This is a genomic window from Ruegeria sp. AB5, from assembly GCF_056542645.1.
In genome coordinates this window covers 1-55,390 of sequence record NZ_JBQGAE010000018.1, presented here as the reverse complement: position 1 = coordinate 55,390, position 55,390 = coordinate 1, and the positions used below count along the sequence as shown (strand labels likewise).

57 protein-coding genes and 1 tRNA gene (1 of these 58 cut by a window edge) are annotated in these 55,390 nt (G+C 58.5%); 34 read left to right on the top strand and 24 right to left on the bottom strand.

The genetic code is table 11. The features are described 5' to 3' along the window. A protein-coding gene (locus ACR0L4_RS20965; protein ID WP_480514921.1) for an ABC transporter ATP-binding protein crosses the window boundary here: on the top strand, positions 1-826 show its 3' portion. The gene continues 752 nt to the left of window position 1, outside the view; the window shows 826 of its 1,578 coding nt (coding positions 753-1,578); its start codon lies off the left edge, out of view; its stop codon occupies positions 824-826. An 18-nt stretch (positions 827-844) separates the two neighbouring features. Here ACR0L4_RS20965 and ACR0L4_RS20960 read toward each other — a convergent pair whose 3' ends face one another. Further along, positions 845-2,773: an elongation factor G gene (locus ACR0L4_RS20960; protein WP_480514920.1), complete on the bottom strand. Its 1,929-nt coding sequence runs from the start codon at positions 2,771-2,773 to the stop codon at positions 845-847. Between the two features lie 203 nt (positions 2,774-2,976). Then, on the bottom strand, positions 2,977-4,332 hold the full coding sequence (gene hemN, locus ACR0L4_RS20955; protein WP_480514919.1) for an oxygen-independent coproporphyrinogen III oxidase: 1,356 nt from the start codon (positions 4,330-4,332) through the stop codon (positions 2,977-2,979). Positions 4,333-4,393: 61 nt separating this feature from the next. Between hemN and fnrL the strand changes: the two genes are divergently transcribed. Then, positions 4,394-5,137, top strand: a complete 744-nt coding sequence (gene fnrL, locus ACR0L4_RS20950) for a transcriptional regulator FnrL (protein WP_170751609.1) — start codon at positions 4,394-4,396, stop codon at positions 5,135-5,137. 38 nt (positions 5,138-5,175) lie between these two features. Here fnrL and ACR0L4_RS20945 read toward each other — a convergent pair whose 3' ends face one another. Continuing rightward, entirely contained in the window at positions 5,176-5,553 is a 378-nt protein-coding gene (locus ACR0L4_RS20945) for a hypothetical protein (RefSeq protein WP_480514918.1), read from the bottom strand. A 107-nt stretch (positions 5,554-5,660) separates the two neighbouring features. Further along, positions 5,661-6,500 carry a universal stress protein gene (locus ACR0L4_RS20940; protein WP_480514917.1) on the bottom strand — a complete coding sequence of 280 codons (840 nt, stop codon included), beginning with the start codon at positions 6,498-6,500 and terminating at the stop codon, positions 5,661-5,663. A gap of 196 nt (positions 6,501-6,696) precedes the next feature. Between ACR0L4_RS20940 and ccoN the strand changes: the two genes are divergently transcribed. From ccoN to ccoP, 4 genes are read left to right on the top strand one after another with little or no spacing between them, the layout of a single operon-like run. Next, entirely contained in the window at positions 6,697-8,304 is a 1,608-nt protein-coding gene (gene ccoN / locus ACR0L4_RS20935) for a cytochrome-c oxidase, cbb3-type subunit I (RefSeq protein ID WP_170751615.1), read from the top strand. A gap of 14 nt (positions 8,305-8,318) precedes the next feature. Further along, a complete protein-coding gene (gene ccoO / locus ACR0L4_RS20930; RefSeq protein WP_170751617.1) occupies positions 8,319-9,047 on the top strand; it encodes a cytochrome-c oxidase, cbb3-type subunit II in 729 nt (242 codons plus the stop codon). A 12-nt stretch (positions 9,048-9,059) separates the two neighbouring features. Beyond that, positions 9,060-9,245 (top strand): cbb3-type cytochrome c oxidase subunit 3, encoded by a 186-nt coding sequence (locus ACR0L4_RS20925; protein WP_170751619.1) that lies wholly within the window; start codon positions 9,060-9,062, stop codon positions 9,243-9,245. Beyond that, the gene (gene ccoP, locus ACR0L4_RS20920; RefSeq protein WP_480514916.1) at positions 9,242-10,105 is read left to right on the top strand and encodes a cytochrome-c oxidase, cbb3-type subunit III; all 864 of its coding nucleotides are present in this window, start codon (positions 9,242-9,244) and stop codon (positions 10,103-10,105) included. The genes ACR0L4_RS20925 and ccoP overlap by 4 nt, the downstream gene beginning before the upstream one ends. A gap of 150 nt (positions 10,106-10,255) precedes the next feature. Here ccoP and ACR0L4_RS20915 read toward each other — a convergent pair whose 3' ends face one another. Then, positions 10,256-10,414 carry a hypothetical protein gene (locus ACR0L4_RS20915; RefSeq protein ID WP_480514915.1) on the bottom strand — a complete coding sequence of 53 codons (159 nt, stop codon included), beginning with the start codon at positions 10,412-10,414 and terminating at the stop codon, positions 10,256-10,258. A 101-nt stretch (positions 10,415-10,515) separates the two neighbouring features. On the opposite strand from ACR0L4_RS20915, the gene ACR0L4_RS20910 reads away from it, so the two are divergent. The 16 genes from ACR0L4_RS20910 to iolB all read left to right on the top strand — a co-directional run bounded on the left by ACR0L4_RS20910 (position 10,516) and on the right by iolB (position 26,392). Next, positions 10,516-11,394 carry a LysR family transcriptional regulator gene (locus tag ACR0L4_RS20910; RefSeq protein WP_480514914.1) on the top strand — a complete coding sequence of 293 codons (879 nt, stop codon included), beginning with the start codon at positions 10,516-10,518 and terminating at the stop codon, positions 11,392-11,394. Positions 11,395-11,492: 98 nt separating this feature from the next. Next, the gene (gene ccoG, locus ACR0L4_RS20905) at positions 11,493-12,920 is read left to right on the top strand and encodes a cytochrome c oxidase accessory protein CcoG (RefSeq protein ID WP_170751627.1); all 1,428 of its coding nucleotides are present in this window, start codon (positions 11,493-11,495) and stop codon (positions 12,918-12,920) included. Between the two features lie 2 nt (positions 12,921-12,922). Next, positions 12,923-13,381, top strand: a complete 459-nt coding sequence (locus ACR0L4_RS20900) for a FixH family protein (protein ID WP_480514913.1) — start codon at positions 12,923-12,925, stop codon at positions 13,379-13,381. A 4-nt stretch (positions 13,382-13,385) separates the two neighbouring features. Then, positions 13,386-15,563, top strand: coding sequence for a heavy metal translocating P-type ATPase (locus ACR0L4_RS20895; protein ID WP_480514912.1), 2,178 nt, complete (start codon positions 13,386-13,388; stop codon positions 15,561-15,563). Between the two features lie 5 nt (positions 15,564-15,568). Continuing rightward, on the top strand, positions 15,569-15,727 hold the full coding sequence (ccoS, locus tag ACR0L4_RS20890) for a cbb3-type cytochrome oxidase assembly protein CcoS (RefSeq protein ID WP_170751633.1): 159 nt from the start codon (positions 15,569-15,571) through the stop codon (positions 15,725-15,727). A 101-nt stretch (positions 15,728-15,828) separates the two neighbouring features. Then, positions 15,829-16,026, top strand: coding sequence for a preprotein translocase subunit SecE (secE, locus tag ACR0L4_RS20885; RefSeq protein ID WP_050605011.1), 198 nt, complete (start codon positions 15,829-15,831; stop codon positions 16,024-16,026). 211 nt (positions 16,027-16,237) lie between these two features. Continuing rightward, positions 16,238-16,771, top strand: a complete 534-nt coding sequence (gene nusG / locus ACR0L4_RS20880) for a transcription termination/antitermination protein NusG (RefSeq protein WP_170751635.1) — start codon at positions 16,238-16,240, stop codon at positions 16,769-16,771. Positions 16,772-16,823: 52 nt separating this feature from the next. After that, positions 16,824-17,144: a hypothetical protein gene (locus ACR0L4_RS20875; protein ID WP_480514911.1), complete on the top strand. Its 321-nt coding sequence runs from the start codon at positions 16,824-16,826 to the stop codon at positions 17,142-17,144. A 237-nt stretch (positions 17,145-17,381) separates the two neighbouring features. Next, a complete protein-coding gene (gene iolG, locus ACR0L4_RS20870) occupies positions 17,382-18,395 on the top strand; it encodes an inositol 2-dehydrogenase (protein ID WP_480514910.1) in 1,014 nt (337 codons plus the stop codon). 121 nt (positions 18,396-18,516) lie between these two features. Then, positions 18,517-19,458 carry a sugar ABC transporter substrate-binding protein gene (locus tag ACR0L4_RS20865; RefSeq protein WP_170751642.1) on the top strand — a complete coding sequence of 314 codons (942 nt, stop codon included), beginning with the start codon at positions 18,517-18,519 and terminating at the stop codon, positions 19,456-19,458. A 74-nt stretch (positions 19,459-19,532) separates the two neighbouring features. Then, a complete protein-coding gene (locus tag ACR0L4_RS20860) occupies positions 19,533-20,645 on the top strand; it encodes an ABC transporter permease (RefSeq protein ID WP_170751643.1) in 1,113 nt (370 codons plus the stop codon). A gap of 1 nt (position 20,646) precedes the next feature. Then, positions 20,647-21,441 (top strand): ATP-binding cassette domain-containing protein, encoded by a 795-nt coding sequence (locus tag ACR0L4_RS20855; RefSeq protein WP_170751645.1) that lies wholly within the window; start codon positions 20,647-20,649, stop codon positions 21,439-21,441. Positions 21,442-21,580: 139 nt separating this feature from the next. After that, the gene (gene iolD, locus ACR0L4_RS20850; protein WP_480514909.1) at positions 21,581-23,413 is read left to right on the top strand and encodes a 3D-(3,5/4)-trihydroxycyclohexane-1,2-dione acylhydrolase (decyclizing); all 1,833 of its coding nucleotides are present in this window, start codon (positions 21,581-21,583) and stop codon (positions 23,411-23,413) included. Continuing rightward, positions 23,410-24,309: a myo-inosose-2 dehydratase gene (iolE, locus tag ACR0L4_RS20845; RefSeq protein WP_480514908.1), complete on the top strand. Its 900-nt coding sequence runs from the start codon at positions 23,410-23,412 to the stop codon at positions 24,307-24,309. The genes iolD and iolE overlap by 4 nt, the downstream gene beginning before the upstream one ends. 48 nt (positions 24,310-24,357) lie before the next feature. Continuing rightward, a complete protein-coding gene (locus ACR0L4_RS20840) occupies positions 24,358-25,539 on the top strand; it encodes a phytanoyl-CoA dioxygenase family protein (RefSeq protein ID WP_480514907.1) in 1,182 nt (393 codons plus the stop codon). A 46-nt stretch (positions 25,540-25,585) separates the two neighbouring features. Next, positions 25,586-26,392 carry a 5-deoxy-glucuronate isomerase gene (iolB, locus tag ACR0L4_RS20835; RefSeq protein ID WP_480514906.1) on the top strand — a complete coding sequence of 269 codons (807 nt, stop codon included), beginning with the start codon at positions 25,586-25,588 and terminating at the stop codon, positions 26,390-26,392. A gap of 23 nt (positions 26,393-26,415) precedes the next feature. On the opposite strand, the gene ACR0L4_RS20830 is transcribed toward iolB, so the two are convergent. Genes ACR0L4_RS20830 through iolC form a run of 3 tightly spaced genes read right to left on the bottom strand, consistent with a single transcriptional unit; the run spans position 26,416 to position 29,084 of the window. Further along, a complete protein-coding gene (locus tag ACR0L4_RS20830; protein WP_480514905.1) occupies positions 26,416-27,261 on the bottom strand; it encodes a class II fructose-bisphosphate aldolase in 846 nt (281 codons plus the stop codon). Next, entirely contained in the window at positions 27,258-28,094 is an 837-nt protein-coding gene (locus tag ACR0L4_RS20825; protein WP_480514904.1) for a 5-deoxy-glucuronate isomerase, read from the bottom strand. Before ACR0L4_RS20825 ends, ACR0L4_RS20830 begins: the two co-directional genes overlap by 4 nt. Before the next feature lie 9 nt (positions 28,095-28,103). Then, a complete protein-coding gene (gene iolC, locus ACR0L4_RS20820; RefSeq protein WP_480514903.1) occupies positions 28,104-29,084 on the bottom strand; it encodes a 5-dehydro-2-deoxygluconokinase in 981 nt (326 codons plus the stop codon). Positions 29,085-29,196: 112 nt separating this feature from the next. On the opposite strand from iolC, the gene ACR0L4_RS20815 reads away from it, so the two are divergent. Continuing rightward, positions 29,197-30,300, top strand: coding sequence for a Gfo/Idh/MocA family protein (locus ACR0L4_RS20815; protein WP_480514902.1), 1,104 nt, complete (start codon positions 29,197-29,199; stop codon positions 30,298-30,300). A gap of 37 nt (positions 30,301-30,337) precedes the next feature. Continuing rightward, positions 30,338-31,471, top strand: coding sequence for a Gfo/Idh/MocA family protein (locus ACR0L4_RS20810; RefSeq protein ID WP_480514901.1), 1,134 nt, complete (start codon positions 30,338-30,340; stop codon positions 31,469-31,471). Here ACR0L4_RS20810 and ACR0L4_RS20805 read toward each other — a convergent pair whose 3' ends face one another. From ACR0L4_RS20805 to ACR0L4_RS20785, 5 genes are all read right to left on the bottom strand, one after another. Further along, positions 31,472-32,470: a LacI family DNA-binding transcriptional regulator gene (locus ACR0L4_RS20805; RefSeq protein WP_480514900.1), complete on the bottom strand. Its 999-nt coding sequence runs from the start codon at positions 32,468-32,470 to the stop codon at positions 31,472-31,474. Between the two features lie 429 nt (positions 32,471-32,899). Further along, positions 32,900-33,682 carry an arginine deiminase family protein gene (locus ACR0L4_RS20800; RefSeq protein WP_480514899.1) on the bottom strand — a complete coding sequence of 261 codons (783 nt, stop codon included), beginning with the start codon at positions 33,680-33,682 and terminating at the stop codon, positions 32,900-32,902. Between the two features lie 3 nt (positions 33,683-33,685). Continuing rightward, positions 33,686-35,290 carry a 5-guanidino-2-oxopentanoate decarboxylase gene (locus tag ACR0L4_RS20795; RefSeq protein ID WP_480514898.1) on the bottom strand — a complete coding sequence of 535 codons (1,605 nt, stop codon included), beginning with the start codon at positions 35,288-35,290 and terminating at the stop codon, positions 33,686-33,688. Further along, on the bottom strand, positions 35,287-36,471 hold the full coding sequence (locus tag ACR0L4_RS20790; protein ID WP_480514897.1) for a pyridoxal phosphate-dependent aminotransferase: 1,185 nt from the start codon (positions 36,469-36,471) through the stop codon (positions 35,287-35,289). Before ACR0L4_RS20790 ends, ACR0L4_RS20795 begins: the two co-directional genes overlap by 4 nt. After that, complete coding sequence (locus tag ACR0L4_RS20785) at positions 36,468-37,115, bottom strand: TetR/AcrR family transcriptional regulator (RefSeq protein ID WP_480514896.1); 648 nt, start codon at positions 37,113-37,115, stop codon at positions 36,468-36,470. The genes ACR0L4_RS20790 and ACR0L4_RS20785 overlap by 4 nt, the downstream gene beginning before the upstream one ends. A 94-nt stretch (positions 37,116-37,209) precedes the next feature. Between ACR0L4_RS20785 and ACR0L4_RS20780 the strand changes: the two genes are divergently transcribed. The 4 genes from ACR0L4_RS20780 to ACR0L4_RS20765 are packed head-to-tail and all read left to right on the top strand — an operon-like array spanning position 37,210 to position 40,323. Further along, positions 37,210-38,007, top strand: a complete 798-nt coding sequence (locus ACR0L4_RS20780) for an ABC transporter ATP-binding protein (RefSeq protein WP_480514895.1) — start codon at positions 37,210-37,212, stop codon at positions 38,005-38,007. Positions 38,008-38,044: 37 nt separating this feature from the next. After that, positions 38,045-38,809, top strand: coding sequence for a transporter substrate-binding domain-containing protein (locus ACR0L4_RS20775; RefSeq protein WP_170751676.1), 765 nt, complete (start codon positions 38,045-38,047; stop codon positions 38,807-38,809). Between the two features lie 9 nt (positions 38,810-38,818). Beyond that, complete coding sequence (locus ACR0L4_RS20770) at positions 38,819-39,565, top strand: ABC transporter permease subunit (protein ID WP_170751678.1); 747 nt, start codon at positions 38,819-38,821, stop codon at positions 39,563-39,565. Further along, on the top strand, positions 39,562-40,323 hold the full coding sequence (locus ACR0L4_RS20765; protein ID WP_170751681.1) for an ABC transporter permease: 762 nt from the start codon (positions 39,562-39,564) through the stop codon (positions 40,321-40,323). Before ACR0L4_RS20770 ends, ACR0L4_RS20765 begins: the two co-directional genes overlap by 4 nt. Positions 40,324-40,466: 143 nt before the next feature. On the opposite strand, the gene ACR0L4_RS20760 is transcribed toward ACR0L4_RS20765, so the two are convergent. Next, a tRNA-Val gene (locus tag ACR0L4_RS20760) sits at positions 40,467-40,542 on the bottom strand. Between the two features lie 192 nt (positions 40,543-40,734). On the opposite strand from ACR0L4_RS20760, the gene modA reads away from it, so the two are divergent. Genes modA through modC form a run of 3 tightly spaced genes read left to right on the top strand, consistent with a single transcriptional unit; the run spans position 40,735 to position 43,309 of the window. Continuing rightward, positions 40,735-41,514, top strand: coding sequence for a molybdate ABC transporter substrate-binding protein (gene modA / locus ACR0L4_RS20755; protein ID WP_480514894.1), 780 nt, complete (start codon positions 40,735-40,737; stop codon positions 41,512-41,514). A gap of 5 nt (positions 41,515-41,519) precedes the next feature. Then, complete coding sequence (modB, locus tag ACR0L4_RS20750; protein WP_170751685.1) at positions 41,520-42,212, top strand: molybdate ABC transporter permease subunit; 693 nt, start codon at positions 41,520-41,522, stop codon at positions 42,210-42,212. Then, on the top strand, positions 42,209-43,309 hold the full coding sequence (modC, locus tag ACR0L4_RS20745) for a molybdenum ABC transporter ATP-binding protein (protein ID WP_480514893.1): 1,101 nt from the start codon (positions 42,209-42,211) through the stop codon (positions 43,307-43,309). Before modB ends, modC begins: the two co-directional genes overlap by 4 nt. 2 nt (positions 43,310-43,311) lie before the next feature. On the opposite strand, the gene ACR0L4_RS20740 is transcribed toward modC, so the two are convergent. Both ACR0L4_RS20740 and ACR0L4_RS20735 read right to left on the bottom strand, forming a co-directional pair. Further along, complete coding sequence (locus ACR0L4_RS20740; RefSeq protein ID WP_480514892.1) at positions 43,312-44,223, bottom strand: Hint domain-containing protein; 912 nt, start codon at positions 44,221-44,223, stop codon at positions 43,312-43,314. A gap of 2 nt (positions 44,224-44,225) precedes the next feature. Next, the gene (locus tag ACR0L4_RS20735; protein WP_480514891.1) at positions 44,226-44,738 is read right to left on the bottom strand and encodes a toxin-activating lysine-acyltransferase; all 513 of its coding nucleotides are present in this window, start codon (positions 44,736-44,738) and stop codon (positions 44,226-44,228) included. A 164-nt stretch (positions 44,739-44,902) separates the two neighbouring features. On the opposite strand from ACR0L4_RS20735, the gene ACR0L4_RS20730 reads away from it, so the two are divergent. Next, positions 44,903-45,313 carry a hypothetical protein gene (locus ACR0L4_RS20730; protein ID WP_480514890.1) on the top strand — a complete coding sequence of 137 codons (411 nt, stop codon included), beginning with the start codon at positions 44,903-44,905 and terminating at the stop codon, positions 45,311-45,313. Between the two features lie 3 nt (positions 45,314-45,316). Here the strand turns inward: ACR0L4_RS20730 and hemF are convergent, their stop codons facing one another. From hemF to clpS, 4 genes are read right to left on the bottom strand one after another with little or no spacing between them, the layout of a single operon-like run. Next, positions 45,317-46,201: an oxygen-dependent coproporphyrinogen oxidase gene (hemF, locus tag ACR0L4_RS20725; protein ID WP_480514889.1), complete on the bottom strand. Its 885-nt coding sequence runs from the start codon at positions 46,199-46,201 to the stop codon at positions 45,317-45,319. A 5-nt stretch (positions 46,202-46,206) separates the two neighbouring features. Then, the gene (locus ACR0L4_RS20720; protein WP_170751698.1) at positions 46,207-47,007 is read right to left on the bottom strand and encodes an SDR family oxidoreductase; all 801 of its coding nucleotides are present in this window, start codon (positions 47,005-47,007) and stop codon (positions 46,207-46,209) included. A gap of 37 nt (positions 47,008-47,044) precedes the next feature. Then, complete coding sequence (locus ACR0L4_RS20715; protein WP_480514888.1) at positions 47,045-48,010, bottom strand: class I SAM-dependent methyltransferase; 966 nt, start codon at positions 48,008-48,010, stop codon at positions 47,045-47,047. 27 nt (positions 48,011-48,037) lie between these two features. After that, on the bottom strand, positions 48,038-48,379 hold the full coding sequence (gene clpS, locus ACR0L4_RS20710; RefSeq protein WP_170751702.1) for an ATP-dependent Clp protease adapter ClpS: 342 nt from the start codon (positions 48,377-48,379) through the stop codon (positions 48,038-48,040). 93 nt (positions 48,380-48,472) lie between these two features. Between clpS and ACR0L4_RS20705 the strand changes: the two genes are divergently transcribed. Further along, complete coding sequence (locus ACR0L4_RS20705) at positions 48,473-49,174, top strand: HAD family hydrolase (protein WP_480514887.1); 702 nt, start codon at positions 48,473-48,475, stop codon at positions 49,172-49,174. Between the two features lie 279 nt (positions 49,175-49,453). Then, a complete protein-coding gene (locus ACR0L4_RS20700; protein ID WP_480514929.1) occupies positions 49,454-50,848 on the top strand; it encodes a D-alanyl-D-alanine carboxypeptidase family protein in 1,395 nt (464 codons plus the stop codon). 68 nt (positions 50,849-50,916) lie between these two features. Here ACR0L4_RS20700 and ACR0L4_RS20695 read toward each other — a convergent pair whose 3' ends face one another. The 4 genes from ACR0L4_RS20695 to ACR0L4_RS20680 all read right to left on the bottom strand — a co-directional run bounded on the left by ACR0L4_RS20695 (position 50,917) and on the right by ACR0L4_RS20680 (position 54,855). Continuing rightward, complete coding sequence (locus ACR0L4_RS20695) at positions 50,917-52,164, bottom strand: hypothetical protein (protein WP_480514886.1); 1,248 nt, start codon at positions 52,162-52,164, stop codon at positions 50,917-50,919. Between the two features lie 172 nt (positions 52,165-52,336). Beyond that, positions 52,337-53,098 (bottom strand): LamB/YcsF family protein, encoded by a 762-nt coding sequence (locus ACR0L4_RS20690; RefSeq protein WP_480514885.1) that lies wholly within the window; start codon positions 53,096-53,098, stop codon positions 52,337-52,339. A gap of 12 nt (positions 53,099-53,110) precedes the next feature. Further along, positions 53,111-54,109: a 5-oxoprolinase subunit C family protein gene (locus tag ACR0L4_RS20685; protein ID WP_480514884.1), complete on the bottom strand. Its 999-nt coding sequence runs from the start codon at positions 54,107-54,109 to the stop codon at positions 53,111-53,113. Then, entirely contained in the window at positions 54,106-54,855 is a 750-nt protein-coding gene (locus ACR0L4_RS20680) for a 5-oxoprolinase subunit B family protein (protein ID WP_480514883.1), read from the bottom strand. The genes ACR0L4_RS20685 and ACR0L4_RS20680 overlap by 4 nt, the downstream gene beginning before the upstream one ends. Positions 54,856-55,390 lie beyond the last annotated feature (535 nt).

Below are 55,390 nucleotides of genomic sequence, written 5' to 3'. Positions count from 1 at the left end.
GCTGCTAGAGGCAGAGCCGTCCGGCCAGCCTGACCCGGTGGACGCGACCGCGGAAGAGGTCGCGCGGACCGATCATCTGAAAGTGTGGTTCCCAATCCAGCGCGGCTTCCTGAAACGCACCGTGGGCTATGTGAAGGCGGTAAATGACGCCACGATCAGCGTTCGGGCCGGCGAGACGTTGGGGATCGTCGGCGAAAGTGGTTCGGGCAAGACAACGCTGGCATTGGCAATCATGCGGTTGATTGCCTCTGAGGGCGGGATTACGTTTCGCGATCAGGACGTTCGCCGCTGGTCAACGCGCGAGTTGAGGCGGTTGCGCAAGGACATGCAGATCGTTTTCCAGGACCCGTTCGGCAGCCTCAGCCCGCGCATGACCTGTCAGCAGATCATTTCGGAAGGATTGGCCATTCACAATGTCGACCCCCACCGCGCCCCGCGCGAGCTGGTGGCTGAGGTGATGACAGAGGTGGGCCTGGATCCGGGGTCGATGGACCGCTACCCACATGAGTTCTCGGGTGGGCAGCGTCAGCGCATCGCAATCGCGCGGGCAATGGTGTTGCGTCCCAAATTGCTGGTGCTGGATGAGCCCACCAGCGCGTTGGACATGACGGTACAGGTTCAGATCGTCGATCTTCTGCGCGATCTGCAGCGGAAATATGGGCTGGCCTACTTGTTCATCAGCCATGACCTGAAGGTCGTGCGGGCCATGTCTCACAAGGTCATCGTCATGCGCAATGGCGACGTGATTGAAATGGGCGCGGCAGAAGACCTGTTTGAGAACGCGCAAACAGACTATACCCGTGAACTGATCGCAGCGGCGGGCTGACGCCCGCGCTGCCGTTTCTCAGGCGCTGGCCTTTTCCCGCGCGGTGGATTTTGGCACGGGGCCGCGCAGCTCTTCATAGTGATCAAAGCTGAGTTTGACCCAGCCAGTACCACGCGTTGCACTGGCGAGGGTGCGATGCAGCTCATCCTGCGCTACGGCCGGTAGCAGAGCGTTGAAGATCTCCCAGCCAGATGCGTTGGGGTTGCCTTCGAACCCCAGAACTTGCCCCTGCAGCGTGCTGATCGTCGGCACCAGATCACCAACAAAATTTGACGGCAAATGAATCTCGGCGTTCAGAACTGGCTGCAGAACCACAGGCTTGGCCTGTGGCAGGGCTTCGCGGACCGCATTTTTACCGGCTGTGCGGAAGGCATAGTCCGAACTGTCGACATTGTGGTGCTTGCCATCGCTGAGGGTCACTTTGACATCGACAACCGGGAAGCCTTCAGGCCCTTGCACAAGCGCGTCTTTTGCCCCGTGTTCAACAGACGGAATGTAGTTCTTTGGAACAGCCCCGCCTTTGACGATTTCGTCGAACTGAAAGCCCGAGCCGCGGGGCAGGGGCGCAACCGAAATCACGACATCGGCGAATTGGCCTGCTCCGCCAGATTGCTTGCGGTGCCGATGACGGTGTTCGACGGGTGTCCGAATGGTCTCGCGATAGGCGGTTTCCACTGTGTCGGTTTCGATTTCGATGCCGAAATCTTCCAGAAGTTTGGCGGACACACGCCGCATATGTTGTGGCCCTTGTGAGCCCAGAACAGAATGGCCGCTCAGCTCGTCCTGTTCCAGATGAAGCCCCGGATCGATCTCGACCAGCCGGGTCAGCGCGTTCGACAGGCGCACGTCGTCACGCTCATGAGCAGGTGAGACGACCTGCCGATGCGCTATCGGGTGCGACGACGCCCAGTCGGGCAGCGGCGTGGCCGTGCGGCTGTCGTAGATGTAGCCAGGATTGAGATGATCGGATTTGACCGCCAGCCCGATCTGTCCAGCCTCCAAGGATCCGATCTGTGTCTTGGCGTCCAGCGTTGTCAGATTGCCCACCGTTTCACCGCCCAGAGCTTCATGGGCTTTCACGCCATCGCCCAAACCACGCAGAACGGTGATCTTGCCGATATGTTTTTTCACGTCGGCAAACCCTGCTATTGCACGTGCGTTGTCGGCCGCTTCGTCGCGCCCTGCGGCTATGTCGAATTCCGGAGCCTCGTGGCGCAGGGCTTTCATCAGTCGGGTCAGGCCATTGCCATGGCTTGCTGCCCCCAGACAGGCCGGGATCAACTGATGGTTCTGCAAAACCTGCGCGGCCAGACCGTAGACCTCATCGCTGGGCGGTTGTTTATCCTCGATCAGTTGCTCGAGCAGATGATCATCGAAATCCGATAGTGTCTCCAGCAACTCTGTGCGTGCTTCCTGTTCACGATCCTCAACCGATTGCGGCAACTCGATCAGGGCCGAAGGCTGGCCCTCCTGATACTTCCAGGCCCGTTCCGAGATCAGATCAACAGCGCCGATGATCGCGTCCCCTTCGCGGATCGGGACCTGCCGCAGCGCGATATGGTTGGTGCAATAGGTTTGCAAGGCCGCGATGATATCCCGAATTCGGCCGTTGGGGTTGTCCATGCGGTTGATGAACAGAAAACACGGGATTCCGGCTTCTTCGACCAACCGCAGATAGGGCGCACAAAGTACCGCGGCATCGGGGTCTGGCGGAACGACCACGACCGCAGCGTCCGAGATTGCCATGGCAGGACCTACATAAGCCAGAGCATCGCCGCCGCCATCCACGTCAACCGCGCACCACGGCTCGTCCAAATAAGAAAAACCGTGCAAATGCACGGTTCCGCAGATGTCGAATATTGTGGGACGCCCGTCGAGGCGGCTGATGGCCTCGACCAGAGTGGATTTGCCCGATTGACTGGGGCCCAGGACGGTGAAAACGCGCATATGTGCTGTCCCTCTTTCAAGTTGCAGTGTGGCTGCACGAAAGGGGTTACCCTACGCAAATGCGCTGGCACCGGCTGTCTGCGATTTCGCCTGCCTCAGGCTGTGGACCCGTTTCGTGGTCCACGTCTCAAGTTTGGAGAAAACAGGAGCCTTGCGTCAAGCCCCTGTTGAAAATCGGGTAGGCGCGTGGAAATCCCGCCTGATCAGATTGCCGAACTGTGCCCTGCCTTGCTGAGGTCATAGGCATCAAAGCTGCGTGCGATCATTCGGGTCAGCGCACGGGCCTCGGGCGGGATAAACAACCCGTCTTCCGTGATGCTGAGCAAACCGTCGAACGCCGTGTTTGCAGCGCTGTACATGGCATTCAATTCAGCCGCAGACACATCAAAGTCGCGCAGGATTTCGGCTGAACTGATCTTGAAATCACACATCAGCGCTTCGATCAGTCGAGAGCGCAGCACGTCTTGGCCCTTGAACAGATGTCCGCGCGAGGTTGAGAATCGACCGTCACGGATCGCCTTGGTATGCGCCGAGGTCGCCGGATTGTTCTGTGCATATCCTTGCGGGAAACGCGAGATCGAACTGGCGCCAACGCCAATCAGAACCTCGGCCTGATCATCGGTGTAGCCCTGGAAATTCCGCTTCAACTGACCTGAATTCAGCGCTTTGGTCAGCCCGTCTTCCTGCGTTGCAAAATGGTCGATCCCGATCTCGGCGTAATTGTCCCACATGAAAAGGCGGCGTGCCGTATCAAACAGATCCAGCCGTTGCTCTGGTGTTGGCAAGGCGTCCGAGGGGATCAGCTGCTGCCGCTTGGCCATCCAGGGCACGTGCGCATAGCCATAAAGCGCGACGCGGTCCGGGTTGAGGGACAACAGCTTCTGCACGCTTTCGGTCATGCGTGATTTGGTCTGATGGGGCAGGCCGTACAGGATGTCGGCGTTAAGGCTGGTAATTCCGCGTGCACGGATCATGTCCACCACGTCGCGGGTGGTGTCATAGCTTTGAATGCGCCCGATGGTTTTCTGAATTTCGTCGTCGAAATCCTGTACCCCGATGGACGCCCGGTTCATGCCGGCCTCGGACAAGGCATCCAGTCGTGCATCATCGATTTCATTCGGGTCGATCTCGACCGAGAATTCGGCGTCGGGTCCCATGGGCACGATGCCCAGGATATGCTGCGCCAAATCGCGCATCAGGTCAGCGTTCAACAGCGTCGGAGTGCCACCTCCCCAATGCAGACGCGACAAAACCACACCCTTGGGCAAGTGCGCGGCCAGCAGGTCCAGTTCGGCCTTCAGAACGTCCACATAGGCAATGACCGGATTATCCGTTTGCGTTCCCTGCGTGCGGCACGCGCAGAACCAGCACAGGCGACGGCAGAAGGGGATGTGGACATAAAGCGAAACGGCGCTTCCGGGTCTGATCCTGGAAACCCAGTCGCCAAAACGATCAGACCCCACGTCATTGCTGAAGTGGGGGGCGGTTGGGTAACTTGTGTAACGCGGCACTTTCGCGTCAAAAAGTCCAAGTCTTGCCAATTGTGATTTCTCTATCATGACGATACTTTAAAGAAGCTGATGACTTGTCTGCTTTGATAGAGATCAAATGGGAACGCAAATGACAGTAAAAGTACAATTTGATCACTCGAATTGCTCGGACTGCCCGATTCGCCATCGCGCTGTCTGCGCCCGTTGTGACGTGGATGAGCTGGAAACCCTTGAAGAGATTAAGTATTATCGCAGTTTCGAAGCTGGGCAGACGATCATCTGGTCAGGGGATCAGATGAATTTCGTTGGCTCGGTTGTGTCGGGGATCGCCTCGCTGACCCAGACGATGGAGGACGGGCGGACTCAGATGGTGGGTCTCCTGCTGCCAAGCGACTTTGTCGGTCGACCCGGCCGTGACGCGGCCCCCTATGACGTTCAAGCCACCACAGATCTGGTGATGTGCTGTTTCCGCAAGAAACCGTTCGAAGACCTGATGAACGAAACGCCCCACATTGCGCACCGTCTGTTGCAGATGACTTTGGACGAGCTGGATGCAGCTCGTGAATGGATGCTGGTTCTTGGTCGTAAAACGGCGCGTGAAAAGATCGCCAGCCTGCTGTCGATCATCGCACGCCGGGATGCGTCAATCACGCAAAAGGGCCTGTCGGGGCCGATTGTGTTTGATCTGCCCCTGACGCGCGAGGCTATGGCGGATTACCTTGGCCTGACATTGGAAACGGTGAGTCGTCAGATTTCGGCCCTGAAGAGGGACGAGGTGATTTTTCTGGAAGGCAAGCGCCACGTGACCATCCCGGATATCGGGCGTCTTATGGAAGAGGCCGGTGACGATTCTGATGGTGGCTTTCTGGTCTGACAGGCCAACCGCCTGAACGGGTATGCAGCGTCACGCCACTATTCTGATTCTGGCTTGCGAAGACCGACCTGCGCCAGGAACGTCAGTGTGGCCGCAGCCGTTGCGCCGACCGCGATCCAACCGAAATACCAGAGCCTTCCAGCGACGGCATCCTCGGCATATGAGGCCGCAAACTGTGTTTGCCCAAATTTCGCGACCGTAAAAGCAATTGCCGTAACCACTATGCCAAAGCCCAAGCGTTTTGCAGGCGTCGACACCCGTGCAAGCAGGCTGGCCAAGATCAGCCCGATCGGCGCTCCGACGACGAGCGTGTTCTGAGACCACCACGGATGGGCTCCGAGCGGTTTTGCAACGTCCAGAGCGACGAGCGCAGCCACTATCAGAGCAGCAGTAAGGGTTGCGATCAGGGTCCGCATGAAGCCTCCATCGGTTTCATGCGGAATTGGGAACGATCGGGCCGCAAGGCCAGAGTCGTTTCATCACGATAGCGGCGATGTGAACCGGGGTCGTCTGGTTTTTTGGTTCAGTGTGCCAGGAACACGGGCACCGCCGACTGTTCCAGCATGTTGCGCGTCGCACCACCCAGGATCGCTTCGCGAAAGCGAGAATGACCATAGGCCCCCATGACGATCATGTCTGCCTCTGTGTCCATGGCGTGGCGATTGAGGATATCAGAAACGCGGGTCATGGTTTTGCTGAGCACCTCTATCTCGCATCTGACGCCGTGCCGCGCCAGCATCTGAGACAACATCCCACCAGGATCCGAGCGATCAGGCCCGTGACGTGGCGGGTCGATAACCACGATGCGGGCCAGATCCGCCTGTTTGAGGAAGGGTAGCGCGTATCGCACAGCCCGCATGGCTTCGATACTTTCATTCCACGCGATCACGATGTTTTTCGGCGCCGACACAGGATCGCTTTCGTTCGGGACCACCAGCACCGGTGCATGTCCTTCGAACATGGCGGCTTCGATGATCGGTTCGGCTTCTGCTCCGCGCCCCTCGCCGTAGGGGTGGGGCAGGACGACCAAATCTGAAAACCGGGCGCGATGAGCCACGTGACGGCCAATATCAGCGATCTGAGCCACCCCACTTTCGGCGGACCAGCGGGCCCCGGTCTTTCGCAGATGTTCCTTGGCATAGGCCAGCAGTTCATCGGCTTCGGCATTGGCCCGGCTAAGCGTCTCCTGAAGGATCAATGCGTTTGCGCCGGCGTAGTAATACCCGGTCTGACTGCGGTCGACACCCAGGCACAGGGCTTCGGCATGGCCATCCTGTGCCTCGGCCAGGGCCGCCATCTGGGACAGAGCGGTTTGTGCGCTCTTCATCTCGGTCATGATTGTGAGAATTGATTTATAAGCCATTTCGACCTCGTCTTCCGGGCAGGACGTGCAATGTGATCTGGGAACCCATTCACTGTTTCATGCGTGTCACACAAAACCGACACGTGTCTTGACTCAGATCAAAGCAGGCACGGACGCGTTTCTTCATTACAGCACACAGACAAAAAGGTTTCGCGCGGCACGGAAATCTGCGCGGGGCACGGTAAAGGGACGCAATATGTCGAATTACATCAAGCTGATGGTGCTTGGTCTGATCGTGGTGTTTGCCGCCATCGGATCAAACTATGCACGCGATTTGGCGTATCAGGTGCACGCGATTCTGGTGATGGTTATCGCCGGTGGTCTGTTCATCTGGACGCTTAGAAACACGGAAGAGCCAGATATACTCGTCGATCGTTCGGGCGAATACATGGATGACGTGGTCCGCTACGGCGTGATCGCAACCGCCTTTTGGGGTGTGGTAGGGTTCCTGGCAGGAACCTTTATTGCGTTCCAGCTGGCTTTTCCGGTACTGAACTTTGAATGGGCTCAGGGCTACCTGAACTTTGGTCGTTTGCGTCCACTGCACACTTCGGCGGTGATTTTTGCCTTTGGTGGCAACGCGTTGATCGCGACCTCGTTCTATGTGGTTCAGCGCACCAGCGCCGCGCGCCTTTGGGGGGGCAACCTCGCCTGGTTCGTGTTCTGGGGCTATCAACTGTTCATCGTTCTGGCTGCAACCGGCTATGTTCTGGGTGGTACACAATCCAAGGAATATGCCGAACCTGAATGGTATGTTGACCTGTGGTTGACCGTTGTTTGGGTTGCCTACCTGGCGGTCTATCTTGGAACGATCATCAAGCGGAAAGAGCCCCACATCTATGTGGCAAACTGGTTCTATCTGGCCTTTATCGTGACCGTCGCGATGCTGCATCTGGTCAACAACATGACCATCCCGGTCAGCATCTGGGGTTCGAAATCGGTTATCGTCTGGTCGGGCGTTCAAGATGCCATGATCCAGTGGTGGTACGGCCACAACGCGGTGGGCTTTTTCCTGACTGCGGGCTTTCTGGGCATGATGTACTACTTCATTCCCAAGCAGGCCGAACGCCCGGTCTTCAGCTACAAGCTGTCGATCATCCACTTCTGGGCGCTGATCTTCCTGTACATCTGGGCCGGTCCGCACCACCTGCACTATACGGCGCTGCCTGACTGGGCTTCGACTTTGGGTATGGTGTTCTCGATCGTGCTGTGGATGCCGTCCTGGGGTGGTATGATCAACGGGCTGATGACCCTGTCGGGAGCCTGGGACAAGCTGCGTACCGACCCTGTGATCCGGATGATGGTGATCTCGGTCGGCTTCTACGGCATGTCCACTTTCGAGGGCCCGATGATGTCGATCCGCGCCGTCAACAGCCTCAGCCACTATACCGACTGGACCATCGGTCACGTGCATTCAGGCGCGCTGGGCTGGAACGGTATGATCACCTTTGGCGCGCTGTACTTCCTGGTGCCTGTGCTGTGGAAGCGCGAGCGTCTGTATTCGCTCCAGATGGTCAGCTGGCACTTCTGGCTCGCGACCATTGGCATCGTGCTCTACGCCGCGTCGATGTGGGTCACCGGTATCATGGAAGGCCTGATGTGGCGCGAAGTGGATGCCAACGGCTTCTTGGTGAACTCGTTCGCCGACACCGTGGCTGCCAAGTTCCCGATGTATGTGGTGCGTGCGCTCGGCGGTGTGATGTTCGTCGCTGGCTCACTGATCATGTGCTACAACCTGTGGATGACTGTGCGGAAAGCGCCGGCCAAAGAGGCTAGCCTGACCGTCGCGGTCCCGGCTGAATAAGGAGGGCCGGAGCAATGGCAATTCTCGACAAACATAAGATCCTCGAGACCAACGCGACCCTCCTGCTGATCTTCAGCTTTCTGGTCGTGACCATCGGTGGCATCGTGCAGATCACCCCGCTGTTCTATCTTGAGAACACCATCGAGAAGGTGGAGGGCATGCGCCCTTACACCCCTCTCGAAATGGCGGGGCGCGAGATCTACATCCGCGAAGGCTGTTATGTCTGCCACAGCCAGATGATCCGCCCGATGCGGGATGAGGTCGAACGCTACGGCCACTACTCGCTGGCGGCTGAATCGATGTATGACCACCCTTTCCAATGGGGCTCCAAACGGACCGGACCTGATCTGGCGCGTGTGGGTGGCCGTTACTCGGACGACTGGCATGTGCGCCACCTGCGCGATGCGCAATCGGTGGTGCCGGAATCGGTGATGCCAAAGTATGGCTTCCTCGAAAACCGAAAGCTCGATGGTGAGTATATCGGCGATATCATGGCTGTGAATGCCGTCGTTGGTACGCCTTACACCGACGAGATGCTGGAAAACGCCGTAGCGGATTTTCGCGCTCAGGCGGACCCGGACAGCGACTTTGACGGTCTGCTAGAGCGCTATGGTGACAAGGTCAACGTGCGCAACTTCGATGGTCAGCCGGAACTGACCGAAGCTGACGCGCTGATCGCCTATCTGCAGATGCTGGGTACGCTGGTCGACTTCTCGACCTTCACCCCAGTGGCAAGCCGATAACAGGAGGGGAAAATGGAAGAATACACACTCCTAAGGCAATTCGCGGATAGCTGGATGCTGCTTGTGCTGTTCTGCTTTTTCATTGGCATCATCATCTGGGTGTTCCGCCCCGGTGCCAGCAAAGAATACAGCGACACCGCCAACATCCCGTTCCGGCATCAAGACAAACCCGCCGAATCCGAGGAGGCGAGGAAATGAGCAAGACACCTGAAAAACAGCCGGGTGATCCAAACACAACCGGTCACACCTGGGACGGCATCGAGGAATTCGACAACCCGATGCCCCGCTGGTGGCTGTGGACCTTCTATGCGACCATTTTCTGGGGTGTGATCTATACGATCATGTATCCGGCATGGCCCCTTGTCCAATCTGCAACCGCAGGCATCACAGGCTGGTCATCGCGCGCCGAAGTTCAGCAAGATCTGGTTGCGTTTGAAGAAGCCAACGCACCCTGGAACGTCAAGCTGGTGGACACCCCGCTCGAAGATATCTCGAAGGATGCCGAACTGCAGCAATACGCGATCAACTCGGGCAGCGCCGTGTTCCGTACCTGGTGCGCACAGTGCCACGGTTCGGGTGCGCAAGGTGCTCCGGGCTTCCCGAACCTGCTGGATGACGCATGGCTTTGGGGCGGTACGATGGAGGATATCCACTACACCGTCAGCTACGGAATTCGGAATGAAGAAAGCGACGATGCGCGTTATTCCGAGATGCCGGCTTTTGGCGAGATTCTTGAACAGGACGAGATCACTCAGGTGGTCCAGTACGTGATGTCGCTGACCAATGCGCAATCCGACGACGCAGCAGCGCAGGCGGGCAAGCTTGTCTTTGAAGACAATTGCTCGGTCTGTCATGGTGAGGATGGCAAGGGGGACGTTTTCCAAGGTGCTCCGAACCTGACCGACGCCATCTGGCTGTTCGGCGGCAGCGAAGAAGCTCTGACCGAAACGGTGGTCTACAGCCGCTTTGGCGTGATGCCGAACTGGGATACCCGCCTGACCGAGGCGCAGATCCGAGCGGTATCGGCCTATGTCCATCAGTTGGGTGGCGGTCAGTAAGGCTACAAGAATACCTTCGGGCGGCTTGCTGCCCGAAGGTTCTGGCACCGGCTGTTCCATCTGTTCGCGCGTTTCCTGAACAGCCGGTGCCGAATTTTTGACAACAAGGCTGCGCTCGACGGCGGTCCAGATACGGCACTCAGCCCGGTATCAAGGATTTTTTAGATCCACATCGCGCGGGTTCTCTAACCACCAGTGATTTTCAGGCAACCAGCGCCGCTTGTGACGGTCCCGCTTTGGCGTATCGTGGATTTGAGATGTGTTGGTACGGGTCGCATTCATGAAGGATCTGGCAAAAACGGTCAGCATAGCTTTTCTCCTGTCCAGAAGTGTCTCTGCCAATAAGGATTGACCTTTCGCGCGCTGAATGCGACTCAATTGCTGTTTCTACATGTAAGTATGGATTACATATGGACTGGTTGAAGATGCCTCCGCTTGCGTCGCTGCGCGCCTTTTCAGCTTTTGCTGAAAAGGGCGGAGTGGTGCAGGCTGGTCGTGTTTTGAATGTTAGCCACGCTGCAATTAGCCAACAGTTGCGCGCACTTGAAAAGCACATGGGTGTCGCGTTGGTGCAGCGTGACGGCAAGTCCTTGTCATTGACCCCCGAGGGCGACCAACTGGCGCGCGCCCTGCAGCTTGGATTTGGGTCAATCGGCGCAACCGTTGAAGACTTGATGAGCGCGGGCGAGACCCGCCCGGTTCATGTTTCGCTAACGCCGTCTTTTGCCGCGTCATGGCTGATGCCACGTCTACCGGCGTTTCAGGCCGAATACCCGGATATCAACCTTGCCATCGACCCTTCGCCCCACCTTGTTGCGCTGACACCGGGTGGGGTGGATGTTGCGATCCGGTACGGATCCGGCGGCTGGCCGGGAGTGGAGTGCGAGATGCTTCTTGAAACGCCCTTTGTAGTGGTCGCTGCCCCCAGCCTGTTGGGCGGCAAAACATCGTGGACGCCGGAAGAGCTAAGCCAGTTGCCCTGGCTGGAAGAGTTCGGCACCACCGAGGCGTCGACCTGGCTTGCCAAACGCGGTGTGGATCACCCGCCCATGGCTGGCCGTATCTCATTGCCCGGTACGCTTTTACTGGATGGGTTGCGCGCGGGGCAGGGTGTGACGGCTACGGTGCGACATTTCGTCGAGCAGGATATCAAAGCGGGTCGTCTTGTTGAGCTTCATGCCGAGCCGGAACCCAGCGGATATCACGTTGTAACCGCAAAAACACCGCTTAGACCGGCGGTAAAGACATTTGTGACCTGGCTCAGGCGGCAGGCGGGCCGCACGCGATAAAAGATGATTGTTCGATGCGCGTTTTGACCCATGTCAATGTTTGCGGGCCTGTGATCTGGAAAAAGACAATTCCAGAGGACCCTGTTTGGAGCTAGCCAGTGAGCGATTCCGATCCCGCCCCCAGCTTATACGCCGCCCGAGAGCCGATCTTTCCAAGGCGGGTGTCAGGCCCGTTTCGAAATCTGAAATGGATTATCCTGATCGTCACGTTGGGCATTTACTATGTAACCCCGTGGATCAGATGGGATCGCGGTCCCAGCCTGCCGGATCAGGCTGTGCTGCTGGATCTGGCAAACCGTCGTTTTTACTTTTTCTGGATCGAGATCTGGCCACACGAGTTCTACTTTGTCGCAGGCCTGCTGATCATGGCTGGCCTGGGTCTGTTCCTGTTCACCTCGGCCCTGGGTCGGGTGTGGTGTGGCTATGCCTGCCCGCAAACGGTCTGGACTGATCTTTTCATTTTGGTCGAACGCTGGGTCGAAGGTGATCGGAACGCGCGTCTGCGCCTGCAGCGGCAAGAGAAAATGGACCTCCGCAAGGCGAGGTTGCGACTGACGAAATGGACGGCGTGGTTCCTGATTGGTCTGGCAACGGGCGGGGCCTGGGTGTTCTACTTCGCCGATGCGCCCACATTGCTGCGCGATCTGGTGACCGGCAATGCACATCCGGTGGCCTATACGACGATGTTGATCCTGACAGGCACAACCTTCCTGTTCGGCGGCTTCGCGCGCGAACAAATCTGCATCTATGCCTGCCCGTGGCCGCGTATTCAGGCCGCGATGATGGACGAAGACACGCTGGTCGTCGGCTATCGCGAGTGGCGCGGAGAACCGCGCGGCAAGGGCAAGCGTACGGCGGATTCTGAGCTGGGGGATTGCATCGACTGTATGGCCTGCGTGAATGTCTGCCCCGTCGGCATTGATATTCGGGATGGTCAGCAGCTGGAATGTATCACCTGCGCGTTGTGTATCGATGCCTGTGACGACATGATGGCCAAGATCGGCAAGCCCCGGGGGCTGATCGACTATATGGCGCTGAGCGATGAGAGCCGTGAGCGCGGCGGTCAACCGCCCAAGAGTGTCTGGAAGCACATTCTGCGCCCCCGCACAATCATGTATACGTCCCTGTGGTCGATTGTCGGATTTGCGCTGTTGTTTGCATTGTTTATCCGGTCCGACATCGATCTGACCGTGGCCCCGGTGCGCAATCCCACTTTCGTGACTTTGTCCGACGGAACGATTCGCAACACCTACGATGTGCGCTTGCGCAACAAACATGGGGAAGATCGCTTGTTCGCCTTGTCGCTGACCGGTGATCCGGCCATGCGGCTGGAAATCGAAGGGACGAACCTGCACACTGTGAATGTCCCTGCCGACACGGCGCAACTGGTCCGGGTTTATCTGATCGCCTCTCCGGATACGGGGCCGGCGGGTGCGGATACGACCCCGGTACGGATGTGGGTCGAAGACATCACCAGCGGCGAGCGTGCCTATAAAGACACAACCTTCAATGGACGAGGGAACTGAACATGTCTGAGCGTAAATTCACCGGAAAACACGCGTTGGCGGTGTTTGTAGGAGCCTTCACGATCATCATCGCGGTCAACTTGCTGCTGGCCTACAGCGCTGTCAAAACCTTTCCGGGCCTCGAAGTGAAAAACTCTTACGTCGCCAGTCAAGAGTTCAATGACCGGCTGCAAGCGCACCAGGCCCTGGGCTGGGAGGTGCGTGCCGAAAACACGGGCGGTCTGCTGATCCTGCACATCACCGATGCCACAGGGGCTCCGGTGCAGGTGGCAGAATTGCAGGCGGTGGTCGGTCGTGCGACCCATGTACGCGACGATTTCTCACCCGAGTTCACTTTTGACGGTATCGCCTATGCGACGCCTGCGACCCTTGGCAAAGGCAATTGGAACATTCGTCTGGTGGCACGGGATGACGCCGGGGCCGAATTCGCGCAACGCGTACCCTTGCATGTGAACGGCTAAGGCGATGACGGCGCACCTCTCCTCTGGTACTGCCGCTTGTCCAGGATGCATAGCGACCCCTGCGGAACCGGCACGACCAATCCCCAAGGATGTGCAGATCGCGCTGTCCCTGCCGGGCATCCATTGCTCGGCCTGTATCGCAAATGTCGAGCGGGAGCTGAACGCCTATCCGGGGGTCGAGGACGCGCGGGTCAATCTGACCCTGAAGCGTGCGATGATCAAGGCCGCGCCGGAAATTCGCGCCGTTGATCTGATCCCGGTGCTGGAACGCGCGGGATATGAGGCGCATGAGCTTGACGCGGGTGCCTTGTCCGCAACAAGCGCCGACAAGGCCGGGCGTGACTTGTTGATGCGTTTGGCCGTCGCCGGGTTTGCGTCGATGAACGTGATGCTGTTGTCGGTGTCGGTCTGGTCGGGGGCCGCGGACGCGACACGGGACATGTTCCATTGGATTTCGGCGGCTATAGCACTGCCTGCGATCGCCTTTTCGGCGCAGCCCTTCTTTGCCAACGCCTGGACTGCATTGCGTGTGCGGCGTTTGAACATGGATGTACCGATCGTGCTTGCAATCCTGCTGGCGCTGGCGACATCGCTTTGGGAAACCGCGCTCAGCGGCAAGCACGCCTATTTCGACGCGGCCCTGACACTTACCTTTTTCCTTCTGGCTGGTCGGTATCTGGATTATCGCACCCGTGCGGCCGCTCGTTCGGCCGCCGAAGAGCTGACGGCGCTTGAAGTGCCGCGTGCCATTCGGGTCATAGACGGGGTTGAAGACGAGATTGCCGTATCCGCCCTCAAGCTTGGCGATCTGATCCTCGTGCGACCCGGTGGGCGGATGCCGGTGGATGGCCAGATCGTCTCGGGCCAATCGGAACTCGACAGGTCCCTTCTGACGGGCGAAACCCTGCCCGTCTTTGCCGAGGCAGGACAAGTGGTTAGCGCGGGTGAGGTCAATTTAACCGGCCCGCTGACCATACGCGCGACAGCGGTGGGCGAGGACACCTCGCTGCACCGTATGGCCGATCTGGTGGCAATCGCGGAATCCGGGCGATCCCGCTACACGTCGTTGGCGGACAAGGCAGCCAAGCTTTATGCGCCCGGCGTGCACATTCTGTCGGCGCTCAGTTTCGTGGGCTGGTACGTCTATTCCGGCGATTTGCGCACGGCTTTGAACATCGCGGCGGCGGTTTTGATCATCACATGTCCCTGCGCCTTGGGGCTGGCTGTGCCTGCGGTGACGACGGCAGCGTCGGGCCGGTTGTTCCGCAAGGGGATGTTGATCAAACACGCCACCGCGTTGGAACGTCTGGCCGAGGTCGACACGGTTGTATTCGACAAGACCGGCACGCTCACCTCCGGCGCGCCTGAACTTGTCAATCTTGGCGATCATACCCGTGCCGACCTGGAAATTGCGTTGGCGCTGGCCGAGGCATCCGCGCATCCGTTATCGGTTGCTCTGGCAACGGCTGCGCGCAAAGCCGGGATCAAACCCGCTGCCCTGCGCGACATCACCGAAGCGCCCGGCTATGGCACAGAAGCGTTGTACCGAGGTCAGCGCGTCAGACTGGGCCGGGCGGCCTGGGTAGGCGGCGAACAAGGTGTCGAAACCGCGGCTTGGTTGGCTGTTGGGTCAAACGCGCCTGTTGCCTTCCACTTCACGGACACCCTGCGATCGGGCGCAGCAGAGGCTGTCGCGGCCTTTGCAAAGGCCGGAAAACAGGTGATCCTGATCTCTGGCGACTCGACGGGCGCCGTTCAGGCGTTGGCGGACAAGCTTGGTATCGCGAACTGGGTTGCCGAAGCGCTGCCGCAGGACAAGGCGCAGCGAATCCAGGACCTGCGAGATCAGGGCCATCATGTTCTGATGGTTGGCGACGGTCTGAATGACACAGCAGCACTGGCCGCAGCGCATGTGTCGATCTCTCCGGCCTCGGCCCTGGATGCCGCCCGCGTTGCGTCGGATATCGTTCTTTTGGGCACCGATCTGTCGCCTATCGCGGATGCCTGCGACACGGCCACCAAGGCCACCAAACGGATTCGCGAGAATTTCCGTATCGCCACTGTCTACAACGTGATTGCCGTCCCGCTGGCGGTGATCGGACTTGCAACACCCCTGATCGCGGCCTTGGCGATGTCGACGTCGTCCATTACCGTGTCACTTAACGCACTACGGCTGAGGTAACCGAAATGGAAGTACTCGCCTATCTGATCCCGGTTTCCCTTTTTCTTGGCGGAGTTGGCCTTGTCGCATTTGTCTACACAGTCCGCTCGAACCAATACGACGACCCCGAGGGTGACGCGCGACGCATCCTGAGCGATGAATGGGATGACAAGCCCAAGTCGTAGCCGGGTGGTGTCGTCACGGCACAGTTGATCCGAACCGCCCTTGAAATTGCCGCAATGCCCGGCTATGTCCGGCCTATCCGCTAACAGAGAGACCCCGCCACATGGCTACCACCAACCCGATCCAGTTCATTCAGCAAGTTCGAGCCGAAGTTTCCAAGGTCGTCTGGCCGACCCGGCGCGAGGTGCTGTTGACCACGGTCATGGTGTTCATCATGGCTGCTCTGACCGCTGTGTTCTTTGCTCTGGTCGATCTGGGCATTCGCGGCGGGTTGCAACTGATCCTGGGCGCATTCAGCTAACCGGCAAACGGGTCGGAAACTCCGCAGCCCCCCTTGCACAGCACGGAATCTCAGAGTAGTTCACACGGAACTATTCGGAACGGGCGTGTGGCGATTCGGGCTGCGCGCCGCTTTTTATTCCGGATGACGCGGACAGGCCGCGACAGGATTTAAATTCAGGGCGCGCCCGGAACGCGGGATGTTGCCCAAGGCAAACAAGGACGACAGGTTCATGGCGAAACGGTGGTACTCGGTCAGCGTTCTTTCGAATTTCGAAAAGAAGATCGCAGAGCAGATCCGCACGTCGGTGGCTGAACAGGGCCTTGAGGACGATATCGACGAAGTACTGGTCCCCACTGAAGAGGTGATCGAGGTACGCCGGGGCAAGAAAGTCACGACCGAGCGCCGGTTCATGCCTGGCTACGTGCTGGTGCATATGGAAATGTCGGATCAGGGCTATCACCTGATCAACTCGATCAACCGCGTTACCGGCTTTCTTGGCCCGCAGGGCCGCCCGATGCCGATGCGCGACGCCGAGGTGAACCAGATCCTGAATCGCGTTCAGGAAGGCGAAGAAGCGCCCAAGCTGATGATCAGCTTCGAAATCGGCGAGAAGGTCAAAGTCAACGACGGCCCGTTCGAGGATTTCGACGGTATGGTCGAAGGCGTGGACGACGAGAACCAGAAGCTGAAGGTCTCGGTTTCGATCTTCGGTCGCGAAACGCCGGTCGAGTTGGACTTTACGCAGGTGACCAAACAGAATTGACAGCCTAGACGCGATCCATAAGTGTCCCGGTATCTTCTATCGGGAGATCGCGATGCGTTTGATCCTGGGTGTTGGTTGTCACGGGACGGGTGCCTGCAATACGACGTCCTTAAATTCATCGCTGCGTCAACCTGAGAATGTCGCTGCTGAACCCACTGCGGTCAATACACGGTCGACGTCATTTACCTCTGAAAACAACGGTACGTCGGGTGTTGCCGATTGCGCCGTCCGGGGACCGGAATTCAACCGGTCGTTTGATACCCCGGCACGGTTGGACATTCCGGTTGATGCCTCTGGCCGGGCAATGATTTCTTCGGTCATATGCGAGTCTGGTGGAATGCAAGCGGCAGCGGACGATAATCCCGGCCTGTAAACCAAACGTGTCACCGCCAGATTCGGTGGCTCTGGACCGTGTTTCGGTACTTCCCGATTCTGTTGCGCATAATCAGAACGCCCCCACGAATATCGGCTGGATCTTTCGAGAGAGATCGAAAGTGGGGTTGATTTTTCCAGCTTTCTTGACCCGGACTCCGGTTTTGTGAAAAAATTCTTGCAACCGGTTGCAAAGAGACTCATTGTTGCGCACGAAACCTGGATTCGAGGACATGCAATGTTGAAGGTTGGATTGCTGGGCGCCGGGCGCATAGGGCAAGTGCATGCACGGGCAATTTCAGCGCATCGTGGCAGCGCGCTTGCCGCAGTGTCGGATGCAATGCCCGAGGCCGCAGCCAGCCTTGCGTCTGACTTTGGCGCAGGGGTGCGCAGTTCGGAACAGATTATCACCGACCCTGAAATTGATGCGGTGCTGATTGCGACGCCAACCAACACGCATTCGGATCTGATCGAGGCAGCCACTGCAGCGGGAAAGGCGGTTTTATGTGAAAAACCGGTGGACCTTGACTTGCAGCGTGCCATTGTGTGTCAGAAGGCAGTGGCTGACCATGGGCGCCCTGTGATGATAGGCTTCAATCGTCGGTTTGACCCCAATTTTTCGGCTATGAAGACCGCTGTTGATGCAGGTGAAATCGGTAAAACCGAGATGCTATCGATCACCTCATTCGATCCCGCTCCGCCTCCGCTCAGCTATGTCAAGGTATCTGGGGGCCTGTTTCGGGACATGATGATCCATGATTTTGATATGGCGAATTTCCTGATGGGCGAGGCTCCGGTAACGATCTCGGCGGTTGGGTCGTCGATTGTTGACCCGGAAATCGGCAAAGCTGGAGATGTCGATACAGCTGTTGTGACAATGACCTATGCCGATGGTCGCATCGCGGTCATCAAGAACTCTCGTCGTGCCGCTTATGGTTATGATCAACGGGTTGAGATGTTGGGGGCCAAGGGCCTGTTGCAAGCCGAAAACATGCTGGAAAACACGGTCGTCAAGTCGACCACCGATGGCGTTGTCAGTGCCAAACCGACCTATTTCTTCCTCGAACGCTACATGCCCGCCTTTCAGGCGGAATGGGCAGCGTTTGTCGAGGCGACAGTCGCAGGTTCGGACGTACCGGTAACGCTGGACGACGGTGTTGCCGCCCTTGCGATGGCCGAGGCCGCAACGCGATCTGCAAAGTCGGGTGTACCGGTCCAGATGGCAGAAATTTTGAAACCGGTTGCAAAATGATGCGAATCCCTCAAACTAGGCGCAGCTCCACCAAAGGCCGGAGTTGTTAAGATTCGGCGCAGCCGGACGCGCGAGGCCGAGACCTCGTCGAAAACAAAGTGTTCAAATGGGAGGAACTAAGATGAAGACATTTGTCAAAGGTATGCTGATGGCCAGCGCGGTTGCCCTGGCGGGCGCAACCGGAGCGGCAGCAGAAGGCGAGCGATACGTTCTGGTCAGCCATGCCCCGGACAGCGACAGCTGGTGGAACACCATCAAAAACGGTATTGCTCTTGCGGGCGATCAGATGGGTGTCGAGGTTGAATACCGCAACCCGCCCACGGGCGACATTGCCGATATGGCGCGGATCATCGATCAGGCAGCAGCCTCGGGTCCGAATGGGATCATCACCACATTGGCCGATTATGATGTGCTGAAAGGCCCGATCACGTCTGCCGTGGATTCCGGTATCGATGTCATCATCATGAACACCGGCACACCGGACCAGGCCCGTGAGGTCGGGGCGTTGATGTATGTCGGTCAACCCGAATATGATGCCGGTCTCGCGGCTGGTCAGCGCGCCAAGGGCGACGGTGTCACCAAGTTCCTGTGCGTGAACCATGCGATCCAACAGCCCACCGTTGGCGAACGGTGCCGCGGCTTTGCCGACGGCCTGGGTGTTGAGCTGGGCGACGCGATGCTGGACAGCGGAACAGACCCTGCGGAAATCAAGAACAAGGTTCTGGCCTATCTGTCGGCGAACCCGGACACCGATGGCATCCTGACGCTGGGCCCGGTTTCGGCAGACCCCACCGTTGCGGCGCTTAAGGAAAACGGCATGGCCGGCGACATCTATTTTGGAACCTTCGATCTGGGTGAAGAAATCGTCAAAGGCATCAAGGATGGCACCATCCAGTGGGGTATTGATCAGCAGCCCTTCCTGCAGGCTTACCTGCCGGTCGTAATCCTGACAAACTACCACCGCTATGGCGTTCTGCCGGGCAACAACATCAACTCGGGCCCCGGTTTCGTGACCGCAGACGCCCTTGAAAAAGTCGAGGAACATGCGGGCGAATACCGCTGATCCGAACCGGGTGGCGCCAAGATGCGCCACCCGCCTTTCTGACAACTGCACCTTTGAAATCGTGGAGGCACCTCATGTCCACCACCCAAGTCGCTGACGAACGCGTCAAGGAAATGTCCGCGCTGCGCCGCTGGCTGATTCGCCCGGAATTGGGCGGGATCGTTGGAACCGTCGCAGTCTTTACCTTCTTTCTTTTGTTTGCCGCAGATTCCGGCATGTTCAACGCACAAGGCGTCATGAACTGGGGTACTGTTTCCGCCCAATTCATGATCATCGCCGTTGGGGCCTGCCTGCTGATGATCGCAGGCGAGTTCGACCTGTCCGTCGGTTCGATGATCGGCTTTGCGGGCATGATGATTGCAATCTTTCTGATGATCCTGGGCTGGCCGGCCTGGATATCGATCATTGTCACATTCATCCTGTGTACCTTGATCGGCGCCTTTAACGGCTGGATCGTGATCCGTACAGGTTTGCCGAGCTTTATCGTAACGCTTGCGGCGCTGTTTGTGCTGCGTGGATTTACCATCTACTTGCCGCAAACCTTCGAAAACAAAACCATCATAGGCGGCATTCGCGACGCGGCGCAGGGGGACTGGCTGGCCCCAATCTTTGGCGGAAAAATCCTGCAGGGGCTTTTTGTCTGGATGGGCGACAACGGCATCATTGCCACCTTTGAACGCGGAACACGCGAGGGCCAGCCCGTTGTCGACGGTATTCCGATGCTGATTGTCTGGGCCATTGGTCTGATCATCTTCGGCCATGTGCTGTTGACGAAAACCAAATTCGGCAACTGGATCTATGCTGCGGGAGGAGATGCCGAGGCCGCCCGGAATTCGGGTGTGCCGGTCAACAAGGTGAAGATCCTCATGTTCATGTTCACCGCGTTCTGCGCCACGGTCTTTGCAACCTGTCAGGTCATGGAGTTCGGCTCGGCCGGGGCGGATCGTGGGCTGTTGAAAGAGTTTGAGGCCATCATCGCGGTTGTCATCGGGGGCGCGCTGCTGACGGGCGGGTATGGCTCGGTCATCGGGGCGGCGCTGGGTGCGCTGATCTTTGGGGTCGTGCAACAGGGCCTGTTCTTTGCGGGCGTCGAAAGCTCATTGTTCCGGGTCTTCCTTGGCGTGATCTTGTTGTTCGCAGTGATCCTGAACACCTATATCCGTCGCATGATCACGGGGGAGCGTTGATATGAATACGCGAACAACCCACGAACCCATCATTCAGATGAAAAACATCGAAAAACACTTTGGCAGCGTGATCGCACTGGCTGGGGTCTCGGTTGATGTCTATCCCGGCGAATGCCATTGCCTGCTGGGTGACAACGGTGCAGGCAAATCGACCTTTATCAAGACGATGTCCGGCGTTCACAAGCCCACTAAGGGCGAGATCTTCTTTGAAGGTCATCCGCTCAGCTTCGAGGATCCGCGCGACGCGATTGCGGCCGGGATTGCCACGGTGCATCAGCATCTGGCGATGATCCCTCTGATGTCGGTCAGTCGCAATTTCTTCATGGGCAACGAACCATTGCGCAAGATCGGGCCGCTGAATTTCTTCGATCATGACTACGCAAACAAAGTCACAATGGATGAGATGCGCAAGATGGGCATCAATCTGCGTGGTCCGGATCAGGCCGTTGGCACATTGTCTGGAGGAGAACGACAGACCGTGGCCATCGCGCGCGCGGTGCATTTCGGGGCCAAGGTGCTGATCCTTGATGAACCGACCTCGGCCCTTGGTGTGCGTCAGACGGCGAATGTTCTGGCAACCATCGACAGGGTGCGCAAACAAGATATTGCCGTGGTTTTCATCACCCACAACGTGCGCCATGCCATGGCGGTCGGGGATCGGTTCACCGTGTTGAACCGGGGCAAGACACTGGGCACGGCGCAGCGCGGTCAGATCACCCCGGAAGAGCTGCAGGACCTTATGGCCGGCGGTCAGGAAATGGCCCAGCTTGAAGGGTCACTGGGCGGTACGGTCTAGCATCAAACCGGGTGTCTGGCAGACGGCGGGACACCCAAAACCAAAGTGCAGAATGTTGGAGGGTGGCACCCTCTGACTGACGAGAAACGACTCGGGACGGCAGACCGCATAAGGCGGGCTCCTGTTGAAAGGGATTATCATGAGCAAGACAATCCGACTGACCGCAGCGCAGGCACTGGTGCGCTATCTGGGTGCGCAGATGAACGAGGCTGGTGAGCCCTACATCGCCGGTGTCTGGGCGATTTTTGGCCATGGCAACGTGGCAGGCCTGGGTGAGGCGCTGCATGCCGTGAAAGACAGCCTGCCCACCTATCGCGGCCACAACGAGCAGACCATGGCCCATTGCGCCATCGCCTATGCCAAACAGATGCGTCGCACTCGGGCAATGGCTGTGACCTCCTCGATCGGGCCGGGTGCGACGAACATGGTGACGGCGGCGGCATTGGCGCATGCAAACCGCTTGCCGGTTCTGCTGCTGCCTGGCGATGTCTTTGCCACTCGTGGCCCGGACCCGGTGTTGCAGCAAATCGAAAACTTCGGCGACGGGACCGTCAGCGCCAACGACTGCTTCCGCCCTGTCAGCCGCTACTACGACCGCATCTCGCGCCCCGAACATCTGCTGACCGCTTTGCCGCGCGCCTTCCGCACTATGACGGACCCGGCCGATTGCGGGCCGGTGACGTTGGCGTTCTGTCAGGATGTGCAGGCCGAGGCCTATGACTATCCCGAAAGCTTCTTTGAGCCGCGCGTCTGGTATCAACGCCGCATTCGCCCGGATGCGGGGGAACTTGCCCGCGCCGTCGCTGCGATCAAGGCAGCCAAACGCCCGGTCATCGTCGCAGGGGGCGGGGTGCATTACTCGGGCGCGACCGATGCATTGCAGAGCTTTGTCGAAACGCACAACATCCCCGTTGCCGAGACGCAGGCGGGCAAGTCTGCCCTGCCTTGGGATCACCCGCTGAACCTTGGCCCTGTCGGCGTGACGGGCGGGGAACCCGCAAATGACGTCTGTGCCGAGGCTGATCTGGTACTGGCGGTCGGTACGCGATTGCAGGATTTCACCACGGGGTCCTGGGGTCTGTTCTCGAACCCGGAGCGCGAGATGGTGTGCCTGAACACAGCCGCCTATGACGCCGAAAAGCATGGAGCGATGCCGCTGCAAACCGACGCGCGCGTTGGGCTGGAAGAACTGGGCGAGAGTTTGCAGGGCTACAGCGCCGATCCGGTTGCCGACACACTCAAGGCAGATTGGTTCGGCAAGGTGGACAAGCTGACCGACGCGCCGGGTGAGGGGAACGCTCTGCCCACGGACATGCAGGTGGTTGGCGCGGTTCAGCGGGCCTCGCACGACGATACGGTCGTGATGTGTGCTGCCGGAACCATGCCCGGCGAATTGCACAAGTTGTGGAAAGCGCCCCGGCCTGGAGCCTATCACATGGAGTACGGATTCAGCTGCATGGGGTATGAGATTGCAGGTGCGATGGGCATAAAAATGGCCCAGCCCGAGCGTGACGTGATCTGCTTTACCGGCGACGGCACCTATATGATGGCAAACTCGGAAATGGCGACGGCCGCGATGATGGGCGTGTCGTTCACCGTCGTGATAACGGACAATCGGGGATTTGGTTGCATCAATCGCTTGCAGATGGGGACCGGCGGGGCCGAGTTCAACAACCTGCTGGATCACGCGGTGCACGAGACGCCCTCAGCCATTGACTTTGCCGCCCATGCGGCGGCGATGGGGGCCACATCGGTCAAGGTCAGCTCGGTCAATGAACTGGAGGATGCGCTGGCCAAACGCGGCGACATCAAGGGGCCGTATGTGGTGGTCATCGACACGGACCCGTACCCCTCGACGGAATACGGCGGTACGTGGTGGGAAGTGGCAGTGCCCGAGGTCAGCATCCGCCCTGAAGTGAACGAAAAACGTGCGGCCTACGAAGTCGCCATCAAGGAAAGAAACACGAAATGAGCGTGAAAATCGGGATCTCTCCGATCGCGTGGCAGAACGATGACCTGCCTGACCTGACAGCGGCTTACACCATGGAGCAAGCGCTGAAAGAGTCGCGCCAGATTGGCTATACCGGCGTGGAGCGCGGCCAGCGGATGCCCAGCGATACGGAAGGTCTGCGCGCCTACCTTGAAGGCAATGATATCGCGTTGTGCGGTGGCTGGTGTTCCGGCGCGTCGCTGGTCAATGACGTCGCGACGGAACGGGACGCCGTCCGCGAACAGGTTGAGCAGTTTATTGCTCTCGATAGCCCGTGCATCGTCTATGCCGAGTGTTCGAATACCGTGCAGGGGCAGATTGGCACCCCGGTCAATGATCGCCCCAAACTGTCCAAAGACGAGATTCTGGCCTATGCGGCCAAAATCACCGAACTGGCGAAGTGGATGGCCGACCAGGGCATGCCGATGGCCTATCATCATCACATGGGCACGATCATCGAAAGCGAGGATGACGTGAACTGGCTGATGGAGGGTTCGGGCCCCGAAGTGGGCCTTTGTTTCGACACTGGCCATCTTCTGTTTGGCGGTGGCGACGTGATGGCGACCCTGAATCGCTGGGGGGATCGGGTACGTCACGTGCATTTCAAGGATATCCGCCCCGCTGTGGTACAGGATGTACGGGAAAACAACCGCAGCTTTCTGGATGCGGTGATTGCAGGGGCGTTCACGGTTCCCGGCGATGGCTGCATCGACTTTCAGTCGGTCGCGAATGCGCTGACGGCAATGAACTACAACGGCTGGATCGTCGTTGAAGCCGAACAGGACCCGGCCAAGGCGCCGCCCTACGAATACTCTAAGCTGGGTTACGATCACATTCTCGATGTGTGCGGAAAAGCAGGGCTGGAGATCGCGGCGTAATACTCAGCCCACGGGGCAACACCAAAAGCCATGAGAAAGGAGCATATCATGGTGAACCAAGACCTCGGACCTGTTGGCTATTTCGATCGGGACTCCTGTGATCTGGATGAATTCAAGGTGTTGACCTCTCAGGCCCTTTCGACCGACGCCGTGCCCCATGCCCAGTGGGTTGAAAAGAACGTGCCGGTTTATGACATGCAGGCACTGCGCCCCGTGTTGGAACAGCCTGACATGCGTCGGGCGTTGCTGGCCGAATGGGGCAGGGTGCTGGACAAATCCGCCGGGGTGATCGCTCTGAGAGGGGCCTATTCGGATACTTCGGTCATAGATCGGGCCACGGACGTGTTTCGCCAGATCATCGACGAAGAACGTCAGAGTGGTGCCGGTGAAGGCGATCACTTTGCCGCGTCGGGTGCCAATGACCGGGTCTGGAACGCCTTGCAAAAGCACTGCATGCGCGACCCTGAAGGGTTTGCACTGTATTTCGGAAACACATCCATTGCCGCGGCCTGCGAGGCATGGCTTGGACCGAACTATCAAGTGACTGCGCAAGTCAATCAGGTACGCCCCGGTGCCAAGGCACAACAGGCGCATCGGGACTATCACCTTGGGTTTCAAAGCGTGGACAGTGCAGCCCGATATCCGGCCCATGCGCATTTTGTGACCGCCACGCTGACCCTGCAGGGGGCAATTGCGCATTGCGACATGCCGGTGGAAAGCGGCCCGACCAAGCTGTTGCCGTTTTCTCAGCTATATCCACCGGGGTATTTGGCATTCCACGATGCCGCTCACAGGGCGCATTTTGAGGACACCCATATCCAGTTGCCGCTGAAGAAGGGCGATGCGGTGTTCTTCAACCCCGCCCTGTTCCATGCGGCAGGTGAAAACTACAGCTCGGACATTCAACGGATGGCGAATCTGTTGCAGGTCTCCTCGGCCTTCGGGCGTGCGATGGAGGCTGTGGATCGTCAGGCAATGTCAGTGGCCGCGTTCCCGTCACTTGTCGCTTTGACGCGACGCGGGGTGTTGGACGGGGCTGAGTTGGAGGCGGCGATTGCGGCCACGGCAGAGGGCTATCCGTTCCCGACCAATCTGGACACCGACCCTCCGGTCGGGGGCAATGCGCCAGACAGTCAGGCGGATATTCTGCGCCGTGCGGTCACGGAAGGCTGGACCGAGACGCAACTGGCCGAGGCACTCTCGGCTCTGCATGCACGACAGGCTGCCTGACACAAGAAGCGGGCGGTCGATGGGACTGCCTTCCAAGGAGACAAATATGGCAGATCTGCTAAAGAAGCCCTTTGGCTCGCGCGGCAAGGTTCACGATATCACCCCGGCCGGGGCCGGGTGGAGGTATGTCGGATTCGGCCTGTATCACTTGCGCGCGGGTGATCGCGCTGCCGAGTTGACCGGGGATCGTGAGGTCATTCTGGTGATGGTCGAGGGCAAGGCACAGATCACCGGGGCGGGTCAGGATTGGGGCATTCTGGGTGATCGGATGGACGTGTTCGAGAAAACTCCGCCGCATTGCCTGTACCTGCCCAACGGAACCGAATGGGAAGCCGTAGCAGAAACAGATTGCGTCATTGCCGTTTGTTCGGCCCCGGGCACTGGCGGGCACGCGGCACGGCGTATAGGACCAGATGGCATTGTCCTGACCGAGCGCGGCAAAGGGGTAAACACGCGTTACATCAACAACATCGCTATGGAGGCCGAGGACTACGCCGACAGTCTGCTGGTGACCGAGGTATTCACGCCCAATGGTCACTGGTCCTCATACCCCAGCCACCGCCACGATGAAGATGACTACCCCCGCATCACCTATCTGGAAGAGATCTATTATCACCGTCTCAACCCCGCCAACGGGTTTGGGATTCAACGCGTCTACACCGATGACGGCCAGTTGGATGAGACGATGGCAGTCTCCGACGGCGATGTCGTGACCGTCCCACGCGGTCATCACCCTTGCGGGGCGCCCTATGGGTTCGAGATGTATTACCTGAACGTGATGGCCGGGCCTTTGCGGAAATGGCGCTTTGTTGCAGCCCCCGAGGTCGAGTGGATCATGGAGCGGGACGCGTAACGCCCGCTCTGTTTCAGGTCCCGTTACCCCTGACCTTGCGAAGGCGCACCAAATGCGCGCAGGACCACACGCGCGGCGGCTTCAACCGGGTCGTGGGTCTCTTTCAGAATGGAAACGCGATCGAACCTGTCCGGGTCGCGGTTGACGGCCTCGCGCAGGGCAGCGCCAAACGCCATACGCAGTTCGGTCCCGATGTTGAACTTGCAGATCGAGGTTTGACGGGCGAGTCGTATTCGCTGTTCGACCGGCACGCCTGACCCACCGTGTATGACCAACGGTATGTCGGTCATCGCATCGATCCGGTTGATGCGGTCTTCATCCAGACCACCCTCCTTGTTTTGCTGCAAATGGACATTGCCGACCGAAATTGCCATCGCATCCACGCCGCTGTCACGGGCAAACCTGGCGGCTTCATCGGGGACTGTTCCGTTCGAGCCCTCGCCGCCGGAATACCCAACGAAGCCGATCTCACCTTCGCAGGATATGCCAGCGGTGTGGGCCATTTCGGCAATGGCAGCGGTTTCATCAATGTTCTGTTGCAAAGGCTTGCGCGACCCATCAAACATCAGCGATGTAAAACCACTGTCCAGGGCGATCCTGCACTCTTCAAAGGTATACCCGTGGTCCAGATGGGCGACCACCGGGACCGAGGCATTCTCGGCCAGATGCCGGAACATTTTACCCAGAACAGGCAGCGGCGTATGCTCACGACAGCTGGGGCCGGCCTGTAGAATGACGGGGACGTTTTCGGCCTCGGCTGCGGCTACATAAGCGCGCATGTCTTCCCACCCGAGGGTCACAAGGCCACCTACCGCATAGCCTTGATCATAGGCCGGTTGCAGAACGTCTTTCAGTGTGACGAGGGTCATTTGAACTTGGCGATCATGTCTTTGATGCCCGGGATCGTTTCGACCTGATAGGCGTGTGTCGGTTGGAAATACTGCACCAGCGAGCGTTGGCTGAGACCGCCAAGGATGGTGAAATAATACATCTCATACCCTGGCAACACACAACACGGATGGTAGCCTTTGTCGATGCAGATCGTCGAACCATCAACGATGTGGTAGGCATCGCCCGGTTCATTGTCCTCGCGCTGCAGCATCTGCAGGCCCGAACCCCAGTTGGGTTTGAAGCGGAAGTTATAGGTCTCGTCATGGCGTGTTTCATCTGGCAAGCGGTTGGTATCATGCTTGTGACTGGGGAAGCCCGACCAGCCGCCCTGACCGACAGTGAACAATTCGCTGACCAACAGGCGACCGACTTTGTCGTGCTGTTTCTGACCTAGGATGTGCTTGATCTTGCGATGCGTTTTCGTGTCGTCGCTACCGTATTGCACAAGGTCATGGGTGCGGACGTCAAAAGGATCCAGCACTTTGTCGTATCTGGCCCCGGCGATGAACACTTCGGTTTGGTCCGACACGCAGACCATCTGTGTTTTGGCACCAACCGGCACGTAAACGCCCTCGGGCTCACCATCCCAGACATCCTCACCTCGGTTGCCAAGTCTGGCGAAGGGCACGCCTTCGACGTCGACATCCACGCTGCCGGTTGCGGGGACGATGCAGGTCTCATAGCCCGGCACCTGATACTCGAAGGCCTCACCCTTCTTCAGTTTGACGATATTGAAATAGTTCAGCGGAACCAACGAGTCGTCGGCATCGACGATAGGTTTGTTCTGATTGTCATATGGCGCGATATGCATGGGGGTCTCCTATGTGGTCGGGCCGGGATGATCAGCCAAAAACGCATCCAGTTCCGGGGTCGTTGGCATGGCGGGCGCGCATCCGGGCTTCGAGACGACGATCGACGCACAGGCCGAGCCACGCATGACGGCGTCTTCCAGCGTAAAACCTGCCGCGATTGAGGCGAGAAGCCCAGCCATAAAACTGTCCCCTGCGCCTACGGGTTTGATTGCATTGACCGGGTAGATGCCGGTTGTGATCTCTTGCCCGTCTGCCAGAGTCACGGCGCCTTTTTCGCCCATCTTGTAGATGACAACCCGGCCCGGTTTCTTCGCCAGCTCTCGGGCTTTTTCGAACCCCTTTTTGATGTCGCCGGCCATGAAGCCGAACTCTTCATCATTGCCGACGATCAGGTCGCTGGCCTCTCCGGCGCGGGACAGCACATCCGCGGCCACCTGTGGGGACGGCCAGCTATAGGGGCGATAGTCGATGTCAAAGATCACGGGCAGCCCCGCCTTCTGCGCATTCTCCAAGGCCCGGAAAGTAGCGCTGCGAGACGGCTCCGAGGCAAAAACGGTTCCGGCTGACAGGACGGCTGTGAAATCCTCATAGCTGACCCGGTCGACATCATCTTGGGTGACCTGAAAGTCGACGGCGCCGTTGCGATAGATGACGTTCTGGAAATTCTCGGTTCGGCTTTCATAGAGCGCAAGCGAGGTGCGAAACTCGCCCCCCAGAATACGGACATAACGAGCGTCAACGCCATACTCAGCCAACCGGTTCAGACAAAACCGGCCGACGGCATCGTCCGAGACCGAGGTGATCAGCGCTGCCTGGCTGCCCAGTTTAACCAAGCCCGCGCAGATATTGGCCGACGACCCACCCAGGTCAGCATGGAACGTCCCGGCCTCTTCGCTTTTGACCCCGATGGGGTCGGCAAACAGGTCCATGCCGGCACGTCCGAAAACAGCAAAACGGTTTCCTTTGATGCCGTCTAGCAAAGCGCTCACGTCATGTTCCTCCGGCAATCTGGGGTTGGCAAAGATGGACCTTGCGTTGAATCGCTTCACACGATACTGATTTTGCAACCGGTTGCAAATAGTATGTTCGGAGCCGTGACGGATGCCAGAAATCGGAATTGGAATCGTGGGTGGCGGCTATATGGGCAAGGCGCATTCCGTCGCCATGTCCGCCGTTGGGGCCGTGTTCAACACAGCCCTCAGACCTCGGCTTGAGGTAATCTGCGCGTCAAGCCCTGATAGCGCAGAACGCTATCGCGTGGCTTATGGATTTCACCGCGCGACCGCAGACTGGCAGGCGCTGGTCGATGATCCAAAGGTCGAGGCTGTGGTTATTGCCTCTCCGCAGGAAACCCACCGCCAGATTGCCGAGGCGGCTTTTGCGCTGGGCAAGCCAGTACTGTGCGAAAAACCACTGGGCGCATCGATTGAGGACAGTCAGACGTTGGTGAACGCGGCTGACCGTGCGGGCGTCGTCAATATGGTTGGCTTCAATTACATCAGAACTCCGGCCAGCCAATACGCACGCCAATTGATTTCAGATGGCGAGATTGGCGATGTCACGTGGTTTCGCGGAGAGCATACCGAGGATTTTTACGCTGATCCCTCGGCCCCCGCCACTTGGCGCACAACCGGTATGTCAAACGGGACGATCGGCGATCTGGCCCCGCACATGGTGAACGGTGCGCTGGCTTTGATAGGCCCGATTGCACAGGTCATGGCGGATGTGGAAACCGTGCATCGCTTGCGGCCCGGCGGTGAGGTGACAAATGACGACCATGCGCAGATGATGTGCCGGTTTGAAAACGGTGTTATGGGAAACCTCTATTTCAGTCGCGTCGCGACGGGCCGCAAGATGGGGTACGCCTATGAAATTTCGGGCACAAAGGGCGCAATCCGGTTTGATCAGGAAGATCAGAATGCGCTGTGGCTCTATCGGCGCGAAGGCCCCGAGGCGCAGCGTGGCTTTACCAAGATCCTGACCGGTCCGGCGCATCCGGATTATGAACCCTTCTGTCTGGGTCCCGGCCACGGCACCGGCTATCAGGACCAGATTATCATCGAGGCCAAGGATTTCCTTCAAGCGATCCATACCGGTAAGGCGATTTGGCCAACCTTCCGTGACGGGCATGAGGTCAACCGGGTGCTGGCTGCAGCGCTGGCCTCTTCGGACCAGCGGCAATGGAAAGACATCAGCGATTTCTGATCGCACACTCCTGCAATTTGATTGAGAGACAATGACCATGGCAAAGCTGAAATGGGGCATGATCGGTGGTGGCGAGGGCAGCCAGATCGGACCCGCCCACCGGTTGGGTGCGCAGGCGGACGGTATGTTTGACTTTGCGGCGGGCGCTTTGGATCATCGCCCGGACTTGGGCCGAGACTATGCTCGGCGTCTGGGCATCGCTGCGGACCGCGCATATGGAGACTGGCACGAGATGTTGGCCGGAGAGAAATACCGGGACGACCGGATTGATCTGGTCACGATTGCCACGCCAAACTCGACCCATTTTGAAATCGCCAAAGCCTATCTGGAGGCCGGGTTCAATGTGCTGTGCGAAAAGCCGATGACCATGACGGTGGACGAGGGCGAAGAAATCGTGCGCGTGGCCGAGGCCTCGGGCAGGATCTGTGCGGTGAACTATTGCTACTCGGCCTATCCGATGGTCCGTCAGGCCCGCGCCATGGTTCGGGCGGGGGACCTCGGCAAGGTTCGTCTGGTTGTCACCAACTTCAGCCACGGCCACCATGGCGACGCCACGGATGCTGACAATCCGCGTGTCCGCTGGCGCTATGATCCTGCTTTGGCCGGTGTCTCGGGCCAGTTCGCGGATTGTGGCATTCATGCGCTGCATATGGCCAGTTTCATCTGTAGTGATGAGGTGAAAACATTGTCCGCAGACATGGCCTCGACCATCTCCAGCCGGGAACTGGAAGACGACGCGATGGTCAATTTCCGCATGGAAAATGGCACGGTCGGGCGGTTGTGGACCTCATCTGTCGCCATTGGGCGCCAGCACGGGTTTGACATTCAGGTCTTTGGCGAAACCGGTGGTTTGCGCTGGGCGTCGGAACAACCGAACCAACTGATTTACACCCCGGTCGGTGGGCGTACCCAGATCATCGAAAAGGGTGAAGACGGGCTGCACGACGAGGTTCAGCGCCTGTCCCGCGTCGCCATTGCCCATCCCGAGGGCTTTCCGTTGGCTGTGGCCAATATCTACTGCGATCTGGCGGACGCAATCCGGGGCGAGCAGCGCGATGGGCTGCCTGGGGCAGCAGATGGCGTGCGTTCGATTGCAGCCGTTCATGCCGCGGTTGCATCGGGTAAAGAGGATGGGGCCTGGAAAGACGCCCGCCCGCCTATGTTCCGATAGTCAGGGACGGGGTCGCAACGTACCCCGTTCGATGACACGGCAAGGGAAAATCCGGGCCTCGGGGTATCTCTGAGGCTCTTTGAGCATCTCTTCGACCAGATCGACCGAGGCTGTGATGATTTGTTTGATCGGCTGGTGAATTGTCGTCAGGTCCACGTTTTGCCAACGGGCCATTTCCATATCGTTCAGACCGATGATGCCGATGTCGCGACCCGGTGTCAGCCCGTGATCCTTGAGGGCCGAAAGCGCACCGATTGAGAGGATGTCATCTCCGCAGAAGTACCCCTCCGCCGGAGAGCCTTGCAACAAACGCAGCATTTCAGCCCGCCCGGCCTCGAACGAATAGTTGTCTGCGAAAGAATGAGACATCTGCACCTGCGGATGCTGCCCGACTTCTTCGATGAACCCTCGATACCGGTCCATGGCCGAGGTTGCATCTTTCGGTCCGCCCAGATACCCGACGTGATCATACCCGCGCGCTACCAGTTCCCGCGCGGCCATGCGCCCGCATTCCACGTTGTCGATACCCACGACGTGTACTTCGGGTGAGGTGGCGGAACGACCAAATGTGTGAACGACCGGCACGCCTGCATCGTGGAAAGCCTTGGCAAAGCTGGGCGGCAAGGTCGACGATGCCACGATCACCGCATCGACCGAATATTGGCGCAACATCCGAACAGAGTTGGACGGCTCGGTTTCGTCCGTCAGATTGACAATCAACGGGCGCAATCCGCGCTCTTGCAAGGCGCGGGTGAACTGATCGAACACCTCAAGAAAGATCGGGTTGTGAAAGTTGTTCGAGATCAGCCCGATCAGCTTTGTCCGTCCGGTCGTGAGCGAGGACGCCAGCGCGTTCGGGCTGTATCCCAGTTCTTTTGCCGCCTTTTCGACTTTGCTGCGCGTCTTGGCCGACACCGAGGCGCCTTCGGTAAAGGTGCGCGAAACGGCCGAGCGCGACACGCCAGCAAGGGCTGCAACGTCTTTCAGGGTCGCACTCATTCTGTATGCGCCCCCAGTCGCGAGGGGCTAAGAGATTTGGACTGCCTCATACCACGATAATACGCACTATCGGCCAAGTGCTGCAACCGGTTGCAACGCCCGGCCGTTGCAGTCGCCAACCTGTCTTTGGGCGTTCTGGAGAGCTCGCGTGTGTTGAGAGGCTCTGTTCGTGCCAACGGCCGCATTTCCCCAAGTGTTGACTTCACGCTTCAATGTCGCCTGTTCGTACACCGCAAAACGAAACATCCGCAATACACTGAACCCTGCCCTAGTTGCAAAACAGATGCACTTAGATTGCCCAAATCACGTAACCACAAAACCTAAAGCGTTTCTCCCAAAGCGACACGCACGTGCATATCTGAAGATATGCGCGCACGCTGAGGAATTCTGCCGGGAAGGCGACAGTGGTGCCGTCACCTGTTTCAGGGCTCAGAACCTAAGGGACAGGCAGGACATGCCTCCATCCAGCTTGGCGCAGTCAGTGTTGTCGATCTGAACGATCTCATAGCCTGCCTTGTCCAACATCTCGGCTGTGCGCGGAAAACCTGAGGCCATCAGCACGAGGTTGTTGAAGCGGATTGCATTGGCCGCAGCTTCTTCGCCTTCGGCCACATGCAGGACCCGGTAGCCTTGGAAACAGCCGGATGCATCAAGACGCTTGGTCGAAAGGATCGTTTCAGCATCCATCAACGAGCAATCGGTTTTGAAATGCAAAACGCCTTCCGGTGTGAAAACCTCGCGCAGCGCGTGACCCCATTCGTCGGCAATTTCGGTCAATTCCGCAACGCCAGCCGCGTCCGTCCGATCAGAGCGCCCGACAAGGATTTCCTTGTCGGTGACAAGGATGTCGCCCCCTTCAACATGACCCGGGCCCTTGATTTCACGAACATCGTCATAGCAGGCCCGTATTGTTGGTGCAATTTCAGCCACTTCCCCCAGTCGAGAGGGGGCTCCGGGCCGCATGAGGATAGCGCCTTGCGGCAGGCACAACGCGGTGTCCTCGACAAATTGGGCGTCTGGGAATGCCTCGAGAGCCCCAAGCTCGATCACCTCGGCGCCGGTGCTGCGCAGGGCCGCCACGTAAGCCGAATGCGCAGCCATCATATCGTCGAGACTGGGATTGCCGATGTCCTCGGCGCGCAGGCCAGCTGCAATGGTCGAAGCGGGCCGACGGGTGATGGCGCGGGTAAACTCAAAGGTCGGATTTCGCATGGGTCACTCCTGAGCCGGATTGCGTCCGGCAATTTCGATTTCCAAGATGGAGGGGCAATTGTATTTGCGGGCCTCAGCCAGAGCAGTTGCAATGGTCTGCGGATCCGGTCGGACGCGTGTATGAGGGATACCGAATGATGCGGCGGTGGCGGCAAAATCTGGCGGGGTCGGGTCGCAACCGATCACGTCGACATCCACAGCCTGCATCGAGGTTGCGATCTCACCATAGCCGTGGTTGTTCCAGACAATGAAGGTGATGCACAGGTTTTGGTCGACTGCGGCCATGATCTCGGGCAGTGAGAATTGGGCTCCGCCGTCGCCAGCAATGCAGATGACCGGAGCCCCAGGCGCGGCAAGGGCTGCGCCGATAGCAGCAGGAATACCATAGCCTAGTGCGCCATATCCTGTGGCTGCGTTGAACCAGCCGCCGGGGCGGTCGTGATCGTAGTAGAGATTGCCCGCATAGATTGGTTGAGTGGAATCTCCGATCAGCAGCGCATCCGGTACAGCCTGACGTATGGCGTTCAGAATCTCGACCTGCGCGCGATAATCCGGACCAATTTCCTCGAGGGCTGCAGCACGGGTTCTTTCGGCACGGGCGGCCCCCTGGTCTCGATTTGATCTACCCGGCAGGGACGTCAACACCGCAGATATGGCGTCATCGGCGTGGCCCTCGATGGTAATGTCAGCACGGTGGCGGGCCAATTGATCCGGGCAGATATCCACGCGTATCAGCCCGGTCATCTTTGCCATGCTTCCAGTGGCATACATGTCATAGTCGGTCGGGCCCAACTCGGTCCCCAAAGCGAGCACGCAATCGGCGTCTTCGATCAGGTCCCGGACAGCTTGCAAGCTGGGGCTGGCGGGTACCGTAAGGGGATGTCCGTGCATTAGGCCACGTGCGTTGACCGTTTGCACCACCGGAGCGTCCAGGCGTTCTGCCAGGGCTTGCAGGTTCGCCCCGGCCGTTTTCGTTCCGCCACCTGCCAGAATGACAACATTGCTCGCAGCCGATAACTGGTCTGCCGCCTGTTGGATCAAGGTTGTATCCAGCGCCGGTCGGGCATTGTCTTGTACGGCCAGGGTACTGTTCGCAGCCAGGCCCGCGACGTCCAGAGGTATCTGGATATGTGTTGGCCCGGGCCGCCCCATCGAGAAGGGGGCAAAAGCGCGGTCCAATGCCGCGCTCAGGTCGTGAGGATGTGCGATGTGCTCGGACACCAGCGCGACCGTTTTGGCCAACGCATGCTGGTCGGGCAACTCGTGCAGGTGGCCAAGACCTTGATTCAGCGTGCCATTTTTGTTGACGCCCGAAATCACCAACATCGGAACTGAATCCGCGCGTGCCTGGGCCATGGGTGTCAATGTGTTTGTCAGGCCGGGGCCAGTAATGACGAAAGCGACGCCGGGTTTTCCCGAAACCCGTGCATAGCCGTCCGCCATGAAACCTGCGCCCTGTTCGTGCCTCGGCGTCACATGTTGGATACCCGAGGCCGCAAGACCCCGGTATAGCTCGACCGTGTGCACACCGGGAATGCCGAATACACAGGACACGCCCCGTTGCTTCAGCTCGGCGACCAGCACCTCACCAACTGTTTGATGGGTCATGCAACGCTCCGTTTATTGCGGATTGCGTGGTCGACGATACGGTCCAGCGCGATAGCGAAACGGTCGTCGTCGATGGTAAGGGCGACCCGAACCCAATCCTTGAGGCTTTCGCCAAAGGCAGAGCCGGGCATAACCGAAACACCTTGCGCCAACAGATCCCAGGCATAGGCGTCGCCGTCCATTCCGCTGGCCGAGACGTTGACCAGGGCGAACATGCCCGCATCCGGGCTGTGGACCGTCAGTTCGGTTTCGGTGTGAAGACGGTGTTCCAGCAGGGCGGCCCGGGCTGCGAAGCGCGAGGCCATGCCTGCGGCGACCGACGACCCTTCGCGTACGGCTTTTTCTGTCATGTCGGCAATGAACGGTTGGTTTCCGAACAGCATCGTTTCCGAGACCGGCAGCACTGCATTGCAGAACTCGGCCGGACCCACGCACCAACCGCTGCGAAAACCCGGAGCGGCATGAGATTTGGAAATCGATGAGACAGCTATGACCCTGTCCGCCAGATCCGGTTGAGAGAGAGGGGAGACAAATTCCGCGCCTTCGAACACCAGATGCTCGTATACTTCGTCCGAGATAATCCAAAGGTCGTGCTTAATCGCGAGCTCGCCGATTTCCCGCAAATCCTCGGCATTCAGGATCGCGCCGGTTGGGTTGTGCGGGGTTGTGAGCAATATGGCGCAGCTTTTTGGTGTGATACGCGCGGAGAGGTCGGCGGCCTGAAGCCGGAATCCGTTTTCGGGGCGCAGCGGCACCGGGACGGGTTCGGCCCCGGAGGCGCGAATAACGCCTTCATAAGTGGCATACATCGGATCGCCCACAAGCACCTCGGTCCCGGCTTCGGCAACGCCTTGCATCACGGTAAAAAGCGCGGTCTGGGTTCCCGGGAAACAGAGAACGTTTTCCGGCAGAAACTTGCGTCCGCGGGTCGCGGTATAGGCCGCAGCTATGGCCGCGCACAGCCCGGCCTCGCCGCGACCGTTAGAATACCCGGTTCGGCCCGCTTGCAAAGCCGAAGCCGCTGCATCGCGCAATTCTTGCGGGGTTGGGACGTCCGGTTCACCAATGGTCATTTCCACCAGATCGGCACCGGCCTCGACCATCGCCCGGGCTTTCAGGTGGACTTCCCATTTGCCGCCGCCAAGGCCGGCCAGCCGTTTGGTAATTGCTGTGACCCTCATTTGGGCTCGCTCTCCTGCGTTAGATCCAAATCAATGATGGCGGAAACCGATTGCATGCCGATTTCAACCAGCTCTCCCGGTACAAAGGCATCAGGCAGGGCGCCGCCTTCCAGCCAGAGACCGTCGATTACCGCGTTGCAGGCGATCGCCAGTTGCCGCAATCGGGCAGGGGATGCCGAACGGTTCGCTTCTTTCAGCGAGGCGGCAATCAACCCTTCAAGCTGATCCCGAAAATACGCGTAGGTGCGTTCGTGCGTTGCCTTCATCTGCGGGTCCCGCTGCACTTTGTTCAGAAAGCTGGCCCAAAGTGCGATGGCACGCGGATCGACAACCGGAGGTGTCAAAGACGCCTTCACGAAAGCGGCCAGTCGGGCATTGGCACTGACTGCCGGACCGTTTGCCGGTGCAAAGGTTTGATCGGTCATCGTGTTCATATGGTTTTCGTAGGCGGCAACGATCAGCTCTTCCTTCGAGCTGAAGTAGTGACGGATCAGTCCTTGGGTGACATTTGCGCGTTCGGCGATTCCCCGGACAGTGGCGCCGCGAACGCCTTGTTCTGCAACCAGGTCAAGCGTTGCCAGAATCAACGCTTCCTGCCGGGACTCTGCCGACTCGCGCCTGAATTTTTTGCGTTCTTCGCGCACGATGGTTCCTTTTTTGCCGAGTCCAGCAATTATACGCTTGCATAATTACTGGGTTCGCGGCTTACTGCAATCAGAAAATTGAGGGCACAGATAAATGGACACAGCCGCCGCTGCCGCATCAGTTCACCAGCCGGACACACGCCGCGAGGCGATCCGGGTCGAGGACTTGCACAAGTCCTTTGGAAATCTGGAGGTGCTGAAAGGCGTGGATCTGACAGCGCACCAGGGTGATGTCGTGGCGATCATTGGTGGGTCCGGTTCAGGCAAGTCGACCATGCTGCGGTGTATCAATTTTCTGGAGACACCGAGTTCCGGCAAGATCATTATCGGCGGCGAGGAAGTGGCAATGCGGGCCGATGGCAGCCCGGCAAGCCAGAAACAGATCGAACGAATTCGAACCAAGTTGGCCATGGTGTTTCAGCAGTTCAATCTTTGGTCTCATCGGACACTCCTGGAAAACGTGATCGAGGTCCCGGTACACGTGCTGAAGGTTCCAAAATCCGAAGCAATTGAACGCGCGCGCGAATTGTTGGTCCGGGTCGGGCTGGGCGGCAAAGAGGACACATTCCCCGCCTATCTGTCAGGTGGCCAGCAACAAAGGGCCGCTATTGCGCGGGCGCTGGCGGTGGATCCTTCAGCGATGCTGTTTGATGAGCCAACATCGGCTCTTGATCCTGAACTTGTTGGTGAAGTTCTCACGGTAATCCGTGATCTGGCGTCCGAAGGGCGCACCATGCTGCTGGTCACGCATGAGATGAAATTCGCACGCGAAGTCGCGAACCACGTAGTTTACATTTACCAAGGTCGCATCGAAGAGCAGGGACCACCTGCCGAGATCTTTGGCAATCCGCAATCCGAGCGGCTGAAACAGTTCCTCAGTTCAGTCGGCTGATGCTAAAAAACCAAATAATATCAACAGGGAGTAACCTATGAAACTCAAATCACTACTGACTGCGGCCTCTGCCGTTGCCGTTCTGACCGCAAGCGCTGTTGCAGCCGAACAAGTCAAGATCGGCATCGCAGCCGAACCTTATCCACCGTTTGCCTCACCTGACAGCTCGGGCAATTGGGTCGGCTGGGAAATCGAGGTTATCAATGCCGTCTGCGCCGCAGCCGAGCTGGACTGCGTGATCACTCCTGTTGCCTGGGACGGTATCATTCCCTCGCTGACCGGCCAGCAGATCGACGCGATCATGGCATCGATGTCGATCACTGAAGAGCGGTTGAAATCCATCGACTTCAGTGACGCGTATTACAACACCCCCGCAGTGATCGTGGCGGACAAATCGATGGACATCGAGCCGACCCCCGAGTCGCTGGCTGGCAAGATCGTCGGCATTCAGGCCTCGACCATTCACCAGGCTTATGCACAGGAGTATTTCAAGGACTCAGAGCTGAAAGTGTATCAGACTCAGGATGAGGCCAATCAGGACCTGTTTGCGGGCCGCATCGACGCGACCCAGGCGGACAGCATTGCAATGGCGGATTTCGTGAACTCGGACAATGGTGCCTGCTGCGAGATCAAGGGTGCCGTTGCGGATGACCCGGCGATCCTGGGCCGTGGTGTCGGCGCTGGCGTGCGCAAAGGCGAAACCGAGCTTTTGGAGGCGCTGAACAAGGGTATTGCGGCGATCCTGGCCGATGGCACCCACGAGAAAATCACCTCGGGCTATTTCACGACCAGCATCTACTAAGGGGCTGTTGTGACCGGACTGTTCGAGACACTGGGCCTCGGTACCACCGCCGAGCTGCTGTCGCTGTCAAGCTGGGGGGGCAACCTGCTGCGCGGGCTTGCAAATTCCCTGCAGATTGCCTTTGGCGCATTTGGAATGGGGCTGGTCATCGGGCTGTTCGGTGCCTACGGCAAACTCTACGGCGGGAAGGTCACGCGTGATCTTCTTGCCATCTATACGACCGTGATCCGTGCGGTGCCCGAACTGGTGCTGATTCTGATCCTCTACTACGTTGGCAGTGATATCATCAACAAGATCTCCGAGGCGGTCGGGGGCGGTCGGGTTGAAATCAACGGCATTGCGGCTGGCATCTGGGTTCTTGGCGTGGTGCAGGGCGCGTATGCCACAGAAGTGCTGCGCGGTGCGATCAAGGCTGTGCCAATCGGCCAGATCGAAGCGGCGAAATCCTATGGCATGCCAGCTTTCATGATCATGCGTCGGGTAACGATCCCGGCGATGATGAGTTTCGCGACACCGGGGCTGGCCAATCTGTGGCTCATCGCCACCAAGGATACGGCCTTGCTTGCAGTGGTTGGCTTTAGCGAGCTGACACTGGAGACGCGACAGGCTGCCAGCAGCACCCGGGCTTACTTTACCTTCTTTCTTGCGGCAGGTTTCCTCTATCTGATGGTGACGCTGTTCTCCGGTGTGGTGTTCGCACGTATCGAGAAATGGGCACGACGTGGCCAACCTTCCCTGAAAGGGGGCGCTGCATGATCACCGTCAGATCTCTTATGCAACCGCACCGGATCGTCATGATGCTCCTGTTTGCGGCGCTGGTGATCTGGTGCGCGTTCTCGCTGCGGTGGGACTGGATTCCGAAATATGCCCCTCTGGCGTTGCAGGGTCTTTGGACCACGATATGGCTATTGGTGGTGACAACTGTTCTGGGATTTCTTCTGGCCGTGCCGCTGGGATTGGCACAGGCGGTTGGTCCTTGGTACTTGTCCACGCCGGCCCGGATTTTCTGCACCATCATTCGAGGCACGCCGCTGCTGTTGCAGATTTGGTTGCTGTATTATGGTTTGGGCTCTCTTTTCCCGCAGTTTCCCTGGATACGGTCTTCAGAGCTATGGCCGTACCTGCGCCAGGCATGGCCCTACGCCGTGCTTGCACTGACACTATCCTTTGCGGGCTACGAAGGCGAAGTGATGCGCGGGGCGTTTTCCGGCGTTGCAAAGGGGCAGCTGGAAGCCGCGAAATCCTTTGGCATGCCACGCTTCACTATGTTCCGCAGGATCTGGCTACCCCAAGCAGTGCGCAATGTGCTTCCGACCTTGGGCGGGGAGACAATCCTGCAATTGAAGGCGACACCCTTGGTGGCGACAATCACGGTGGTCGAGATATACGCGGTCTCGTCGCGTGTTCGATCAGATACCTTCATTGTGTACGAGCCGCTGTTGCTGCTGGCATTGGTATACATGATCATCGCCGGGCTGATCGCTTTGGCTTTCCGGCGGTTCGAAGGGGCCTGATTGGCTTGCGAAGCCTTGTCGGACGAGCATGAAGATCATTCGTGCACGTGTGCCGTTTCCCCAAGTTTTGTTCGAGATTGAAAGTCCCCAATCCCCTTTTCCATAAGGCTGCACAACAACGAGTTTCCGAGCGCATGTAGGGATGGTGGGTGATGAGAGACTCGAACTCCCGACATCTTCGGTGTAAACGAAGCGCTCTACCAACTGAGCTAATCACCCGTGAAGGTGCATTTAGCCAAGCCTGCGGTTAGGTGCAAGAGGGTTTGGATGAAATTCTTGCATCACTTGGTCAGTATCAGGCCGGGTAGATGCCATGCTTGAAGGGACAAGAGCAGGTGAAAGGCGCTTGCATGCGGCCTGTTGCCTCCGATATCCCCGATAGAGACTGAAACCGTCCAGGCTGGAGTGGACATGACGCGACCTTCCCCTTTCCGTTTTTCTGTGGCGGCTCTGGTGCTTGCAGCGATTTTGCTGGCACCGATGCGGGCCGGGGCAGACGGGGTTTTGGTGTTTGCGGCTGCCAGCTTGAAAAATGCTTTGGACGTGATTGCAGCCGACTATGAAGACCATACCGGGCAGGCCATTACGATTTCATATGCGGCATCATCCGTTCTGGCGCGTCAGTTGCAATCGGGTGCTCCGGCGGATTTGTTCATCTCCGCCAATGAAGACTGGATGGATGTTCTGCAGGACGACCAGATCATCAATGCACAATCGCGTGTTGCGTTGCTGGGTAACGGTTTGGTTTTGATCGGGGGCAAAGAAAACGCGCAGATTGGCGAGATTGACGCCGCATATGATCTGGCGGCAAGTCTTGGTACCGGGTTTCTGGCTATGGCTCTGGTCGATGCGGTGCCCGCCGGGATCTACGGCAAGGCCGCATTGCAATCCCTTGGGATGTGGGAGGGTGTGCAGGATCAGATCGCCCAGACTGACAATGTGCGCGCCGCGTTGGCTCTGGTTGCAACCGGGGCCGCGCCGATGGGCATTGTGTACCGGACGGACGCTCTGGCTGATACGCGGGTTGGCGTGATCGGAAATTTTCCGGACAGGTCCCACCCGCCGATTGTCTACCCGGCGGCGGCGACCGTCTCTGCCGCTCCTGCGGCGTTGGCTTTTCTGGACTATATTCAGGACGATGCGGCAACGCGTGTGTTTGAAGGGCAGGGGTTCTCTCTGCCGGGCAGGTGATCAGGATGGAGTGGTTGGGTCCCGCTGAGATCGAGGCGCTAAAGCTATCCCTGCGGGTTTCGTTCTGGGCGACGCTGGCGACGTTGCCGTTTGGCATTCTGGTGGCCTATGCCTTGGCGCGATGGCGCTTTCCGGGGCGGCAGTTGCTGAATGGGCTGGTGCATCTGCCTTTGATTTTACCGCCGGTCGTCACCGGGTATCTGCTTTTGCTGACCTTTGGTGTTCAAGGACCGATGGGGCGGTTGTTGGCCGAGATCGGGATTGTCGTCGCCTTCCGCTGGACCGGAGCGGCAATGGCTGCCGGTATCATGGCTTTCCCGCTGATGGTCCGGGCGATCCGCTTGTCGATTGAGGCGGTGGATCCCCGGTTGGAGCAGGCCGGGGCAACGCTGGGGGCCTCGCGCCCATGGGTGTTTGCAACAGTGACCCTGCCGATGATCCTGCCCGGTGTGATCGCGGGGGTAGTTTTGGCTTTTGCCAAAGCTATGGGCGAATTCGGGGCGACAATCACCTTTGTGTCGAACATTCCCGGCCAGACCCAGACACTGCCTTCGGCTGTTTATGCCTTTTTGCAGGTCCCGGGGGGCGAAGCGGCCGCGACCCGGTTGGTGGTCATATCGATCATTGTGGCGATGAGCGCCTTGCTGCTGTCCGAATATGTCGGACGTCGCGCAGCGGCGCGGGTGGCCGGGTCATGAGCCTGTCCGTTCGTTTGCGCCAGCATCTGCCCGGGATTGAACTGGATATCAGCTTTGACGCGCCCGCTGGGGTGACGGTTCTGTTCGGGCGCTCGGGGTCAGGAAAGACCACGGTCGTAAACGCGATGGCGGGCTTGCTGCGGCCCGAAGCCGGGCGTGTTGCGGTGGATGACTGGGTATTGTTCGATGTCGAAACCGGGCACTGGTTGCCGCCGCACAAGCGCAGGCTGGGCTACATCTTTCAGGAGGGGCGACTGTTCCCCCACCTCACCGTCCGTCAGAACCTGGTCTATGGTCGGTGGTTCGCACCCCGCGCAGCAAAGCGCGAGACCCCTGACAAGGTGATTGAAATGCTGGGTATCGGCCACCTGCTTGATCGACGTCCGGCTGGTTTGTCGGGCGGAGAAAAACAGCGCGTCGCCATCGGACGTGCTTTGTTGGCCGGCCCACGCCTGATCCTGGCCGACGAACCTCTGGCGGCACTGGACGATGCCCGCAAGGCAGAGATCCTGCCGTATTTCGAGCGCCTGAGGGATGAGGTGTCGGTCCCGATCCTGTACGTCACGCATTCCGCAGCAGAGGTTGCCCGGTTGGCGACGTCCGTCGTGGCATTGCAGGACGGCAAAGTCGCGCGCCAGGGTCCGGCCTCTGAGGTTCTGGCCGACCCTTCCGTTACCCCGGCCGGCGTGCGTGCCGTTGGCGCGGTGTTGCGCGTGCGTGTGAAGGCGCATCATGATGATGGGCTGACCGAGCTGGATGCAGGGGGCAGTGCGTTGTTCCTGCCCCGTATCCCACATCAGATAGGTGCAGAGTTGCGCATCCGCATCCCGGCGCAAGAAGTCATCCTGTCGAACAAACCGCCCGAGGGTCTTTCTGCCTTGAACGTTTTGAGCGGGACTGTCGACACGATCCGGGCGGGCGAGGGTCCGGGTGCGATTGTGTCGGTCAAGACCATGGCAGGGGTCGTTCTTGCGCGGATCACCCGCCGTTCGGTTTCAATTCTGGGTTTGCAGTCGGGAACACGTTGCTATGCGGTGATCAAGACCGTGGCGCTGGCCCCAGAGGATGTGGGCGGTCGGATCGGTCCTATGGGCTGAGATCACACCAGTGCGCGTGCCTCATGTGCGCGCAGGATCTTTCGCGCGGCATGTCCGAAACCCGGTGACAGATGCGTCACCCGGTCCGGAAAAATGGAGGCAAGTTCCTGCAAGCCGTCTGATGACAGGGTGTGCAGCGCCTCATCACCCAGAAACAGACTTTCCGCCAGCGCCCCGTCGGCAAGCAGGATTTCGTGACGATCCATCAGGATGTGCAGGTATTCCACGGGCTGCTCCGAGCGGTCGATGAAAATTCCCGGCCAGCTACAAAGATGTTTGGCCGCAACCAAGACTTCGGGCGCGCCGAACAACAGTTCCACTTTGGCCCCCCGGATTAATATCCTGTGCTGTTGCGAGACCACAAGATCACGAGTTGGTGTGCTCGGTCCAAGGCTGCCGCGTTTGATGCGCACTGGGCGCAAACTTGGGTCGTCGTGCAACCGCTCGGGCGGAATCAAACTGCTTTCTATCCAGCGGACCGGCTGCAAACCGTTGTCGTGGGTTCGGACCCAGTCACCAACCGAAAGCGTTTCGATCCGCCGAGGCCCCTGATCCGTCTCCAGCAGTGTTCCGGCCGTAAAGCAAACCCCTTCGATCGTTATGGTTATTGTCTGTGTCAGGTCATAGGGAACGACTTCGAAATCCGTGTTGACCTCGTTTCCAGTGACACGGACGGTAAAGGTGTCTTCGACAATCTCGCCAAAGTCCAGGTCGTCATAGTCGCCGGGATCAACCGTGTACGTCCATTGTCCGGCGGCATCTATTGTCGCCGTTCCCAAAGCGGGTTGCGTTGCGATGCTCCAATTGGCGGAAAGCGCAAACCCACCGGTCAGATCCAAATCACCATTGGCCAGATTTGGCGGATCGCCGGTAACGGCCCCGGTGATGTCACCAGAGATTGTGACTGATCCCATTTTCAGGCTCCGCTTTGTTCCAGCATCCGCGCGAATTCCTTCTTCCGGTAAAGCCTCATATGAACATCACCAGTTTTGTCCCGCGTCCATTCTACGATCCGGTTCCGGGTCATGTCACCGATAACCCGGTTCGTACGGACCCTAGGGTGTGGTATTTCTGTCTTTAGAATGTCTACGATCTCGTTCGTTTGTCCGAACGGCGCAACCAGATCGATGATCCAGAACGAGGATCCGCTGGTGAAATCCTTGTCGCTCAGAGGTTTTTCCTGAACACCATATTTGTGTTCCACCTCTGGGCTGAGACCGGCAAATGTCACGAACCCCCGTGGAAAGCCGTTCTGGCGGAACATGTGGTACTGTCCCAACCTCAGAGGTGTCTCAAACGCATAAAGCACTTGCGCCAATGTGCGTTTCTGATGCGCCCTGGTCAGCCCGGCCAGATAGAACATCGCCCCAAAATCAGCATATTTTTCGGGCGACAGATCAAACCAGTCCTTGGGAAACGATTGACTCAAAATACACCTGATCTTGGTTGATATCCCGATGGTATTCAACCACATGCAGGTTGCATATAGTTTTCTGTATATGATTGACCACGCAGGCACTATGCGCAGCACCACTCGACGTTGCCGGTATTTGTGCTAGTCTCAATTTACAATAGATTTTTCAGGACGTTCAGATGATGCGTTTCGCCCAGGCCTTTGTTGTTTCAACGATGATGTTTGCCCCGCAGCTGGCACATGCGCTGGGGTTTGGCGTCAATGTACGCCCGCAATACAGGACCGAAATCACGCCGCTGGATGGGGGCATCTATGAGGTCAAAGCCATCGGCTCTTCGGCCCCGGTGAACTATTGGTGCGGGATTGGGGACTTTGCGATCCGAACTCTGGGCGTTCCAGGTCCGACCCGCATCTACATCTATCGCGCTTACGAACCCGGCGTGCGCACGGTTCAATTCTCAATGACGCCGCCACCCGGGGCGGATACCACTCCGGGGTATTCCATTACCGTCAAACGGGTCGGCGAGAACATGTCGGCCACATCTGCGCAAAGCTACTGCTTCGACAACTTCATGGATTTCGGTTTCTGACACTCAGACCCATTTGGCCAGAGGTGGCAGGCTCATCAACACCGCATCCGGGTCATGGCCAGTTTCAAGCCCGAACTTCGTGCCCCGGTCATAAACCAGATTGTACTCGGCATAGAGCCCCCGATGCACCAGCTGTATGTCCTTGTCTGCCTCAGCAAAGTTTTGGACCCGACGTTTTTCGACAAGTGGCAGGAAGGCGGGAAGGAAAGCTTTCCCGATATCCTGGGTCAAAGCAAAATCCGCTTGCCAGTCATCGGTGCAATAGTCATCCATGAAAATCCCGCCGACCCCACGGGCGCGTTTGCGGTGAGGGATGTAGAAATACGTATCAGCCCAATCTTTCAGGCGTGGATAGTGACCAGGTCCATGCGGGTCCAGATGCGCCTTTTGGGTGGCGTGAAAATGCGCGGTGTCCTCATCATATTCAATGCAAGGGTTTAGGTCTGATCCACCGCCGAACCACCAGGCATGCGGCGTCCAGAACATGCGCGTGTTCATATGAACGGCAGGAACGTGAGGGTTCTGCATATGGGCCACCAGCGAGATACCCGAGGCCCAGAACCGCGGATCCTCGGTCATGCCGGGAATACCCTTGCGCGCCGCCATGGCCTGCTGCGCCCGCTCGCCCAGTGTCCCGTAGACGGTTGAGACATTGACGCCCACCTTTTCGAAAACGCGCCCGCCGCGCATAACCGACATCAGACCACCACCCGCGTCCGAACCATCCTCGGACTGGCGCTTGGTGTCCTTGACCTCGAAACGTCCGGGCTCTGCCTCGGCAAAGGGGCCGGTGTCGTGACTGTCTTCCAGCGCCTCAAACGCGGCGACGATGTCGTCGCGCAATCGGCGGAACCAGACTGAGGCGGTGTTCTTCTCGGTGTCAAACATGGGGCTCAATGCGCCGGGGCTGCGACGGGATCCAGCAGGGTGCGGCCGCCGTCAATCGTAAGTATCTGGCCCGTAATGAAGCCTGCGGCGTCCGAGGCCAGAAACTGCGCGGTTTCCGTCAGTTCGGTCGGGGCTGCAATCCGCGCCAAAGGGGTGTGCTTTTCGATATCGTCGCGGAAATCGCGGTTTTCTTTCAACGTGGACTGTAGCGAAGCGCTCATCACGGATCCCAGCGCGATCGAGTTAACGCGAATGCGGTTTGGGGCCAGCGCCACAGCCAGCGAGCGTGTCATCTGATCCAGCGCGGCGGTCGAGACGGAATAGGCCATCAGGTCCGGGTGGGTGCGCCGGGCCGCAATCGACGAGAGGTTAATGATCGAGCCTGCAGGGTTGTCGTCATCGTCTCCGGCCTGTTTGATCATCCGTTTGGCCACCAGCTGGCTCAAACGCAGGGCGGGCATCAGGTTCTGGTTCAACAGTGTCCGGACCGAGTCGTCATCAGGGTCCAGCGGGTCTGACGGGATCACCTGACGGGCACCATTGATCAGGATATCAACCTGATCAAACGCGTCCAGCGTGGCCGACAGCAGGTTGGCAATGGTCAGCTTTTCGCGCAGATCGCCTGCGAAATAGCGTATATTGCTTTCATCGCCCTGCTCGCCCAGTTCTTCGACCAGCCGTTTTTCGTCCATATCTGCAAAGACCACATTGGCCCCGGCATCGGCAAAGTGGCGTCCGATGGCCAAACCAATCCCGTTGGCCCCGCCGGTTACAATCGCTGTCTTGCCAGCTATGGAAAAGGACATCCGAATCCTCCTGAGTTGAAGCGCAGGTTAGCGGGGCTTAGACCCGGGGGCGAGAGGCATGAAACACCTTGAACCGATTGTCGCCTGTCACTTCGTGAACTTGAGTGAAGGCCTCCGTCAAGGTGGACTCGTACGGCAGATGGCGGTTGGCGACCATCCAGAGGTCTCCGCTGCGGGTCAGGTTTCGTGCGGCGGATCTGATGAAGCCTTGCCCCAGCGCGGGTTCGGCACTGCGTGTCGTATGGAACGGCGGGTTCATGATGACGGTATCGATGGGCTCTAATGCTTTCCAGGTCACCGCGTCTGCCCAGTGAAACTGTGCCCGCGGATCGGTGATATTCGATTTGGCACAGGTGAGTGCAATGTAATCTGCTTCGACCAGATGCAATGACTTGACACGGTCACTCTTCAGCACCCCCGCCGACAAGAACCCCCAGCCCGCGCCCAGATCCGCCACTCGGGCCCCCAGCTTGTCGGGCAGAGAATGCGCCAGAAGGGCTGACGCAGGATCAATGCCGTCGGCTGAGAACACACCGGGCGCTGTCGCGTAGCCACCCACGCTCTGCGTTTCGGGTGCGGCCCAATCGACAAAGGCGGCGTCATCAGCCTGAAACCAAAAGATCTTGCCATGGGCCTTGGAAATCGGACCTTCGATGGCAACCCGCTTGCGAACATCTTTCAGGATACTGTCGATACCATTGGTTTTGGCCCCATCGACAACAATCGTCCCGCTTGCACGGGCGCAGGCGCGATGGATCAAGGACCGGGCCAGCGCCTTGGCGCGCGGCAGAAACACCAGCGCGTCGTGGCAGGGCGCATCGGACACTGGCGCAACGGCAAAACCCTGGCTGGCAAAATAATCGTGAAACGGTTTGAATGGCTGAACGACCTGAGCATTGCGCGGCAAGCCCGATAGGTCGTTTTCGGTTGTCGGGCCGATCACGGTCAGCGGGTGAGACAGGGTCAGGCCGCTGTTCAGGGCGAGGTCAAGGCGAGGGGACATGGTCAATTCCGGTCAACCCGGCCTATTTTATTCTTCGCGTTCCATCGTGCATTGCAAAGGATGCTGGTGCCTGCGGGCAAAATCCATCACTTGACCCACTTTGGTCTCGGCAATCTCGTGGCTGAACACGCCGACCACGGCCACGCCTTTTTTGTGCACGGTCAGCATGATTTCGAACGCCTGTGCGTGGGTCATGCCAAAGAAACGCTCTAGCACGTGAACCACGAATTCCATCGGCGTGTAATCGTCGTTCAGCAATAGCACCTTGTACAGCGGGGGACGCTTGGTTTTGGGCCGTGTCTGCAGCAGGACAGACGCGTCACCGTCGTCATCTGATTTGTCAGACATCATCCAGGGGTTTTCCAGCATCGCGCGCAACAGTCCGATTCAGGCATTGGGTTTATCTGAGCGCTTATATAACGTGGACGCCGTCAGAATAAAGAGGTAGCGGACCTATTCGGAATGGACAAAAAACTGACGACGATCGCTTTTGATGCGGATGACACGCTGTGGCACAATGAGCGATTTTTTCAGCTGACCCAGGCCCATTTTGCACAGATTCTGGCAGATCACGCGGAACGTGATCAACTGATGGAGCGTCTTCTTGCGGCAGAAAAGCGTAACATTCAGCACTATGGATACGGGATCAAAGGCTTTGTGCTGTCAATGATCGAGACGGCAATAGAAGTGACCGACGACCGCGTTCCTGCCTCGGTCATTCGTCAGTTGATCGAAGCCGGGCAAGAGATGCTGGCCCATCCGATCGAGCTTCTGCCCCACGCGCGCGAGGCGATTGAGAATGTTGCGGATACACACCGTGTGATTCTGATCACCAAGGGCGATCTGATCGACCAAGAGCGCAAACTGGCGCAATCGGGGTTGGGGGATTTGTTCGACGGGGTCGAGATTGTCTCGGAAAAAACGGCTGAGACCTATCGCTCTATCTTTGAACAACACGGAGACGGACCATCGGCGGCGATGATGGTTGGCAACTCGATGCGGTCGGATGTGGTGGCGCCGATACAGGCCGGGTGCTGGGGTGTCTATGTTCCCCATGGCCTGGTCTGGGAGGTCGAACAGGCCGAAGTGCCGGTTGGCCACCCGAGATTCCGGGAACTGGCGGATCTGGGGGACGTTGCTGATTTGGTGCGCGACCTCGGCTGATGTTGCCGTTCGGCCTCAGTTCCGAAAAAAACAACGCAGCCTCGGCCATGATCCCGCCATCTTCGCGCATGTGGTAGGATGGCGTGCGCCGACGTCTATATATAGAAGGCGCCGACAGCTGTAACCAGCCCTCGAAAACACCAGCTTTCGGTTTCATTTAGAGGTCCCCTGTGTTAGCCTTGGACCAACTAAAATAATTTCAGCCGACCGGGAAAACCCGGCGGCGCGAGGCAGACAGAGGCAAAGATCGTGCAGAGTCGGTGGACAGTCCCGGCCCGGATGGGCGTATTCCTCATAGCGTTTTTTGTGGTGCTTTCTTTTGCGCCCCTCAAAGCCTTTGCCGCCCCCTACGCGGCGATGGTGATCGACGCGCGAACGGGCGAAGTTTTGCATTCGCGCAATGCCGATACCCGGCTGCACCCTGCCTCCCTGACCAAGATGATGACACTCTATATCGCGTTCGAGGCAGTGCGGAATGGAGAGATCACGCTGGACACCCCGGTTCGTATCACGCGGGCAGCAGCGGCGGAGCCGCCGTCAAAACTGGGCCTACGCTCCGGCCAAACGATTGCGTTCCGGTACCTGATCCGAGCCTCGGCAGTGAAGTCAGCCAATGACGCGGCCACGGCCATCGGGATTGCGATCAGCGGCTCCGAAGCCGCATTTGCCCGCCGAATGACCCGGACCGCCAAGGCGATGGGGATGAGCCGGACGACGTTCAAGAACGCCCACGGTCTGACTGAGTCGGGGCATATGTCCACCGCACGCGACATGACCACTTTGGGGCGTCATCTGCTGTATGATTATCCGCAGTACTACAACCTGTTCTCGCGCCAATCGACCCATGCCGGGATCAAGACGGTTCCCAACACGAACCGGCGACTTCTGGCGGCGTACAAGGGCGCGGATGGAATCAAGACGGGCTATACCCGTGCCGCCGGGTTCAACCTTGTTGCGTCGGCCAAGCGCAAGGATGAGCGCATCATCGCTACCGTGTTCGGTGGCAAGTCGGGTGCGTCGCGCAATGCCAAAGTGGCCGAACTGCTGGACCTTGGCTTTCGCCGGGCTCCGTCGCGTGCTCCGATCCGCAAACCTGCGCGCCCGGCCTATGCGGGCAATACCGGTTTGGGCGGTTCGACACAGGTCGCGCGTCTGACTGGCGCGCCGAAATCCAGTTTGCGTCCGGTGATCCGTCCCAATGCCGCAACTCAAGTGGCAAGCGCTGTGGTCGAAAATGCGAACCAGAGCCGGGACCGCATTCAAAGCGGAATTGCAGCAGCCATCGCCGAGGCTGATCTCGCACCTACCGCGCCTCCGGTGGAAAGCTCGGATACGCGTCCGGCTTTGCGGCCTGAAAATTTGGTTCTGGCCTCAACTCAGCCCGATGAACAACCTGAGCCGGAACAAGAGGTTGTCACGCGTTTGTCCACGTCAGGCGGGCATTTGTGGGGTGTGAATGTCGGCCGATACACGACACGGTATGAGGCCGAGAAGGTGTTGCTGAAAACCGCGTTGTCGGAAATGACCACGCTTGAAGGCACCCTTAGGAAAGTCAACCAAAACTCAAGAGGGTTCGAGGCCACGTTCCAGGGCATGACGCGAGAGCAGGCCGATCTGGCCTGCCGCCGGTTGCAAGCCCGCAATGTCACCTGTTTCATGATCGGGCCGTCATAAGACCCGACATATACTCTCCTGATGGGACTGGGCTGCGATGTTTCGCAGCCCTTTTTTATCCAACCAGATCAGTCAAACACATGGCCGTGCTCGTATTGCTCGTCCTGCCCGGCAGCGGCGGTCAGGGCCGCGACGTTGTCCTTGGTAAAGAACCCGTCATAGTGATGGCAGCGCTCGATGTATTCGGTGATCAACAGCGTATTCTTCGAGTGTTTCGAAAAGATCTGTTTCAGGTTCGGGTCGTCTTTGCACTCACCCACGACATGCGCGAGGAAAGGCACGCCCTTGTCCTTCAATGTGTTGACAACGTAGTCGACGTTCTTCTCGCCAGCGCCATGATCCCCATCCTGAATCTCGACGGCCATGTGGTGGAGGCGGCGACCAAAATTGCGCACGAAATCTTCGGTCGGCATGGGCAGTTTGGCAAACGAGTTCACGAAGGACGGCGTGTTGTTGGCTGTGAACACTTTGGCCGGGGATTTCTTGTCGTCGTCCACGTTGGCGTTGCGGTTTACGTTGGTCGACGAGTTCATATCGAAGATATTGTACGCCCCCCAAAAATAGTAGGGCACCATTGTCAGAAACTCTAGGATAGCATCTTCGCGCTCGCCCGCCAGAACGCGGGTGGCGAGGTGATCGACCCCCAGCATCAGAGGTGCGATTTTCGAGTCGGTGCCAAACGTCGCGGCCACATCGAGGCTGGCTTTCTCGGTATCGCTCAGAAGGACACGATCCCCGAGGCCCAGACTGTCCGGGTCGTTGAAGTCCAAGGTCGAATAGCCGACCCGGTTGCAGGTAAAATCGGACGGGGTCGTAAAGCAAAACCCGTCCAGAGTGTAAAACGGGTTCTCGGTATCGCCCGCGTATTCAAACCGGATATTCTGATCTTCCAGCGTTTTGCTGAGCGCAGCAAGATCGTTCGCGGCAAAAACTTCTCCTACATACCGGGTCTGGGGCGTGTTGCGGGCCAGCGGGTACATCCGGTTTATGCGCGGGATGAAATCCTCAAATTTTTCGCTCAGCGGCGCCATCAGGATCAACGCCGGATAGTCAGGGTGCGAATGCAGGATAGAGAACTTGTGCGTCCGCCCGAGATAGCTGGCCGAATGTCGATAGGGCGTCATGACATACAGTTCGAGCATCGTGTCAAACAGGGCCGTGGTCTCGACCTGAATGACGATCGCGCGCATCGGCCCAACCTGATCTGCGATGCCCGAGCTGGTGCGTCGCTCGTAGATCATCGGCAGATATTCTTTGAAGAAGTCCGAGTTCTTCTTGTCGCCTCGTGGTTCATAAGACATCAGATCAAAAGACATTGGCGCCTCCTTGCGGGACATCTGGCTGCAAGCGCGGTGGCTTGATTCATTGTGTTATTCATTGTGTTGCTACAATAACGGTATTCAGAACATGCACTTGCAGGCATGCTATGCGTTGAATCCTGTTCGGGCAACAGCGGGAAATTGGGCAACGGGTGTTACGACCAAATGTCTATCGGGTGAACTTTTTAACATCGACCCCGCCCGCGATCAGAGTCTCTTTGACCGAGCGGGCGATTTGCACGGCTGTCGGGCCGTCGCCATGCAGACAGATCGTGTCGATTGAGGTTTCAAGCCGTTTGCCGGACTCGGAGATGATGGCCCCTTCGCGCACCATATTCAGAATGCGCGGGCCAGCAATCTCTGCATCGTGGATAACCGCCCCGGGCAGGCTGCGATCGACCAGAGTACCATCGTCGTTATAGGCACGGTCAGCGAAGATTTCGCCCACCCACTTGCAACCGAGCGCGCGGGCGGCCTCTTCCTGTTTCGTTACGGCCAGCACCATGATGATGATATTCGGGTCAACATCCAGCGCGCCCTGATAACAAGCCCGCGCCATGTCGATATCGACCGAGCACATGTTGGCCAAGGCGCCATGCAGTTTCAGGTGCCGCACCTTGGTGCCGACCGCTGCCGCCATTCCTTTTGCAGCACCCAGCTGATACCGTACCAGATTGCGCAGGCTTTCGTGGGGCACTTTCATATTGCGGCGACCAAAACCCTGAAGATCGGCAAAGCCAGGATGCGCACCGATACCCACATCGTTTTCGGCGGCCAGTGTCATCGTCTTTGCCATCACATCCCAGTCGCCCGCATGAAACCCACACGCGATATTGGCCGACGTGATGATCTTTAGCAGGCTTTCATCATCACCCATGTTCCAGGGGCCATAGCTTTCGCCCATATCGGCATTCAGGTCCACTTGGGGCATCAACAGGTCTCCTTACTCGGTGGCAGAGATCACTCCGCCGATCAATTGGTAGGACAACAGGTCCGGGATGTCATGCGGGTCGCGGACCAAAGGTTCAATACACCCCGGCAAGCGGGCAAGTTCGGCCCGGAAGACAGCGTCAAGATCCACGGCCTGATCCATCGCTACGAATTCGAAGCGGATCGGCGCGCCAGCAGGAGTTTGCGCTGCGCGGGGCAAATCGCAGGGTAAAACGGTTGCAATTCTGGGGTATCCGCCCGTCGTCTGGCACTCGGGCAACAGGATGAAGGGATTGCCTGTTCCGGTCATCTGGATGTCGCCGGGGGTGATCACTTCGGAGAGAATGTTCAACTGCCCGTTGGCTGCAAACCCGTCACCGTCACTTTCCATCTGCATCCCCATCCGGTTTGCGCGTGCACCCCGTCGGAATTGGGTCTGGGAGAAGCGGTTCAGCGTGGCGTCATCGAACAGCGAGGTTTGAAAGCTGGCGACGACGCGCAGAACACCGCCAGTGAATCGGTCGGTGACGTGCAGCTTGCTGCCAGCCTCACCACTATCTGTCCCTGAAGGCAGCTGATCACCGGCCTCAACCACGCGCCCGATCTTGGCCGTCAGATGGGTAGCGCGCGACCCCAGAAAGACGTCAGTATTGATACCGCCGCCGAGATGCAGATAGCCATAGTTTCCTTGCAAACTCGGGCCGATTGTCAGGCGTTGTCCAGTGTCCAGTAATTGTGATGCATTCCAGACGATTTGAGACCCGTCGATGCTGGCCTGCATCGGCGCGCCGGTCAGCGCCACCCGGACGGGCTGAGTAGCTTCAAATTCGCCCCCCATGCCCGCCATTTCCAACGCAGCCAGGTCCGGGCTTTGACGCAACAAAGCCGCGCCTTCATGCAGTGCCAGAATGTCGGCTGCTCCGGACCGGGACAGCCCCTGATCCAGATAGCCTGTTCGCCCTTGATCCTGAATGGTGCACGCGGGGCCGATGCGTCGAACTGTCAGGCTCATGATACAATCTCATGACACGTTGCGCCGCCAAGGCCAGTGTCGTTGTTTGCGCGAATGGCTTCCAATTCGTCTCTTGATACCGGGTCGAACAGCAATTCATCGCCTGGCTTCAGGGTGAATGCCTCTTCCATTTCAGGCCGGAAACACCGGAAGGCGGTTTGACCGATATGTCGCCACCCTGTTGGTGTTGGGCCGGAAAACAGAACAAATTGCGAGATCGCCAAAACCAGAGCACCTTCGGGCACCATCGGGTTCAATTCTGGCAGGCGGGGTATGTTGAACTCGGGACCCAGAGGACCGAGATAGGGTTGTCCGGGCGCGAACCCGATTGTCAGAACGCGCACCCGCGACTGGCTGAGCCGACGAACGGCCTCGGCAGGGTTCAGCCCTGCCACGTTTGCGGCTTCATCCAGTTGAGGGGCCAGATCCGTTCCGTACACGGTTGGAACACGCCACAGTCTTCGCCCATCCGGCAATGCCGCACTGTACCAATCTTTCTGTTTCAGAAGTTGGTTCAATCGGTCAGCGATCTCTGAATGGCGAACGCGCTGAGGGTCAAAGCGCACATATGCTGACCCAAGCGAAGCGGAGGTTTCTATGACACCGTCCAGATCCAAGTGATCGATCTGGTCGCGATACGCCAGGGCGGCCCGGTTCGCGGCCTCGGTCATTTTGCCTGCGAATGTCACCAATGCGCCGTCCAGACCGACGGTGCGCACCATTGGATAGGAAAGGCCCAGAGTCATGCGGTTGCTGCCATTGGATCGTTTGGATGCGTTCGGAGACCAGACCGCATTGCGGAGGAATGCGCAAGTAGAGTGAACTTGGAACGCAGAGATTCTGAATGTGCAGCCAATTCAGACCTGTTCTCTGGCCTGGATAGCGCAGAGACGATTGCACCAATCGCTGCGGAATCGGGTGAGTCAACGATTTGGCGGGATTTCAGACACGGCTTTGAGTCGGATTGGATTGTATCTGGTTTCCCGCTGAGCCCAACATGTTGTGGTTTGGCATTGTCAGGTCTGTGCCGAGTCGAGTGTTGTTCAAAATGGGACGCATCAAACTGGCTTAAAATCACTTTGCGAGAGGTCTTTAAGGATATGAAATTGTTTAACTTTTCACCGAAACGCAAAAAAATGCACCGAGAACTGATTTTTCTGCTTGCGGCTGTGTTCGGTAGACCTTAGAACCCCCTTCACCGGCGGCGCTGAGGTGCTGGGACGCTGCGGCAGCGGCGGTGACGCTCAGGAGAGACTGGGGGCATCTTAGGGAAGTTGTTAG

What these genes read in the sequence shown, in the direction of transcription:
- ccoO (WP_170751617.1), top strand. Translation starts at nt 8,319, where the DNA reads ATGGCAATTCTCGACAAACATAAGATCCTCGAGACCAACGCGACCCTC.
- ACR0L4_RS20690 (WP_480514885.1), bottom strand. Translation starts at nt 53,098, where the DNA reads ATGCCCCAAGTGGACCTGAATGCCGATATGGGCGAAAGCTATGGCCCC.
- ACR0L4_RS20945 (WP_480514918.1), bottom strand. Translation starts at nt 5,553, where the DNA reads ATGCGGACCCTGATCGCAACCCTTACTGCTGCTCTGATAGTGGCTGCG.
- ACR0L4_RS20775 (WP_170751676.1), top strand. Translation starts at nt 38,045, where the DNA reads ATGAAACTCAAATCACTACTGACTGCGGCCTCTGCCGTTGCCGTTCTG.
- ACR0L4_RS20900 (WP_480514913.1), top strand. Translation starts at nt 12,923, where the DNA reads ATGTCTGAGCGTAAATTCACCGGAAAACACGCGTTGGCGGTGTTTGTA.
- ACR0L4_RS20895 (WP_480514912.1), top strand. Translation starts at nt 13,386, where the DNA reads ATGACGGCGCACCTCTCCTCTGGTACTGCCGCTTGTCCAGGATGCATA.
- ACR0L4_RS20740 (WP_480514892.1), bottom strand. Translation starts at nt 44,223, where the DNA reads ATGGGATCAGTCACAATCTCTGGTGACATCACCGGGGCCGTTACCGGC.
- ACR0L4_RS20825 (WP_480514904.1), bottom strand. Translation starts at nt 28,094, where the DNA reads ATGCATATCGCGCCATATGACAATCAGAACAAACCTATCGTCGATGCC.
- ACR0L4_RS20960 (WP_480514920.1), bottom strand. Translation starts at nt 2,773, where the DNA reads ATGCGCGTTTTCACCGTCCTGGGCCCCAGTCAATCGGGCAAATCCACT.
- iolG (WP_480514910.1), top strand. Translation starts at nt 17,382, where the DNA reads ATGTTGAAGGTTGGATTGCTGGGCGCCGGGCGCATAGGGCAAGTGCAT.
- ACR0L4_RS20685 (WP_480514884.1), bottom strand. Translation starts at nt 54,109, where the DNA reads ATGAGCCTGACAGTTCGACGCATCGGCCCCGCGTGCACCATTCAGGAT.
- ACR0L4_RS20860 (WP_170751643.1), top strand. Translation starts at nt 19,533, where the DNA reads ATGTCCACCACCCAAGTCGCTGACGAACGCGTCAAGGAAATGTCCGCG.
- modC (WP_480514893.1), top strand. Translation starts at nt 42,209, where the DNA reads ATGAGCCTGTCCGTTCGTTTGCGCCAGCATCTGCCCGGGATTGAACTG.
- iolD (WP_480514909.1), top strand. Translation starts at nt 21,581, where the DNA reads ATGAGCAAGACAATCCGACTGACCGCAGCGCAGGCACTGGTGCGCTAT.
- iolE (WP_480514908.1), top strand. Translation starts at nt 23,410, where the DNA reads ATGAGCGTGAAAATCGGGATCTCTCCGATCGCGTGGCAGAACGATGAC.
- ACR0L4_RS20840 (WP_480514907.1), top strand. Translation starts at nt 24,358, where the DNA reads ATGGTGAACCAAGACCTCGGACCTGTTGGCTATTTCGATCGGGACTCC.
- ACR0L4_RS20795 (WP_480514898.1), bottom strand. Translation starts at nt 35,290, where the DNA reads ATGACCCATCAAACAGTTGGTGAGGTGCTGGTCGCCGAGCTGAAGCAA.
- nusG (WP_170751635.1), top strand. Translation starts at nt 16,238, where the DNA reads ATGGCGAAACGGTGGTACTCGGTCAGCGTTCTTTCGAATTTCGAAAAG.
- ACR0L4_RS20925 (WP_170751619.1), top strand. Translation starts at nt 9,060, where the DNA reads ATGGAAGAATACACACTCCTAAGGCAATTCGCGGATAGCTGGATGCTG.
- ACR0L4_RS20910 (WP_480514914.1), top strand. Translation starts at nt 10,516, where the DNA reads ATGGACTGGTTGAAGATGCCTCCGCTTGCGTCGCTGCGCGCCTTTTCA.
- ACR0L4_RS20915 (WP_480514915.1), bottom strand. Translation starts at nt 10,414, where the DNA reads ATGCTGACCGTTTTTGCCAGATCCTTCATGAATGCGACCCGTACCAAC.
- ccoS (WP_170751633.1), top strand. Translation starts at nt 15,569, where the DNA reads ATGGAAGTACTCGCCTATCTGATCCCGGTTTCCCTTTTTCTTGGCGGA.
- ACR0L4_RS20715 (WP_480514888.1), bottom strand. Translation starts at nt 48,010, where the DNA reads ATGTCCCCTCGCCTTGACCTCGCCCTGAACAGCGGCCTGACCCTGTCT.
- hemF (WP_480514889.1), bottom strand. Translation starts at nt 46,201, where the DNA reads ATGTTTGACACCGAGAAGAACACCGCCTCAGTCTGGTTCCGCCGATTG.
- ACR0L4_RS20805 (WP_480514900.1), bottom strand. Translation starts at nt 32,470, where the DNA reads ATGAGTGCGACCCTGAAAGACGTTGCAGCCCTTGCTGGCGTGTCGCGC.
- ACR0L4_RS20730 (WP_480514890.1), top strand. Translation starts at nt 44,903, where the DNA reads ATGATGCGTTTCGCCCAGGCCTTTGTTGTTTCAACGATGATGTTTGCC.
- ACR0L4_RS20875 (WP_480514911.1), top strand. Translation starts at nt 16,824, where the DNA reads ATGCGTTTGATCCTGGGTGTTGGTTGTCACGGGACGGGTGCCTGCAAT.
- ACR0L4_RS20695 (WP_480514886.1), bottom strand. Translation starts at nt 52,164, where the DNA reads ATGTCTTTTGATCTGATGTCTTATGAACCACGAGGCGACAAGAAGAAC.
- ACR0L4_RS20765 (WP_170751681.1), top strand. Translation starts at nt 39,562, where the DNA reads ATGATCACCGTCAGATCTCTTATGCAACCGCACCGGATCGTCATGATG.
- ACR0L4_RS20855 (WP_170751645.1), top strand. Translation starts at nt 20,647, where the DNA reads ATGAATACGCGAACAACCCACGAACCCATCATTCAGATGAAAAACATC.
- ACR0L4_RS20680 (WP_480514883.1), bottom strand. Translation starts at nt 54,855, where the DNA reads ATGACTCTGGGCCTTTCCTATCCAATGGTGCGCACCGTCGGTCTGGAC.
- ACR0L4_RS20800 (WP_480514899.1), bottom strand. Translation starts at nt 33,682, where the DNA reads ATGCGAAATCCGACCTTTGAGTTTACCCGCGCCATCACCCGTCGGCCC.
- ACR0L4_RS20780 (WP_480514895.1), top strand. Translation starts at nt 37,210, where the DNA reads ATGGACACAGCCGCCGCTGCCGCATCAGTTCACCAGCCGGACACACGC.
- modA (WP_480514894.1), top strand. Translation starts at nt 40,735, where the DNA reads ATGACGCGACCTTCCCCTTTCCGTTTTTCTGTGGCGGCTCTGGTGCTT.
- ACR0L4_RS20790 (WP_480514897.1), bottom strand. Translation starts at nt 36,471, where the DNA reads ATGAGGGTCACAGCAATTACCAAACGGCTGGCCGGCCTTGGCGGCGGC.
- modB (WP_170751685.1), top strand. Translation starts at nt 41,520, where the DNA reads ATGGAGTGGTTGGGTCCCGCTGAGATCGAGGCGCTAAAGCTATCCCTG.
- ccoN (WP_170751615.1), top strand. Translation starts at nt 6,697, where the DNA reads ATGTCGAATTACATCAAGCTGATGGTGCTTGGTCTGATCGTGGTGTTT.
- ACR0L4_RS20705 (WP_480514887.1), top strand. Translation starts at nt 48,473, where the DNA reads ATGGACAAAAAACTGACGACGATCGCTTTTGATGCGGATGACACGCTG.
- fnrL (WP_170751609.1), top strand. Translation starts at nt 4,394, where the DNA reads ATGACAGTAAAAGTACAATTTGATCACTCGAATTGCTCGGACTGCCCG.
- clpS (WP_170751702.1), bottom strand. Translation starts at nt 48,379, where the DNA reads ATGCTGGAAAACCCCTGGATGATGTCTGACAAATCAGATGACGACGGT.
- ACR0L4_RS20830 (WP_480514905.1), bottom strand. Translation starts at nt 27,261, where the DNA reads ATGACCCTCGTCACACTGAAAGACGTTCTGCAACCGGCCTATGATCAA.
- ACR0L4_RS20940 (WP_480514917.1), bottom strand. Translation starts at nt 6,500, where the DNA reads ATGGCTTATAAATCAATTCTCACAATCATGACCGAGATGAAGAGCGCA.
- hemN (WP_480514919.1), bottom strand. Translation starts at nt 4,332, where the DNA reads ATGATAGAGAAATCACAATTGGCAAGACTTGGACTTTTTGACGCGAAA.
- ccoP (WP_480514916.1), top strand. Translation starts at nt 9,242, where the DNA reads ATGAGCAAGACACCTGAAAAACAGCCGGGTGATCCAAACACAACCGGT.
- ACR0L4_RS20810 (WP_480514901.1), top strand. Translation starts at nt 30,338, where the DNA reads ATGGCAAAGCTGAAATGGGGCATGATCGGTGGTGGCGAGGGCAGCCAG.
- ACR0L4_RS20720 (WP_170751698.1), bottom strand. Translation starts at nt 47,007, where the DNA reads ATGTCCTTTTCCATAGCTGGCAAGACAGCGATTGTAACCGGCGGGGCC.
- ACR0L4_RS20815 (WP_480514902.1), top strand. Translation starts at nt 29,197, where the DNA reads ATGCCAGAAATCGGAATTGGAATCGTGGGTGGCGGCTATATGGGCAAG.
- secE (WP_050605011.1), top strand. Translation starts at nt 15,829, where the DNA reads ATGGCTACCACCAACCCGATCCAGTTCATTCAGCAAGTTCGAGCCGAA.
- ACR0L4_RS20700 (WP_480514929.1), top strand. Translation starts at nt 49,454, where the DNA reads ATGGGCGTATTCCTCATAGCGTTTTTTGTGGTGCTTTCTTTTGCGCCC.
- iolB (WP_480514906.1), top strand. Translation starts at nt 25,586, where the DNA reads ATGGCAGATCTGCTAAAGAAGCCCTTTGGCTCGCGCGGCAAGGTTCAC.
- ACR0L4_RS20865 (WP_170751642.1), top strand. Translation starts at nt 18,517, where the DNA reads ATGAAGACATTTGTCAAAGGTATGCTGATGGCCAGCGCGGTTGCCCTG.